This is a genomic window from Methylobacterium sp. CCH5-D2, from assembly GCF_001556475.1.
Taxonomy (GTDB): Bacteria; Pseudomonadota; Alphaproteobacteria; order Rhizobiales; family Beijerinckiaceae; genus Methylobacterium; species Methylobacterium hispanicum.
The window spans coordinates 1-46,854 of sequence record NZ_LSIX01000167.1; the positions used below are offsets into that span (position 1 = coordinate 1).

54 protein-coding genes, 2 pseudogenes and 2 riboswitches are annotated in these 46,854 nt (G+C 67.9%); of the genes and pseudogenes, 28 read left to right on the plus strand and 28 right to left on the minus strand.

Annotated elements, in window-relative coordinates:
- A riboswitch (cobalamin riboswitch) is annotated at positions 1-70 on the plus strand. This riboswitch is flagged as partial in the annotation.
- A 114-nt stretch (positions 71-184) separates the two neighbouring features.
- Positions 185-2,341, plus strand: a complete 2,157-nt coding sequence (locus AX737_RS04030; protein ID WP_082772877.1) for a TonB-dependent receptor — start codon at positions 185-187, stop codon at positions 2,339-2,341.
- A gap of 232 nt (positions 2,342-2,573) precedes the next feature.
- Here the strand turns inward: AX737_RS04030 and AX737_RS04035 are convergent, their stop codons facing one another.
- Positions 2,574-3,224: a response regulator transcription factor gene (locus tag AX737_RS04035; protein WP_066919214.1), complete on the minus strand. Its 651-nt coding sequence runs from the start codon at positions 3,222-3,224 to the stop codon at positions 2,574-2,576.
- Between the two features lie 303 nt (positions 3,225-3,527).
- Here AX737_RS04035 and AX737_RS04040 point away from each other — a divergent pair, with 303 nt between their 5' ends.
- From AX737_RS04040 to AX737_RS04080, 10 genes are all read left to right on the plus strand, one after another.
- On the plus strand, positions 3,528-5,420 hold the full coding sequence (locus tag AX737_RS04040; RefSeq protein WP_066919217.1) for a methanol/ethanol family PQQ-dependent dehydrogenase: 1,893 nt from the start codon (positions 3,528-3,530) through the stop codon (positions 5,418-5,420).
- A 111-nt stretch (positions 5,421-5,531) separates the two neighbouring features.
- Entirely contained in the window at positions 5,532-6,212 is a 681-nt protein-coding gene (locus AX737_RS04045; protein ID WP_066919219.1) for a pentapeptide repeat-containing protein, read from the plus strand.
- Positions 6,209-6,637, plus strand: coding sequence for a hypothetical protein (locus tag AX737_RS04050; RefSeq protein ID WP_066919221.1), 429 nt, complete (start codon positions 6,209-6,211; stop codon positions 6,635-6,637). Before AX737_RS04045 ends, AX737_RS04050 begins: the two co-directional genes overlap by 4 nt.
- 31 nt (positions 6,638-6,668) lie before the next feature.
- Entirely contained in the window at positions 6,669-7,100 is a 432-nt protein-coding gene (pedF, locus tag AX737_RS04055; protein WP_066919223.1) for a cytochrome c-550 PedF, read from the plus strand.
- 9 nt (positions 7,101-7,109) lie between these two features.
- On the plus strand, positions 7,110-7,409 hold the full coding sequence (locus AX737_RS04060) for a hypothetical protein (RefSeq protein ID WP_066919225.1): 300 nt from the start codon (positions 7,110-7,112) through the stop codon (positions 7,407-7,409).
- Complete coding sequence (locus tag AX737_RS04065; RefSeq protein ID WP_156453519.1) at positions 7,406-7,870, plus strand: hypothetical protein; 465 nt, start codon at positions 7,406-7,408, stop codon at positions 7,868-7,870. The genes AX737_RS04060 and AX737_RS04065 overlap by 4 nt, the downstream gene beginning before the upstream one ends.
- 6 nt (positions 7,871-7,876) lie before the next feature.
- A complete protein-coding gene (locus AX737_RS36795) occupies positions 7,877-8,011 on the plus strand; it encodes a hypothetical protein (protein ID WP_280949056.1) in 135 nt (44 codons plus the stop codon).
- A 117-nt stretch (positions 8,012-8,128) separates the two neighbouring features.
- Entirely contained in the window at positions 8,129-8,821 is a 693-nt protein-coding gene (locus tag AX737_RS04070) for a quinoprotein dehydrogenase-associated SoxYZ-like carrier (protein WP_197430453.1), read from the plus strand.
- Complete coding sequence (locus AX737_RS04075; RefSeq protein ID WP_066919229.1) at positions 8,821-9,801, plus strand: quinoprotein relay system zinc metallohydrolase 1; 981 nt, start codon at positions 8,821-8,823, stop codon at positions 9,799-9,801. Before AX737_RS04070 ends, AX737_RS04075 begins: the two co-directional genes overlap by 1 nt.
- 452 nt (positions 9,802-10,253) lie before the next feature.
- The gene (locus AX737_RS04080) at positions 10,254-10,526 is read left to right on the plus strand and encodes a GapR family DNA-binding domain-containing protein (protein ID WP_066919231.1); all 273 of its coding nucleotides are present in this window, start codon (positions 10,254-10,256) and stop codon (positions 10,524-10,526) included.
- A 307-nt stretch (positions 10,527-10,833) separates the two neighbouring features.
- Here the strand turns inward: AX737_RS04080 and AX737_RS04085 are convergent, their stop codons facing one another.
- Together AX737_RS04085 and AX737_RS37770 are read right to left on the minus strand one after the other, a co-directional pair.
- Complete coding sequence (locus tag AX737_RS04085) at positions 10,834-12,039, minus strand: L-dopachrome tautomerase-related protein (RefSeq protein WP_066919233.1); 1,206 nt, start codon at positions 12,037-12,039, stop codon at positions 10,834-10,836.
- Between the two features lie 131 nt (positions 12,040-12,170).
- Positions 12,171-12,359, minus strand: a pseudogene (locus AX737_RS37770) (catalase); the annotation flags it as partial.
- A 254-nt stretch (positions 12,360-12,613) separates the two neighbouring features.
- On the opposite strand from AX737_RS37770, the gene AX737_RS04095 reads away from it, so the two are divergent.
- Positions 12,614-13,678 (plus strand): catalase family protein, encoded by a 1,065-nt coding sequence (locus tag AX737_RS04095; protein WP_082772874.1) that lies wholly within the window; start codon positions 12,614-12,616, stop codon positions 13,676-13,678.
- Positions 13,679-14,215: 537 nt separating this feature from the next.
- Here the strand turns inward: AX737_RS04095 and AX737_RS04100 are convergent.
- Together AX737_RS04100 and AX737_RS04105 are read right to left on the minus strand one after the other, a co-directional pair.
- Complete coding sequence (locus tag AX737_RS04100; protein WP_066919239.1) at positions 14,216-14,425, minus strand: hypothetical protein; 210 nt, start codon at positions 14,423-14,425, stop codon at positions 14,216-14,218.
- A 167-nt stretch (positions 14,426-14,592) separates the two neighbouring features.
- Complete coding sequence (locus tag AX737_RS04105; protein ID WP_066919241.1) at positions 14,593-15,399, minus strand: SDR family oxidoreductase; 807 nt, start codon at positions 15,397-15,399, stop codon at positions 14,593-14,595.
- Between the two features lie 293 nt (positions 15,400-15,692).
- Here AX737_RS04105 and dps (AX737_RS04110) point away from each other — a divergent pair, with 293 nt between their 5' ends.
- Entirely contained in the window at positions 15,693-16,229 is a 537-nt protein-coding gene (gene dps, locus AX737_RS04110; protein WP_066919243.1) for a DNA starvation/stationary phase protection protein Dps, read from the plus strand.
- A gap of 58 nt (positions 16,230-16,287) precedes the next feature.
- Here dps (AX737_RS04110) and AX737_RS04115 read toward each other — a convergent pair whose 3' ends face one another.
- Positions 16,288-17,370 (minus strand): catalase family protein, encoded by a 1,083-nt coding sequence (locus AX737_RS04115; RefSeq protein ID WP_066919245.1) that lies wholly within the window; start codon positions 17,368-17,370, stop codon positions 16,288-16,290.
- Between the two features lie 260 nt (positions 17,371-17,630).
- Here AX737_RS04115 and AX737_RS04120 point away from each other — a divergent pair, with 260 nt between their 5' ends.
- Together AX737_RS04120 and AX737_RS04125 are read left to right on the plus strand one after the other, a co-directional pair.
- Positions 17,631-18,710: a catalase family protein gene (locus AX737_RS04120; protein ID WP_066919246.1), complete on the plus strand. Its 1,080-nt coding sequence runs from the start codon at positions 17,631-17,633 to the stop codon at positions 18,708-18,710.
- Complete coding sequence (locus tag AX737_RS04125; RefSeq protein WP_066919248.1) at positions 18,707-19,120, plus strand: ester cyclase; 414 nt, start codon at positions 18,707-18,709, stop codon at positions 19,118-19,120. Before AX737_RS04120 ends, AX737_RS04125 begins: the two co-directional genes overlap by 4 nt.
- A gap of 80 nt (positions 19,121-19,200) precedes the next feature.
- On the opposite strand, the gene AX737_RS04130 is transcribed toward AX737_RS04125, so the two are convergent.
- Entirely contained in the window at positions 19,201-20,106 is a 906-nt protein-coding gene (locus AX737_RS04130; RefSeq protein ID WP_066919250.1) for an SDR family oxidoreductase, read from the minus strand.
- 223 nt (positions 20,107-20,329) lie between these two features.
- On the opposite strand from AX737_RS04130, the gene AX737_RS04135 reads away from it, so the two are divergent.
- Both AX737_RS04135 and AX737_RS04140 read left to right on the plus strand, forming a co-directional pair.
- A complete protein-coding gene (locus tag AX737_RS04135) occupies positions 20,330-20,581 on the plus strand; it encodes a hypothetical protein (RefSeq protein ID WP_066919252.1) in 252 nt (83 codons plus the stop codon).
- 891 nt (positions 20,582-21,472) lie between these two features.
- Positions 21,473-21,694: a hypothetical protein gene (locus AX737_RS04140; RefSeq protein ID WP_156453520.1), complete on the plus strand. Its 222-nt coding sequence runs from the start codon at positions 21,473-21,475 to the stop codon at positions 21,692-21,694.
- Positions 21,695-21,719: 25 nt separating this feature from the next.
- On the opposite strand, the gene AX737_RS04145 is transcribed toward AX737_RS04140, so the two are convergent.
- Genes AX737_RS04145 through AX737_RS32925 form a run of 4 tightly spaced genes read right to left on the minus strand, consistent with a single transcriptional unit; the run spans position 21,720 to position 23,428 of the window.
- Positions 21,720-22,004: a hypothetical protein gene (locus AX737_RS04145; RefSeq protein ID WP_066919256.1), complete on the minus strand. Its 285-nt coding sequence runs from the start codon at positions 22,002-22,004 to the stop codon at positions 21,720-21,722.
- Positions 22,001-22,720: a hypothetical protein gene (locus AX737_RS04150; RefSeq protein WP_066919258.1), complete on the minus strand. Its 720-nt coding sequence runs from the start codon at positions 22,718-22,720 to the stop codon at positions 22,001-22,003. The genes AX737_RS04145 and AX737_RS04150 overlap by 4 nt, the downstream gene beginning before the upstream one ends.
- Complete coding sequence (locus AX737_RS04155; RefSeq protein WP_066919260.1) at positions 22,717-23,226, minus strand: hypothetical protein; 510 nt, start codon at positions 23,224-23,226, stop codon at positions 22,717-22,719. Before AX737_RS04155 ends, AX737_RS04150 begins: the two co-directional genes overlap by 4 nt.
- Positions 23,216-23,428 (minus strand): hypothetical protein, encoded by a 213-nt coding sequence (locus AX737_RS32925; RefSeq protein WP_066919262.1) that lies wholly within the window; start codon positions 23,426-23,428, stop codon positions 23,216-23,218. Before AX737_RS32925 ends, AX737_RS04155 begins: the two co-directional genes overlap by 11 nt.
- Between AX737_RS32925 and AX737_RS32930 the strand changes: the two genes are divergently transcribed.
- The 4 genes from AX737_RS32930 to AX737_RS04180 are packed head-to-tail and all read left to right on the plus strand — an operon-like array spanning position 23,427 to position 25,135.
- Positions 23,427-23,639, plus strand: a complete 213-nt coding sequence (locus tag AX737_RS32930; RefSeq protein ID WP_066919262.1) for a hypothetical protein — start codon at positions 23,427-23,429, stop codon at positions 23,637-23,639. The genes AX737_RS32925 and AX737_RS32930 overlap by 2 nt on opposite strands.
- A complete protein-coding gene (locus AX737_RS04170) occupies positions 23,629-24,138 on the plus strand; it encodes a hypothetical protein (protein WP_066919260.1) in 510 nt (169 codons plus the stop codon). Before AX737_RS32930 ends, AX737_RS04170 begins: the two co-directional genes overlap by 11 nt.
- Positions 24,135-24,854 (plus strand): hypothetical protein, encoded by a 720-nt coding sequence (locus tag AX737_RS04175; protein ID WP_066919258.1) that lies wholly within the window; start codon positions 24,135-24,137, stop codon positions 24,852-24,854. Before AX737_RS04170 ends, AX737_RS04175 begins: the two co-directional genes overlap by 4 nt.
- Positions 24,851-25,135, plus strand: a complete 285-nt coding sequence (locus AX737_RS04180; protein WP_066919256.1) for a hypothetical protein — start codon at positions 24,851-24,853, stop codon at positions 25,133-25,135. The genes AX737_RS04175 and AX737_RS04180 overlap by 4 nt, the downstream gene beginning before the upstream one ends.
- Before the next feature lie 25 nt (positions 25,136-25,160).
- Here the strand turns inward: AX737_RS04180 and AX737_RS04185 are convergent, their stop codons facing one another.
- The gene (locus AX737_RS04185; RefSeq protein WP_156453520.1) at positions 25,161-25,382 is read right to left on the minus strand and encodes a hypothetical protein; all 222 of its coding nucleotides are present in this window, start codon (positions 25,380-25,382) and stop codon (positions 25,161-25,163) included.
- 891 nt (positions 25,383-26,273) lie between these two features.
- Complete coding sequence (locus AX737_RS04190) at positions 26,274-26,525, minus strand: hypothetical protein (RefSeq protein ID WP_066919252.1); 252 nt, start codon at positions 26,523-26,525, stop codon at positions 26,274-26,276.
- Between the two features lie 223 nt (positions 26,526-26,748).
- Here AX737_RS04190 and AX737_RS04195 point away from each other — a divergent pair, with 223 nt between their 5' ends.
- Entirely contained in the window at positions 26,749-27,654 is a 906-nt protein-coding gene (locus tag AX737_RS04195; protein ID WP_066919250.1) for an SDR family oxidoreductase, read from the plus strand.
- 80 nt (positions 27,655-27,734) lie between these two features.
- Here AX737_RS04195 and AX737_RS04200 read toward each other — a convergent pair whose 3' ends face one another.
- Positions 27,735-28,148 (minus strand): ester cyclase, encoded by a 414-nt coding sequence (locus tag AX737_RS04200; protein ID WP_066919248.1) that lies wholly within the window; start codon positions 28,146-28,148, stop codon positions 27,735-27,737.
- On the minus strand, positions 28,145-29,224 hold the full coding sequence (locus AX737_RS04205; RefSeq protein WP_066919246.1) for a catalase family protein: 1,080 nt from the start codon (positions 29,222-29,224) through the stop codon (positions 28,145-28,147). The genes AX737_RS04200 and AX737_RS04205 overlap by 4 nt, the downstream gene beginning before the upstream one ends.
- Positions 29,225-29,484: 260 nt before the next feature.
- Between AX737_RS04205 and AX737_RS04210 the strand changes: the two genes are divergently transcribed.
- A complete protein-coding gene (locus AX737_RS04210; RefSeq protein WP_066919245.1) occupies positions 29,485-30,567 on the plus strand; it encodes a catalase family protein in 1,083 nt (360 codons plus the stop codon).
- A 58-nt stretch (positions 30,568-30,625) separates the two neighbouring features.
- Here the strand turns inward: AX737_RS04210 and dps (AX737_RS04215) are convergent, their stop codons facing one another.
- A complete protein-coding gene (dps, locus tag AX737_RS04215) occupies positions 30,626-31,162 on the minus strand; it encodes a DNA starvation/stationary phase protection protein Dps (RefSeq protein WP_066919243.1) in 537 nt (178 codons plus the stop codon).
- A gap of 293 nt (positions 31,163-31,455) precedes the next feature.
- Between dps (AX737_RS04215) and AX737_RS04220 the strand changes: the two genes are divergently transcribed.
- Together AX737_RS04220 and AX737_RS04225 are read left to right on the plus strand one after the other, a co-directional pair.
- Positions 31,456-32,262 (plus strand): SDR family oxidoreductase, encoded by an 807-nt coding sequence (locus AX737_RS04220; RefSeq protein ID WP_066919241.1) that lies wholly within the window; start codon positions 31,456-31,458, stop codon positions 32,260-32,262.
- Between the two features lie 167 nt (positions 32,263-32,429).
- The gene (locus AX737_RS04225; RefSeq protein ID WP_066919239.1) at positions 32,430-32,639 is read left to right on the plus strand and encodes a hypothetical protein; all 210 of its coding nucleotides are present in this window, start codon (positions 32,430-32,432) and stop codon (positions 32,637-32,639) included.
- Positions 32,640-33,176: 537 nt separating this feature from the next.
- Here the strand turns inward: AX737_RS04225 and AX737_RS04230 are convergent.
- The gene (locus tag AX737_RS04230) at positions 33,177-34,241 is read right to left on the minus strand and encodes a catalase family protein (protein WP_082772874.1); all 1,065 of its coding nucleotides are present in this window, start codon (positions 34,239-34,241) and stop codon (positions 33,177-33,179) included.
- Between the two features lie 254 nt (positions 34,242-34,495).
- Here AX737_RS04230 and AX737_RS37775 point away from each other — a divergent pair.
- Positions 34,496-34,684, plus strand: a pseudogene (locus tag AX737_RS37775) (catalase); the annotation flags it as partial.
- 131 nt (positions 34,685-34,815) lie between these two features.
- Positions 34,816-36,021 carry an L-dopachrome tautomerase-related protein gene (locus AX737_RS04240; protein ID WP_066919233.1) on the plus strand — a complete coding sequence of 402 codons (1,206 nt, stop codon included), beginning with the start codon at positions 34,816-34,818 and terminating at the stop codon, positions 36,019-36,021.
- Positions 36,022-36,328: 307 nt separating this feature from the next.
- Here the strand turns inward: AX737_RS04240 and AX737_RS04245 are convergent, their stop codons facing one another.
- The 10 genes from AX737_RS04245 to AX737_RS04285 all read right to left on the minus strand — a co-directional run bounded on the left by AX737_RS04245 (position 36,329) and on the right by AX737_RS04285 (position 43,327).
- On the minus strand, positions 36,329-36,601 hold the full coding sequence (locus AX737_RS04245; protein WP_066919231.1) for a GapR family DNA-binding domain-containing protein: 273 nt from the start codon (positions 36,599-36,601) through the stop codon (positions 36,329-36,331).
- Between the two features lie 452 nt (positions 36,602-37,053).
- Complete coding sequence (locus AX737_RS04250; protein ID WP_066919229.1) at positions 37,054-38,034, minus strand: quinoprotein relay system zinc metallohydrolase 1; 981 nt, start codon at positions 38,032-38,034, stop codon at positions 37,054-37,056.
- A complete protein-coding gene (locus tag AX737_RS04255) occupies positions 38,034-38,726 on the minus strand; it encodes a quinoprotein dehydrogenase-associated SoxYZ-like carrier (protein ID WP_197430453.1) in 693 nt (230 codons plus the stop codon). Before AX737_RS04255 ends, AX737_RS04250 begins: the two co-directional genes overlap by 1 nt.
- A gap of 117 nt (positions 38,727-38,843) precedes the next feature.
- Positions 38,844-38,978: a hypothetical protein gene (locus AX737_RS36790; RefSeq protein WP_280949056.1), complete on the minus strand. Its 135-nt coding sequence runs from the start codon at positions 38,976-38,978 to the stop codon at positions 38,844-38,846.
- A 6-nt stretch (positions 38,979-38,984) separates the two neighbouring features.
- Positions 38,985-39,449 carry a hypothetical protein gene (locus AX737_RS04260; protein ID WP_156453519.1) on the minus strand — a complete coding sequence of 155 codons (465 nt, stop codon included), beginning with the start codon at positions 39,447-39,449 and terminating at the stop codon, positions 38,985-38,987.
- Positions 39,446-39,745, minus strand: a complete 300-nt coding sequence (locus tag AX737_RS04265; protein WP_066919225.1) for a hypothetical protein — start codon at positions 39,743-39,745, stop codon at positions 39,446-39,448. The genes AX737_RS04260 and AX737_RS04265 overlap by 4 nt, the downstream gene beginning before the upstream one ends.
- A gap of 9 nt (positions 39,746-39,754) precedes the next feature.
- On the minus strand, positions 39,755-40,186 hold the full coding sequence (gene pedF / locus AX737_RS04270) for a cytochrome c-550 PedF (RefSeq protein WP_066919223.1): 432 nt from the start codon (positions 40,184-40,186) through the stop codon (positions 39,755-39,757).
- A 31-nt stretch (positions 40,187-40,217) separates the two neighbouring features.
- Positions 40,218-40,646, minus strand: coding sequence for a hypothetical protein (locus AX737_RS04275; RefSeq protein WP_066919221.1), 429 nt, complete (start codon positions 40,644-40,646; stop codon positions 40,218-40,220).
- Positions 40,643-41,323 carry a pentapeptide repeat-containing protein gene (locus AX737_RS04280; RefSeq protein ID WP_066919219.1) on the minus strand — a complete coding sequence of 227 codons (681 nt, stop codon included), beginning with the start codon at positions 41,321-41,323 and terminating at the stop codon, positions 40,643-40,645. The genes AX737_RS04275 and AX737_RS04280 overlap by 4 nt, the downstream gene beginning before the upstream one ends.
- A 111-nt stretch (positions 41,324-41,434) precedes the next feature.
- Positions 41,435-43,327, minus strand: coding sequence for a methanol/ethanol family PQQ-dependent dehydrogenase (locus AX737_RS04285; protein WP_066919217.1), 1,893 nt, complete (start codon positions 43,325-43,327; stop codon positions 41,435-41,437).
- Between the two features lie 303 nt (positions 43,328-43,630).
- Here AX737_RS04285 and AX737_RS04290 point away from each other — a divergent pair, with 303 nt between their 5' ends.
- On the plus strand, positions 43,631-44,281 hold the full coding sequence (locus AX737_RS04290; RefSeq protein ID WP_066919214.1) for a response regulator transcription factor: 651 nt from the start codon (positions 43,631-43,633) through the stop codon (positions 44,279-44,281).
- A 232-nt stretch (positions 44,282-44,513) separates the two neighbouring features.
- Here AX737_RS04290 and AX737_RS04295 read toward each other — a convergent pair whose 3' ends face one another.
- Positions 44,514-46,670: a TonB-dependent receptor gene (locus AX737_RS04295; RefSeq protein WP_082772877.1), complete on the minus strand. Its 2,157-nt coding sequence runs from the start codon at positions 46,668-46,670 to the stop codon at positions 44,514-44,516.
- Between the two features lie 114 nt (positions 46,671-46,784).
- Positions 46,785-46,854: riboswitch (cobalamin riboswitch) on the minus strand. This riboswitch is flagged as partial in the annotation.

Here is a 46,854-nt window from a genome sequence, read left to right on the forward strand (position 1 = left end):
TCGCCCGGGAAGACGGTGAGAGGGCAGCGACCCGCGAGCCAGGAGACCTGCCGTCCATCGTGGTCACACGCGGAGCGTGCCGGACGGGGTGTGTCGGCAGGTGTTGGTGATGGCGCGCGGTCTGCGGCGTGCCCTCATCGGCCTCGTTCGCGGTGACGTGCCACTGCCGTTGCCCGAGGCCCCGATGTCCATCCTTCAGCCTCCGCCAGTCCCGCGTTCACTCTCGGTGGGCGCCCTGGCCGCCGCCCTCTGTATCGCCCCGACCTGTGCCGGCGCGCAGGCCGCTCGCGCTGACGAGGTCACCCTGTCGGAGATCTCGGTGAGCGCCGTGGCCGCGCCAACTGCCGCTGCTGCCGGTCCGGCCTCGGCCAGCGCCGGCTACGTCGGTGGGGTGTCGGGTATCGGCGGCGCGCTTCGCCCGGTCGACGCGGCAAGCGGCGGCATCATCTCGGGCGCGCAGATCAACAGCCGGCCCGTCACGCGGCCTGGCGAGGTGCTGGAGGAGGTGCCGGGCCTCATCGTCACGCAGCACTCGGGCGAGGGCAAGGCCAACCAGTTCTTCCTGCGCGGCTTCAACCTCGACCACGGCACCGACATCGCCCTGTTCGTGGACGGCATGCCGGTCAACATGCGCACCCACGCGCACGGCCAGGGCTACGCCGACCTCAACTTCCTGATCCCCGAACTCGTCGGGGCGGTGGAGTTCCACAAGGGGCCGTACTTCGTGCGCGACGGCGACTTCGCCTCCGCCGGCTCGGTGCGGATCGACTACCTCGACACGGTCGCGCAGAACGTCGCGCTGACCTCGCTCGGCTCCTTCGGCTACAGGCGCGCGCTCTCGATCGCCTCCGCGCCGCTCGGCACCGGCAACCTCCTGGTGGCCGGCGAGGCGCAGACCTACGACGGCCCCTGGGAGGTGCCCGACAACTTGCGGAAGCTTAACGGCGTCCTGCGCTACAGCCAGGGCACGGCGCTCGACGGGTTCTCGGTCACCGGCATGGCCTACTGGGCGAGGTGGAACGCCACCAACCAGATCCCCGAGCGCGCGGTCGCCGACGGCATCATCGGCCGCTACGGCACTCTCGACCCGACGGATGGCGGCGATACCGGCCGCTTCTCGCTCTCGGGGCGCTGGAGCCAGACGGACGAGACCGGCATCACGCGCGCGAACGCCTACGTCATCCGCTACCGGATGAACCTCTGGAACGACTTCACCTACTTCCTGAACGACCCCGTCAACGGCGACCAGTTCCGCCAGCTCGACGACCGGGTGCTGGGCGGAGGTGAGGTTGCCCACGTCTTCCAGGGCGATCTCGTCGGGCTGCCGATGGAGAACGAGATCGGCCTCCAGACCCGCACCGATGCCATGCGGGTCGGGCTCTTCAACACGACGAACCGCCTCTTCCGCTCCACGGTGCTCGACGACCGGGTGCTGGAGGCGAGCGCGGCCTTCTACTACGAGAACCGGCTGCGCTGGACCGACTGGCTGCGCACCAGCGTCGGCTTCCGCGCCGACGGCTACTACGCCGACGTCCGCTCCGACACGCCGGCCAATTCGGGGCGCGCCCGCGACGGCATCGTCAACCCGAAGCTCGGGCTCGTGCTCGGGCCCTGGGCCGAGACCGAGCTCTACCTGAACTACGGCGGCGGCTTCCACTCGAACGACGTGCGCGGGGTGACGGCCACGACCGACCCGGCGAGCCCTCTGTTCAACGTCGCCCGCTCGCCCTTCCTGGTGCCCTCGACCGGCTACGAGGTCGGGATCCGCAACCGCTCGATCGCCGGGCTGGAGACCGCGGTCGCGCTGTTCCGGCTCGACTTCGCCTCCGAGAACCTGTTCCAGGGCGATACCGGCACCACCGAGCCCAGCCGGCCGACCCGCCGCCTCGGCATCGAGTGGACGAACCGCTACGCGGTCACCCCCTGGCTGCGGCTCGAGGGCGACCTCACGGTTACCAACGCCCGCTTCGCCGACCGCGACCCGGCCGGCAGCCGCGTGCCGGAGGCGCCCACGACCATCGCGTCGGCCGGCATTACCTTCGGCGAGGGTCTCGGCTGGTTCGGCTCGCTGCGCTTCCGCTACTTCGGGCCGCGCCCGCTGATCGAGGACAACGCGGTGCGCTCGAAGCCCACCGCGTTGCTGAACGGCCGCGTCGGCTACAACTTCGAGAACGGGGTGAGCCTGTCGCTCGACATCCTGAACCTGACGAACGCCCGGGCCGACCAGATCACGTACTTCTACGAGTCGCGCCTGCCCGGCGAGGCCGGGGGCGTGGCCGATCGCCACTTCCACCCGGTCGAGCCCACGGCCGTGCGGTTGACTCTGGCGGGCCGGTTCTGAGAGCTGGGATCGGCTTTCTCAGCCTGCCACGAAGGTCCGCTCAGGGGTAGAAAGCCGACATTGGTTCACAGGCCGGAAGCTGCCATTCTACGTTGCTGAGCCGCAAACTTCGTCCTGTTCCTCCCGCACATCTAACATGGCTGTAGCGGCATCGATAATGCGCGATATGCTGCTTGGTGCCTCAGGCAGTAAAACCGGATGGAACACGCCGAATAATGTGACCAGGTGTCGATCATCCGCCCGTACCGATGCGCTTGAAGTCGAGGGCGGATGCGAAGATGACCGCCTGGGTCCGGCTGCGGACGCCGAGCTTCCTCATAATCTCGGTCGCGTGCGTCTTTACCATCGACATGCCGATGCCGAGGCAGAGCGCGATCTCCTTGTTGCTGAGGCCCTGCTTGATCAGGATCAGCACGTTCATCTGCGCGTGGGACAGGGTAGACATCCGGGCGGAGGCCACAGAGGTCGATCTCGGACCGGCGCTGAGGGCGGCTGCCACGCTGTCCGGGACGAAGATCTCGCCTTCCAGCGCGCGCGCGACCGCTTCGAGATAGGCGGCACGGTTCGACGTCTTCGGTACGAAGCCGGCCGCCCCAAGCGCCAGCGCCTCCCGGATGATAGGGGCCTCCTCCAGCCCGGAGCAGATCAGGACTGGGATCCGCGGGAACCGGGCCCGGATTGCCATGAATCCCTCGAACCCGCGGATTCCATGCATCGATAAGTCGAGGATGACGAGATCCGTACCGGGCGTATGGCCGAGCGCGGCGGTAGCGGCCTCGATCGAGTCCGCATCCTCGATCAGGGCTTCGGGAAAGCCCGCCTGCAGGATCCGTCGGACGGCATCCCGGAACAGGGCGTGGTCGTCGACCAGAAGAAGTTGCACTGCGGGTTCTCAAATGCGCTCGGCTGCGCGGATGAGGTTTCCGGGACTCGCATCAGCCGTCAAGAAAGGCTGGTCAAATATTATTCTTATGGGCTTGATCCGAGATTTTCATTGGCAAATGTCCTAATCGACATAGGAAGTAACCAAAATAATAAGGATTTAATATAAAGGTTGTACCAAGGTCCATGTCGGCGAAAGCGCTATTCGCTCTCATAGTCCTCTGAGAGAGGTCGTACGCAGCTGATTGCCGCCTCTCGGAACAAGCCGATCCACCGCAACAATCGGATCGACAGGGAGAGACGCATGGCCCATTCGAACGCGACGGCATCCCCGCGCCGATACCTCCTGGCAACCGCATCGTCCCTCCTGGCTCTGACGCTGGCCCTCGGGGGCCCGTCCAGCGCCAAGGACGCGAAGGATGCCAAGGAGATGAAGCCGGTCGCCTGGGAGGACATCCTCAACGACCAGCAAACCAACAACGACGTCTTGATGTACGGCATGGGCGTGAAGGCCCAGCGCTTCTCCCCGCTCGACAAGATCAACATCAACAACGTCGGCCTGCTGAAGCCGAAATGGTCGTTCTCGTTCGGCGACGAGAAGCAGCGCGGCCAGGAGGGCCAGGCGCTCGTCCACGACGGCATCATCTACATCACGGCGTCCTACTCACGCATCTTCGCGCTCGATTCCAAGACCGGCAAGAAGATCTGGTCGTACGCCGCCCGTCTGCCCGACGACATCCGCCCCTGCTGCGACGTGGTCAGTCGCGGTGCAGCGATCTACGGCGACAAGATCTTCTTCGGCACCCTCGACGCCTCGATGATCGCGCTGAACGCCAAGACCGGCAAGGTGATCTGGAACAAGAAGTTCGACGATCACACCGCCGGCTACGCCTATACGGGCGCGCCCAACATCGTGAAAGACCAGAAGACCGGCAAGGTCCTGTTGGTCCACGGCAATTCCGGCGACGAGTTCGGCGCGGTGGGCAAGCTCTACGCCCGCGATCCCGAGACCGGCGAGGAGGTCTGGATGCGCCCGATGGTCGAGGGTCATATGGGACGCCTCAACGGCAAGGACTCGACGCCGACGGGCGACGCCAAGGCCCCGTCCTGGCCCGACAAGGACGGCAAGAAGGTCGAGGCCTGGAGCCACGGCGGCGGCGCCCCCTGGCAGACCGGCGTCTTCGACGAGAAGACCAACACCTTCATCATCGGCACCGGCAACCCGGCGCCCTGGAACCACCATTACCGCTCGCCCGGCGACAGCCTCTACACGTCGGGCCAGGTCTATATCGAGCCTTCGACCGGTGAGCCGGTGGGCTTCTTCCAGCACACGCCGAACGACGCCTGGGACTATTCGGGCAACAACGAGATCATCCTGTTCGATTTCGAGAAGGACGGCAAGAAGATCCGCGCCGGGGCGCATGCCGACCGCAACGGCTTCTTCATCCTCACCGATATCGACAAGCTCACCGCCCGCGACGGCAAGATCAACAAGCCGGAAGCGCTGATCGCGGCCTACCCCTTCGTGAAGGACATCACCTGGGCCAAGGGCTACGACCTGAAGACCGGCCGGCCGATCGAGAACGAGGGCCAGCGCCCGCCGGCGCCCGAGGCCGGGCAGAGCAAGGGCAAGTCGATCAAGGTCACGCCGAACTTCCTCGGCGGCAAGAACTGGAACCCGATGTCCTACTCGCAGGAGACGGGGTTGTTCTACATCCCATCGAACGACTGGACCGAGGATTACTGGACCGAGAACGTGACCTACAAGGCGGGCTCCGCCTATCTCGGCCAGGGCTTCCGCATCCAGCGCAAGTTCGACACCCATGTGGGCGCGCTCCGCGCGATCGACCCGAAGACGGGCAAGATCGTCTGGGAGCATCTGGAGAACATGCCGCTCTGGGCCGGCACCATGACGACGAAGGGCGGCCTCGTCTTCACCGGGACCTCGGATGGCTTCGTGAAGGCCTTCGACGCCAAGACCGGCAAGGAGCTCTGGGCCTTCCAGACGGGCTCGGGCGTGGTCTCGGTGCCGATGACCTGGGAGGACGGCGGCAAGCAGTACATCGGCATCGCCTCGGGCTACGGCGGCGCCGTGCCGCTCTGGGGCGGCGACATGGCCGACCAGACCAAGCTCGTCAGCCAGGGCGGCTCGTTCTGGGTCTTCGAGGTGCCGACCGACACCGCCTCGGCGCAGTGACGGGCTGACCGGCCCGAGACGTCCCCTCTCCCCGCACGTCTCGCCGCCCGCGGGGAGACGGGGGAGAGGGGTTGCCGCCTCTCCCGATCCCGACATCCGAGAACCCGTCCGATGCAGGCTTCCCCCGCCCGCGCGCTGGTCCTGTCCGGCCTGATCCTCGCCGGCACGGCCCTATCCGGCGCCGCGGCCCAGACCGTGATCGTCAACCGCGAGGAGCGGCCCGATCCCTGGATCATCAACGGCTGCACCATCGCTCCCAACGCCGCCTGCCCCGGCGCGGACCTGCGCCACGCCGATCTCAGGAACGCCGATCTCGGCGGGGCCGACCTCACCGGTGCCAACCTCGCCCGTGCCGACCTGCGCGGCGCCAACCTGCGCGGCGCCCTGCTCGACCGGGCCAATCTCGGCGGCGCCAAGCTGCAGATCGCCTTCCTGCAGGGCCTGAAGGCCCGGGGTGCCTCCTTCGTGGGCGCCAATCTCGACCATGCCCGCGCCGCGGGTGCCGATTTCAGCGGCGCCGATTTCACGGTCGCTGACCTGGAGATGGTGCAGGCCAAGCGCGCCCAGTTCGTGGGTGCCCGCTTCGTCAACACCGACTTGCAGGAGACCAAGTTCTACGAGGCCAACCTCGCCGACGCGGTGATGGAGGGGGCCAAGATCCGCTTCGCGATCTTCCAGGACGCCTGGATGAAGGGCTGCCGGGGCTGCCCCGAGACCTGGCAGCAGGGCAAGCCGGTCTGGGACGTCTACCCGGAGGCGGGCCCGCCGCCCGCGACCGGGTCGGATCCGTGAGATGGTCGCCGATCCTCGCGACCGGGCTTGCCCTGCCGGTCGGCGCGGCGGCTGCGCCCGCGCCGGAGGCGGCCTTGCGCCCGGCCTTCGCGCAGTGCCGCGCCCTGAGCCAGGAGGGCGAGCGCCTGCGCTGCTACGACCGCCTCGCCGCGATCCTCGCGCCGCCCCGCTTCCAGGGCCGTCTGACGATGCAGACCGAGCCCTTCGCGATCACGGCCCCCACCGTGCTCCGCTACGAGAGCGACGGCCCGATCTTTGTCCTCGCCCTCAAGGATGCGCGGGGCGAAGTCGTCCAGAACCTGCACATCGGCGGCGGCGGCAGCGCGACGCACACCATCGCGGTGCCGGGCACCTACACCCTGCAGGTCAGCGGCTCCGAGTCCTGGCGCATCTGGCTCGACCCCGTCCGCGACCCCACCCCCTGATGCTTACCCAACTCGACCGTTCGAGGTTTCCATGACCAAGGCCCCGACTCAGGCCATGCGCGGGATGGCGCTCGCTCTGGCGCTCGCCCTGTTGCCGGCGCCCGCCGTCGCCCACGGCGACGCCGCGCCCCAACCCATCGACACGAAGGGTCTGCCGGAGCTTGGCGACGACATCCGCACGGCGAATCCCTACGCGGGCAACGCGCTCGCGATCGAGATCGGCGCCAATGGCTACAACCAGAACTGTGCCCGCTGCCACGGGCTCGACGCCAAGTCCGGCGGCATGGCGCCGGACCTGCGCGAGGTCGAGGCGGGCGAGGCCGGCGACGGCTGGTTCATCACCCGCGTCCTGCACGGCGCCAAGAAAGACGACCGTTACCGAATGCCCCCCTTCGAGGGGATCCTGAGCCAGGAGGCGATCTGGGCGATTCGGACTTACGTCGAGAGCCAGCCGAAGAGCTGAGCGGACCCGATGCTGCGGGCAGCGCTCGTCCTACTCACGGTTCTCGCTCCGGCGGGCGCGATCCGCGCGGAGGGGATCAAGGAGTACCAGATCCGGCGTCTCCTCATGCTGAAGACGGAGTGCACCGTCAGCGGTCTGCAGGTCGAGGAGCTGGAGGGTGGTGCGAGCCGCTTTCGCGCCGGCTGCGAGAATGTCAGCCACTATCCGGACGGCGTCGAGATCCAGTGCCCGAACACGGAGGACGACCGCGAGTGCCGCATCCTGACGGCGAGGCGCGAGTTCCCACACCTGCGCGCTCTGCAACGATGATGGCCGCCGCGCTCGTGCTCCTGCTCGCCGCTGCGCAGGTGCCGGCCCGCGCCACGCCGTCCGGTTCGGCGCGGGATGCGCCCGCCATGGCCGCTGCTACGACCGCGGACATCGACCCCGCCACGGGTTTGCGCGTCCGGAACTACCGCGCCCCCGTGACCATGCCCGTGAGGGGGGGCACCCGCATCGACCTCGACGCGGTCGACCGGCTCCGTACGGAGGGCGCTGCGCTGATCGACGTGATGCCCCAGCGCGGCGGCTTCGACCCGGCGGGCGGCGCTTGGCGGATCGTCGACCGGCACGCGACCATCCCGGGGGCGGTCTGGCTGCCCGAGACCGGCCGCGGCACGATCGAGCCGCGGCTCGCCGCCTACCTCGCGGCCTGGCTCGCCAGGCTGAGCGGCGGCGACCGGGGCCACCCGCTGATCTTCTTCTGCATGGCCGATTGCTGGATGTCCTAGAACGCGGTGCGGCGGGCGGCCGATCTCGGCTACCGCCGCGTCTACTGGTTTGCCGAGGGCACGGACGGCTGGAGCGAGGCCGACCGCCCGCTCGTGCCGGCCGAGCCCCCCGCGGTCCCGCCCCTCACCGCCGCGCCCTGAGGCGAACCCATGCCCGCGCCGAATCCCGCCGCATCGCCCGTCCTCCGCTCGGCAGGCCGGCCTATGCCGAACGCCAGCACCACGCGCGATCCCCTCGATTCACCGCTCTGGCCGAGCATGGCAGAGCGCTACCTCGGCGGCCTCCCCGCGATCTTCGACGACCGCGTCGCCGTTGCGCTGCCCCCGGTCACCGAGGACCAGACACAGGTGCCCTTGACGGTCGATGCACGGGCGATCGGGCCGGTCGAGGAACTGCTCGTCATCGCCGACCTCAACCCGTTCCCGCTCACCCTGCGACTCGTTCCCACCGCCGCGCAGGCCTTCGTGGCCTTCCGGATGAAGATCGAGCAGGGCACGCCGATCCGGGCCGCCGCGCGCCGGGACGGGCTCTGGCATGTCGGCGGCCGCTACCTCGACGCGGCCGGAGGCGGCTGCTCCGTCCCGCCCGTGGTCGAGAAGAAGGTCGACTGGAGGAATCTCGGCCGCATGCGCGGCCGGGTCTGGCGCGAGGCGCACGACCTGCGTCTTCGCCTGCGCATGACGCACCCGATGGACAACGGCATGATCGCCAACGTGCCGCTCTTCATCGTGGAGACTCTGACGGTCTCGGACGCGTCGGGCCGTCAGCTCGCCAGCCTCACCCTATCGGAGGCCATCGCCGACGACCCGACTCTGACGCTGCTGGTCGCAGGGCCCGAGACCGAGGCCCTGACCGTCACGGCACGCAACACCGCCGGCAACGACTTCCGCGCCCGGGCCGCGGTTCCACCCGCGGATGCCCAATCGGCCGAGATGCAGGGGAGGCCGTGATGGCGGCAGGAGAGCGATCCCACGGGCTGACCCGCCGACACGGCCTCGCCCTCGGTCTCTCGGCCGCGGCGGCGGTCTGCCGCCCGTTCGCCGCCGCGACCGCCCCGCGCCGCTATGTCCTCGACCCGGTCCGGATCGCGGAGGGCGTCTGGACGGTCTACGGCGCCCAGGAGGCGATCACGGCCGAGAACGGCGGCGCCATCGCCAACGTCACCCTGCTGGACACGCGTGAGGGCTGCGTTCTGATCGATGCGGGCCCGTCGCACCGCTTCGGCACGGCCCTCGACGCCCTGGCCCGGGACCTGACGGGCAAACCGGTTGTCCGGGTCTACCTCACCCATCTCCACGCCGACCATAGCCTTGGCGCCACCGCCTTTCCCGACACGGTGCTCTGGGCCGGCCCCGGCCTGCGGACCGACCTCGCGCGGTTCGGCAACGATCTCGCGAGCGGGATGTACCGCGTTGCCGGGGACTGGATGCGGGGCACGGGCGTGCCCAAGCCCGCCATGGAAGCCCGTGAGGGTGCGGAGGATGTCGGGGGGCGGCGCTTCCGGCTGCTGCGCCTCTCCGGCCATACCCGGGAGGATCTGTGCCTGTTCGAGGAAGCCTCCGGCCTGCTGTTCCCAGGCGACCTCGTCTTCCTCGACCGCGCCGCGACCACGCCCGATGCCGATCTGCCGCGCTGGCGCACCGCCCTGCGGACGATCGCTGACATCCCTTGCGGTCTGCTTGTCCCGGGGCACGGCCCCGCGGAGGCCGGCCGCCGCGGCATCGATCAAACGCTCGCCTGGCTCGATGCTGTCGAGGCCGGAATTGGGGCTGGCTTCGAGCTAGGGCTCGACGTCACCGAGATCATGGCGCGTCCCTTGCCGGACTGGGCAGACGGGATCGCGGTAGCGCGCTACGAGTATGCCCGCTCCGTCATGCACCTCCTGCCGGAAATCGAGGCGGACCGGCTCCCGAACCTCTCGGCCCTGTAGGCGCGCGGGTGAGCGGTCCAATCCTCGCTTAGTGGCGACGCAGGTCAGCGCTTCCAAGCGCGATCAGCGGCAGCATGAAGATGAACGTCTCCGTCAACTCAAGGGCGTCGCCTCCGACATCGGGTTCGTATAGCAGCCGGGTTGCCCTCGCGCCGTAAGCGGACGCTTGATTGATTGGAGATGAATATCGGCTTGTGGCGCACAGCTGAGCAAGCGGCGAGCGAACTCCTAACCCCTTGCGGACATTCAACCCGCTTCCACCGAAGGTCCGGATGGGGTGGGTAGCGGACTCATACCCTTTGCCCTGAAGCGGACGTTCTACTGGCGACCCAACCCAGACGGATGCGCGCCTATCGAAGCTTCTCGAAGGTCGTCATTCTTGGACTGTTGGGCTTGACCGCTCGCTCACTCAACCGGAGCAGATTGCCGCCTCGGCTAAGCATGAGGATCGCATGACCGACACGGTGGCCGTGGCTGGCGACCGCATCCGTTCGATCATCGAGCCCATCGAGCGGATTGAGGAAGAGATCACGGATCCCATGGAGAATAAGAAAGAAGTCTTCGCCAAAGCCGAGGGTGAGGGCCTCGACGTCAAGGTCCTGAAGGAGATGCTCAAGATCCGTAAGCAGGATAAAGACAAGTGCGACGAGTACGCGACCCTACTTTACGTTTACATGCGCGCGATGGATGCCCCATCCGCCCCCGAGATGTCCAAAGCGGCTTAGCGAACCTCGATCAGGACGTATCCGGGGTCGCTGCCCGGGATTGTGAGTGCAAGATGCTGAGGACGCCGCCAATGTAGACGAAGCGGCAGATGGGCCATTTGGCTCCGCCCAGATCCGATCACAAGACGAGGGAGCTTTCGCTCTCACCATCGAGAGCTGAGACGCGCCGCGGCTCGCTAGGGGGTGATGCACCATGAGTGATTGAATGCAAGGACATGCCGAGTGTGTCGGCATGTCCCGAAACGCGAAGTCTCGTCGCGATAGGATCCGGGAAGGCTTCAGTGAGCCGCAGGAAACCGGTTAGTCCTTAGCGAGAGGTGGCTGAACCGGTCGATCCGCTCACCTCCCCCTGAGTGGGCTTGATGGCCCAGAGCTCGGTCGGCAGGCTGATAGGGGCGCCGGGCTTGTAGTCGGCCGAATCCTGAATGTGGGACGTCGTCACATAGATCGTGCCGTCGGGTCCTTCGCTGAACGTGTCTGGCCAGCGGAGCCTGTCGTCCTGCACCAACGTCGTCAGCCCGCTGTTCGCCTTGGATAGATCGCGCACCTTCACTGCGTTGTCCTGCGGAGAGGTCACGTACATTCGCCCGTCCTTGCGCGAGATCAGCAGCCCGTCGGCTGGGCCGTTCTCCCCAACCGTGGCGATCTTTCCGCTTAGGGTCCTGTCGCTCAGCATCTCCGGCACGAAGGACGCTGTTGCCCAACCGGTCAGCGCGTCGGTTGGGAGGCTGTAGAGCGTCTTGCCCTTGATTGCCTGCCAATAGAGCGTCTTGCCATCTGGCGAGAGCGCGATGCCATCAGCCGAGAATTCGACGCCGCGGCCGTCAGGGCGGCGCAAGGGCTTGCCGTCGTACTGCACGGTCACGCTTTTGTCCGGCATGGTAGAGGAGTGGCCGGACAGGACGCGCTTGGCCGAGCCGCTATCGAGATCGACGATGATCAGCGCACCTTCGGCACCTGAATCCGTTAGGTAGGCGGTCTTTCCATCCGGCGAGATCCGCACGTCGTTGATGTAGGAGGCTTGCAGGACGGTGCCGGTGTCGAACGGGATCGTCTTCACGACTTGATTGGTGTTCAGATTGATCCCGACAAGCTTGGCTCCGTCCTTGACCACATGTGCCATGGCCGGCGCGGCGGCATCGACCACCCAGAGGCGATCCTGGGCGTCGGCGACGACGCTCTGGACGCAGACGAAGTGGGTTTTGGGATCGATCTCGTCTTTCCTGGCATTGCGCCAGCTGTTCCAGTCGTCGTTCGGATAGGCGATCGGCTTGCCGCCTTTCAACTCTGCTACCGAGACCGGTGCGTCCTCGCTCCACCGGGGGAAGTTGACGAAGATGCGCCCGTCGCGGCTTACCGTGATGCCCGTGACTTGATGCTCGAAGCTCGCCACCTGGGTGAGGTTGCCCGCACCGGGAGCCATGTTCTGGGCTGCGGCGGGAAGCGCTAGCGTCGCGGCGCTAGCCATTGAGGCTGTGGCCAGCCCGATACGGGCGCTCGCTGGAAACTTCATGGTTGGCACTCTCAGAGGGATATGCCGGCCAACTCCCCAAGGCCTCGGAGGCTCCCGCGTGGACAAATGCTCGGGGCGGGCGAGTCGGACCGGACGAGTAAGATCGACCTTTCGTCGCACGCGACGGCCTCGTTCTCTGGAACGATCAGCTCCCCGACGACGCAGGCCGAGCTCTGGGCGTGGCTCGCGCGTACGGCGTGGTGCTCGCGCTTCTCCACCACCTGCGACTGTTGGGTCATCCCCTGGATGATGCCGTCGATGGACTTCTGCTCGTCCGGAGCGGGCGTCTCGATGTCGGGGGCGTAGCGAAGGAATGTCATCGGCGTATCCTCGACGCGTCGTCCGCCTGCGGGGTGATTCTACGAAGGCTGGGATCAGGACGCGGCGTCCAAAGGCCGCGGATCGCGGCCGCGCCTGGGCAGAGAGAAAGACCGCACCGCCGACAAGCCGCGCCGGCCCCCTACCGTTCCACACCTTGTTCATGGGCGATTGAATGCCGCACAACCGGGAACGTCGCCGGGTAAGCGGGTGTTCTGTCCTGGCCGCCAGCGGGAGACAGACCTTGCGATCACCGGTGCGATACACTCCCGACGTTGAGGCGGTGCTGCCGGACGAAGGGCAGACCATCGAGCAGCTCAACCCAACCTTCGATAAGATCCTGAGCCGGGTCGCGGAGCATTCGGGCCATGCCGTGCGCTCGGTCCACGCAAAGTCGCATGGCATCCTTGAAGGGGCTCTGACGATCGATGCGGGCCTGCCCCCCGAGCTGGCCCAAGGCCTGTTCGCCACTCCTGGCCAGCATAAGATCTACATGCGGTTGTCGACCAACGCCGGCGACATCCTTCCCGATGCGGTCTCCCTGCCCCGTGGCCTCGCACTCAAGGTGCTGGACGTCGAGGGCGAGCGCCTGCCGGATGCGGAGGGGACGACCCAGAACTTCATCATGGTCAACGGCAAAGTGTTCCAGGCACCGAACGCAGAGAAGTTCCTGGGCAGCCTCAAGCTGCTGGCCGGCACCACGGACCGCGCCGAGGGGCTGAAGGTCGCCGCCTCCACGGTCCTGCGCGGCGTCAACAAGGCTCTGCATGCGGTGGGCGTCGACAGCCCCACCATCGGCTCGCTGGGCGGCGCGCCCAACGTCAACCCCCTTGGCGAGACGTATAACAGCCTGACGCCGTTCCGGTACGGTGACTATATCGCCAAGTTCTCGCTGGTCCCGGTCGCCCCCGTCCTGACCGCCCTGTCCGGCGCCGAGATCGAAGCCTCCGGCCGTCCGAACGCGATCCGCGAGACGGTGCGGTCCGAGATGGCTGGCATCGCCGGCGAGTGGGAGTTCCGGGTGCAGCTCTGCCGCGACCTCGAACGCCAGCCGGTCGAGGATCCTACGGTGGAATGGAAGGAGGACGAGGCACCGTTCCGGCGGGTCGGCGTCCTCCGTGTCCAGCCGCAGGACAGTTGGGATCCTGCACGGGTCCAAGCTGTGGATGAGGAGATGCGGTTCAGCGTGTGGACCGGCCTCGCAGCGCACCGACCTCTCGGCAACATCAACCGCGCCCGCAACGCTCCCTACCGGCATTCGGCCGAGTTCCGTGAGCGGTTCAACCGCTGCCCGATCCACGAGCCGGGTACGGTGCGCTGAAGCGACATCCTGAAGTTGCACCTGCTGCAGATCTCAGATCGGGCGCAACGGTGATGTCTGCTTCATCGCTAAACCGCTCGAAAGCGGACAGGCAGAAATCCACCCATCTCGGTCGCCAGTCTCTATTTCGTCGATAGCCTAGAAGCGGACCTCCCGAGGGGCTGCAAAGGGTCGAGAGCGGCGGTTCAGCGCCTGACAGCCCAAGGTCGGCTGTTGGCGCACAGCCGGCAGGGACTGGAGGGCAAATAACGGGACGTTCCAGTCTTGGAGAAGCCCTATCACGCCGAGCCGCTGGAGCATCTGTTGGTCCGCCTGCAGACCGGTGAGATGCACCTTCGCGAAGGTGGCTGGGATCTGCCGCCGCCATGCCGGTGCCCGGATGCACCGGCTGACGGCAGGCGATTTCGCGCCGACCAGGGTCGCTGATCCGCATCGCGAGGCAGCGGCCGCCGGATCGACGCTTTCGGCCCCTACACACCGAAGAACGACCGAGGCGGGGCCGGTCGGACCCGTCCAGGAGGATGTCCGCGCCCCGGACTACCGGAGCGTCGGGGACTCGCCCGGCTGCAAGTGGCGGTCGCTTCCGTCGGGACCGCTCGGCGAAACGTGGTCGTTCAATCGGCCGAGATGTTCGAAGACGTGCTCGAAGGCGGCGGTGACGGCCTTCTCGAAGCTACCGTCGCCCTTGCCCTGGGCATCCTTCAACGCGCCGAGCAACTGGCGGTGCTTTTCAGTATCTCTGGACATGGCCTACCCTTTCGCCCGGGCATCCCCCGGGGTCGGTGAAAAGCCCCCGCTACCGACGGCGGTTCCCGGGACCGTGGCCGCGGAGTCGGCGCGCTTACGACGTGGACCTTCGATAGCAACCTCTCGAAGTTCGCACGGCGAAGCGATACCGCCGGCTATCAGGAAGGCTAAGCTCCCATGGTCATGACCGAGCCGCCGTCGACCCTGAGGAACTCGCCCGTGATAAAGCTGGCATGTTCGGAGCAGAGGAACGTGACCGCGGCGGCGACTTCCTCCGCGCGGCCGCGCCGCTTGGCGACGATGCCGGGGCGCTCCTCGTCCAGAGTGACCTGGACCGCTTCGTCGAACGAGATGCCTTTCTCCTTGGCCTTCTTCTCCATCTGCGCGTCGGTCATCGGCGTTGCGATGAAGGCTGGCCCGACCGCGTTCACAAGCACGCCGTCCGGCCCGTAGGCCTTGGACAATCCTTTCGCGAGGTTCAGGACGCCCGCCTTGGCCGCCGCGTAGGGCAGTTCCTCGACGTAGGGCTGCACGGCGTCCTCGGACGAGAACAGCACGACGCGGCCCCAGCCAGCCTTGCGCATGTGCGGAATGAAGGCCCTGGTCGCGCGCACCCCGGCCATGAGATCAGTCTGCAATGCCTCAAGCCAGTCGTCGTCGGTGAGGTCCAGGAAGTCCCCCGACGCCCCGGTGATCCCGGCGGCGCAGACGAGGATGGTCGGCTTGTCGTCGAAGGCCATGTTGGCGAAGGCGGCGAGCACCTCGATCCCCTTGGCCGTGCTCAGGTCCGCTTCGATGGCACGGACCGGGCCCAGCGCCGCCAGTTCCTTGGCGGTGGCCTGCAACTCAGGGCCTTCCTTGTCGGTCAGGACGACGTGCACGCCCTCGCGTAAGAGATGTTCGGCGGTCGAGCGGCCCATGCCAGACTTGGCTCCCGTCACGACCGCGACCCGTCCGCTGATGCCAAGATCCATCTGTCTCGTTCCGTCACCGTTCGAGAGGGCCGCTCCGTGTCACACCATGAGCGGTAAACGGGAAGTCCGCCTTGCGGGAGAGGTTCCGTGGGAGTTCCGTGCTCCGGCCTTCTTGCCGAGTGATGCAGGCTCGAAGTTCCCGTTCCACCTGCTCAAGACCGATACCTGAACTCGTCGCGACGAGCCGGTGCGACCCTAGGCGGCCGGGGGCTGGGGTGCCCAAAGGTCGGACCCAACCAAGGGAACCACCTCCGCTCTACACAATTGCCGCCTCGGCATCACGGAGCAGAAGCATGGCGACGAGCAGCACCCCGCGTACTCATCGGACCCGCAACAACACCGATTCCAACGCCAAGAAGGTGTCCATCGAGGCCTTGAACGCCCGGCTGGCGGACGGCATCGACCTCGCGCTGGCGATCAAGCAGGCGCACTGGAATCTCAAAGGGCCGCAGTTCATCGGGATCCACCTGATGCTGGACGGCTTCCGCGCCGAGATCAGCGGCTTCAACGACAAGGTGGCCGAGCGGGCGGTGCAGCTCGGTGGCACGGCCCTGGGAACGGCGCAGGTCGTGGCCGACAAGACCAAGTTGCCCGCCTACCCGACCGGCATCTACGCCATCGCCGACCACGTCGCCGCGCTGATCGACAGCTACGCCGCCTACGCCAACGCCGTGCGCGAGAACATCGACGAGACGGACGAGGCGGGTGACGCCGACACGGCGGACCTGTTCACGGAGGTGTCCCGCGCCGTCGACAAGCACCTCTGGTTCCTCGAAGCCCACGTGCAAGAGCCGACGGGTCAGATGCGCGACGGCGACGCTCGCAATTGAGCCGTGGCCGCCCCTTCGTACCTGACCGTACTGAGGGGCGGTCGTCAGAAACGTGGTGTCAGGCCGGGATGCTTTCGGGCGAGGCTGTGTTCTCTGCGGTCACGCCATTCTCGCGATGCCGGAAATCGCTCAGCGCCCGATAGACCTGCAGCCGTGCGCGCATCACCGAGCCGAGCGGCCGGTGCTCCGCGAGGCTGTGCGCCGGCCGGAAGGTCATCACCTCGTCGAAGTAGTGCACCCGCTCGGGTGAGTAGGCATCTTGGCGCGGCAGCCGAAGCGTCGCCACCGTCCGGTACGGGCTGACCGCGACCGGCCAGTCGACCGAGGCGTCCTCGATGGGCTGGCGCTCAGCATCCGCCCAGAGCTGCGCCTTAAGCTCGTACACCACCTCGTTGTCGCGGAAGAACGCCGCGGCCGCGTGGCGGAAACCGTCCTCGTCATCGTGTGGGTCGAGCCGCCATTCGGCCAGGTCCAGCTGCGCCTGCGAAGCCGGGACCGCGCCGAGCTTGGCGACGTAGTCCCCGAACCGCATCGGGGCTTGGCTGAAGTAGCTGTCGGCGAGCGGATGGCTGTAGGGGTGGCCCAGGAAGTCGGCCATGGCGCTCTCCGTGCCGAAGGCATGCAACACCCGGTTGAGGTTGCGTGCGGTTGCGGCGGCCGCACTTTTCACGCCCTCGGGCAGGCCGGTCGCCTTGCCGATCACGGTTCCGTCGCGCAGGAACCCGGCCGCCGTCCCGGACGGGAAGGTCGTGCCGGTGGCGAGCACGAAGTCCTGGGTCTCGACGTCGTGGCCGGGCAGCTTCTCGCCGGGCACCCCGAAGACCTTGATCGACATGCCGCGGTGGGTCGACACGCGGTCGCCCAGGGTTTCGCCCGGCCCCTGGGCGAAGCGCACGGCCACCTTGTGCATCCCGGGCTTGGCGAACAGACCCTGTGCGAGTTCGGGCGGCAGGCCTTCGGGAACGACCAACTCCCCGGTGACGCAGGCAGAGCTTTTCGCGTGGCTCGCGCGCACCGCGTGACGCTCGCGCTTCTCCACGACCTGCGACTGCTGGGTCATCCCCTGGATGATGCCGTCGATGGACTTCTGCTCGTCCGGGGCAGGCGTCTCGATGTCGGGCGCGTAACGGAGGTAGGTCATGGGCGTCTCCTGATCGTGTCGTGCGCCAACGGGATTGCTTGACGTTGGCCGGGGTCAGGGCGCGGGATCGACCTGCTGCTTTGGAGCAGAGGGCGGGCGCAAGACGACGAACCCGTGGCGGTTGGGCGGGCCGTACCGCCGACAAATCGTCCGCCGGGGCGTACGTTCCCGGGTTCGTTCATGGGCGATTGAATGTCCCGCAATCCGGAACGTCACCCACCCGCTGTCGTTCTGTCTCGGCCGCTGCCAGGAGACGGACCGTGCAACCTCCCGTTCGATACAGTCCCGATGTCGAGGTGGTGAGGCCCGACGAAGGGCAGACCATCGAACAACTGAACGAGGCCTTCGACACGATCCTAACCAGGGTCGCGGAGCATTCGGGCCATGCCGTGCGCTCGGTCCACGCGAAGTCGCACGGTATCCTCGAAGGGACGCTGACGGTCGATGCGGGGCTGCCCCCCGAACTGGCCCAGGGCCTGTTCGCGAAGGCGGGCGAGCATAAGGTGTACATGCGGATGTCGACCAACGCGGGCGACATCCTACCCGACTCCGTCTCCCTGCCCCGGGGCATCGCCTTGAAGGTCCTGGACGTCGAGGGCGAGCGTCTCCCGGATGCGGAAGGGACGACGCAGAACTTCATCATGGTCAACGGCAAGGTGTTCCAGGCGCCGAACGCCGAGAAGTTCCTCGGCAGCCTCAAGCTGCTCGCCGGCACGACCGACCGGGTGGAGGGGCTGAAGGTCGCCGCCTCGACCGTGTTGCGCGGGGTGAACAAGGCGCTGCACGCATTTGGCGTCGACAGCCCCACCATCGGCTCGCTGGGCGGCGCGCCCAACGTCGACCCCCTCGGCGAGACGTATAATAGCCTGACGCCGTTTCGGTACGGTGACTACATCGCCAAGTTCTCGCTGGTACCGGTCGCCCCCGCCCTGACCGCCCTGACCGGCACCGAGATCGACGCCTCCGGTCGGCCGAACGCGATCCGCGAGACGGTGCGGTCCGAGATGGCTGGCATCGCCGGCGAATGGGAGTTCCGCGTGCAGCTCTGCCGCGATCTCGAACGCCAGCCCATTGAGGACCCGACGGTGGAATGGAAGGAGGACGAGGCACCGTTCCAGCGGGTCGGCGTCCTCCGTGTCCAGCCGCAGGACAGTTGGGATCCGGCCCGGGTCCAGGTGGTGGATGAGGAGATGCGCTTCAGCGTCTGGACCGGGCTCGCCGCGCATCGGCCGCTCGGCAACATCAACCGGGCCCGCAACGCCCCCTACCGGCATTCGGCCGAGTTCCGCGAGCGCTTCAACCGCTGCCCGATCCACGAGCCGGGCGCGCTGCGCCGATGACAGAGGACAACAGGCGGCTCGTCCGCGCCTACTTCGATGCGTTCCGCGACTGCGACGATGCTTGGTGGGACGCCAACATCGCGCCGGACTTCGTCAGGCACGACCCGGGCCTCGACTTCGAGGTGCGCGGACCGGCGGGCGTGCGCAAGCTCGCCGCGGTCCTGCATGGCGGCCTGTCGGACATTGCCATGCCGGTCGACGAACTCATCGCCGAGGGCGACCGCATACTCGCACGGCTACGTTTCCAGGGGCGGCATACCGGGGAGTTCCAGGGACTGCCGGCCACCGGGCAACACGTCGACATCGTGGTCATGGACCTCTTCCAAGTCGCGGACGGTCGCCTCGTCGAACACTGGGCGTTGATGGACAACCTGACGATGCTCAAGCAACTCGGCGCCGTTGACACGTGACGGCCGGCGACGACGCCGTGACGTGATAACCCGCGTCCCGGCGGCCACTCCACGGAGGCTGCGTCCGCCGGGATGAGCGATCAGGCGGTGCCGTTGCCGCCGGTGGCGCCGTAGACCTCGCCGGTGACGTAGCTCGCCTCCTGGCTCGCGAGGAACACGTAAACCGGAGCGAGTTCAACCGGCTGGCCGGGACGGCCCAGCGGCACCTCGGAACCGAACTTCTCGACATTCTCCTGCGGCTGGCCGCCCGAGGGCTGCAGCGCCGTCCAGAACGGACCGGGCGCCACCGCGTTCACCCGGATGCCCTTCGCGATCTGCTGCTTGGCCAGCGCCTTCGAGAAGGCGACGATGCCGGCCTTCGTGGTCGCGTAGTCGACCAGGATCTGCGGCGGGTTGTAGGCCACGACCGAGGCGGTGTTGATCACCGAGGCGCCGGCCGGCATGTGCGGTAGGGCGGCCTTGGTGATCCAGAACATGGCGTAGAGGTTGGTCTTCAGCGTCCGATCGAACTGCTCGTCCGTGATATCGGCGATGTCTTTCTGGTTCGTCTGCTTGCCAGCGTTATTGACGAGAATGTCGAGGCCGCCGAGGTCGGTGACCGCCTTCTTCACGAGTGCCTCGCAGAACCCCTTGTCGGTGATGTCGCCCGGCAGCAGCACCGCCTTGCGGCCCTCCGCCTCGATCAGCTTGGCGACCTCCTGCGCGTCGGGCATCTCGTCCGCGACGAAGCTGAGCGCCACGTCGGCGCCCTCGCGGGCGAACGCGATGGCGGCTGCCCGACCGATACCGGAATCGGCACCGGTGACGAGGGCCTTGCGTCCCTCTAGGCGACCGTGGCCGCGATAGCTGGTTTCGCCATGGTCGGGCTTGGGCTTCATCGCCTGCGCCAGCCCCGGGGCTTCCTGCGGCTGCTTCTCGAAGGGCGGTTGCGGGTATTGTGTGCGGGGGTCCTGCATCTTCAGGCGCAGGTCCGGGGCATCCGTCATCTGGTGTTCCATGGCGCCGGCTTGGCCAGAGCAGCACACGCGGCGCGGTTCAGGGAAGGCGCTGCCCGGATAGCGGGCCAATCACCGACTCGCGCGTCTGTTCCAGTGGCCGTTGGGGGTGTCATCGCCACACCCGACCCTGGGGTCTTACCTGCGTCATCGTCCGCAGGGACCGGGCCTCCGCTTAGGCGTTGTGAGATGGGACCGACCCACCGGAGACGTCATGCTGAACCCGTTCTATGCCACGTTCCTGCTCGCCGTGGAGGCGCAGAAGGTCGTCGAGTTGCGGCTGGTGCGGATCGCCTGGGGCGGAGCCGAGGCTCAGGCCGAGATGGTGTCGATGGTCGGCGAGAAGGTCGTGGCCGCGATGGAAGCTGCCAACACCCTGATGGCGGGCGGAAGCCCCGGCGAGGTCGTCGCACGCTACCGGGAACTGGTCGCAGACAATACGCGGCGCCTCTCAGGAATGGTCTGAGCGCCGGCGCCTGCAGCCAAGTTCCTGGCATTCCGGGGTAAACGGAGCCGACATGGGTGATCTACCCACGTAGCACGATTTGGTCGTGGGGGTCTGCTAATGCTTGATGACCGGACTTTCGGACGGTTGGCGGCAAGGGTCAGCTGATGGCGCATCGCCGTCTTCATCAGTGGAGCCTCGCCACTGCAGGCCTGCTGATAAGCTTCGACAGATCCCTGCCATTCAGCGTGGTACGGCCACCGCGGTTGGCGACGCTTCCATCGTCCACAGCGGCATTTTGGTTGACACTGTGTACCACCAGGGTGCTACACAGAGGGACAGCGGCATCGACCTAAAGCTTTGAGATAGCTAGGGATATTCGGTCGGCAGGCGTCGGGTTCGAATCCAGGTCCCCCAGCCATCTAATTCAGCCCGCTAAGTCAACGACTTGGCGGGTTTTTGAATGCTCGAACGTCGTCTCGAACGGATTGCAACACGCCGCAATACGACCCATGCTTCTACAATGGGCCACGCTGCGCGGTCGGCGGCTCCGTGCAACACGAACGGAACACCCTCACGCCTGTCTGAGAGCGGCCATCCTCCCGAGCGGCCAGTTCCTCCATCGCCTCATCGAGCCGCGCTTCGTCGGTCGATAGATATCCTGCGCAGCCGTAGGGTGAGGATAGCAGCAGGCGACACCTCCGGGATCGCGCGGTCGCGAGCACCCGGCCAGCCCATGCTCCCCGCTCGGCCCGATGTCGGGTGTCGACGCGTCGCGGGACGGGCGATGGCCGGCCCCGATCCGGGGTCGCGTCCTCGACCGGCATGGCGTGTCAGGTCACACGATCCCGGATTGGCAGACGGCGGCCCCTCGACTAGACTTCCCGCATTCCGGCCATCGACGGTTCCGCCATGATCAATCCCGTTCGGAGTTCCTCCAACGACCAGATGCGGGCCGAGCCAGCCGGCGATCGCGGCCGGGCCGACAAGTTCTCGAGCACGCTCGCGGCTTGGATGTCGCGGGGTTCCGCGATCCGCGCGAACTACGCCGTGAGCGAGGAGCACGAGGATCCGGAGCCCGAGCCGATCAAGGCGAGCGCACCGATCATCGCGCCGGACGTCGCGAAGGCCTGACGGAGCGCGCCCACCTCCGCCGGCCTCAGGGAACGAGGGGCGCGCCCGGCTGCCGGTAGACGCTCTGCTCGCCGATCAGGTCGGCGGCGTCGCGCCGGCGGGTCTGGTCGCTCTCGATCAGGGTGATGCTCGTCTGGTCGAGATAGGCCTTGAAGGCGTCGTCCGCCTCGTTCGCGCGCGCGGACGCGGTGGCGTCGGCTTGCCGCGCGATCGCGCGGGGTGAGCTGACGGGCAAGGGGTCACGGGTGCCCTGAAGGGTCTGGTAGGCCGGCAGCGGGATCGAACTCGTCGCCTGGATGGGATCGCTCACGGTCCGTCTCCCCGGTTCGTCTCGGCGCCGGAACGCTCAGCGTAGCGGGCGCGCGGGCGCGGCACAATCCACTCGATCGCCACGACGGCGGCGAAGGCCCCGAGGAGCATCGCGACCGTCACGGCCGCGCCGAGCCAGCCGCGCAGGCGCTCGCCCATCGCGCCGGCCGGCCGCGGATCGGGCGCACCGCCCGCGCCCGGAGCGGGCGGACCGGCGGCGCCTCCCAGAAGGCGGGCGAGCTCCGCGCGGAACCGGGGCAGGTCGGAGCGGCGCGCGAGGAGGGCCCGGAACGCGGGCGTCCAACCCGCCTCCGCGTCCCCGAGCGCCGGTGGCACCGAGATCTCGTCCCAGGGCCGGCCCGCGCCGGCGAGGCGGGCGGCGACCGCCGGGTAGTGCCGGTGCGAGAACACGTAGAGCCGCACCGGCAAGGCCGGATCGAGCCCGCGCAGGGCCGCGTCGAGCGAGGGGGGCTCGACCTCGGTGAGGTCGATGGAGAGCCCCTCCGCGTCCGGCCGCCGCGCGTGCAGGATCGCGACGAGGGCGTCGGCGCGCAGGGGTGCGCGCCCGACCGCACCGAGCTCGGCCGCCTCGGTCGGCGGACCGGGTGCCCCGTCCGGGGCGACGGCGCCCGCCTGCAGCAGGATCAGGAGGATCAGCAGCAGCGCCGCGAAGACGTTGGCCGAGAGATCGGTGAGGACGGTGCCGGCCGCATTCATCGGGCGCCCGTTCCCGGCGGCAGGGCGCAGGCGCGGGCGAGCGCCGGGTCCCGGGCCTCGGCACAGGGCGTCGCGGTGCGCAGCTGCGCGATCCGCACCGGCCCGTGGGCCGCCGCCACCGGCTCCAGCAGGAACGCCGCCTCCAGGCCCGCCGGCTCGATCAGGACCAGCAGCGGCGTCTCCGCCGCGCGCAAGGCGGCGAGCGCGTCGCGCAGGGCGCGGTCGTCCGGCACCGCGTCGAGGGGGATCCGCCGGTTGCCCGCGGAGGCGAGCCGCAGGCCTCCCGCCTCGGCGACGATCGTCGCGGCCGGATGCCCGCCGACCGTCACGGCCGGGGATGGAGGCGTGGTGGGCGCCGCCTCCGCCGCGGGCCGGCGGACCGCACCGAGGTGGAGGGCCGGCAGCAGGACGAGGATCGCCGGCAGCACCATCGCGATCAGGGCGAAGAGCAGGTCGGCGAAGGGATCGATCCCGGGCTCCTCCTCCGCGGCGGCCTCAGGGGGCATCGGCGGGCTCCGCGACCGCGGCGAGCAGGGCGCACTCGGCCGCCAGTTCCTGCTCGCCCTTCTCCACCAGCGCGAGCAGCAGCCCGGCGACCATGCTGGCCAGGATCCCGAGCAGCGTGGTCTCGAACTTCAGGGCGAGGCCCGCGAGGCTGCCCGAGAGGTCGATCCGCCCCGCGCCGCCCTCCCCCGGCAGCGCCGCCATGGCGGCGCTGCCGGGGGAGGGCGGCGCGGGGCGGATCGACCTCTCGGGCAGCCTCGCGGGCCTCGCCCTGAAGTTCGAGACCACGCTGCTCGGGATCCTGGCCAGCATGGTCGCCGGGCTGCTGCTCGCGCTGGTGGAGAAGGGCGAGCAGGAACTGGCGGCCGAGTGCGCCCTGCTCGCCGCGGTCGCGGAGCCCGCCGATGCCCCCTGAGGCCGCCGCGGAGGAGGAGCCCGGGATCGATCCCTTCGCCGACCTGCTCTTCGCCCTGATCGCGATGGTGCTGCCGGCGATCCTCGTCCTGCTGCCGGCCCTCCACCTCGGTGCGGTCCGCCGGCCCGCGGCGGAGGCGGCGCCCACCACGCCTCCATCCCCGGCCGTGACGGTCGGCGGGCATCCGGCCGCGACGATCGTCGCCGAGGCGGGAGGCCTGCGGCTCGCCTCCGCGGGCAACCGGCGGATCCCCCTCGACGCGGTGCCGGACGACCGCGCCCTGCGCGACGCGCTCGCCGCCTTGCGCGCGGCGGAGACGCCGCTGCTGGTCCTGATCGAGCCGGCGGGCCTGGAGGCGGCGTTCCTGCTGGAGCCGGTGGCGGCGGCCCACGGGCCGGTGCGGATCGCGCAGCTGCGCACCGCGACGCCCTGTGCCGAGGCCCGGGACCCGGCGCTCGCCCGCGCCTGCGCCCTGCCGCCGGGAACGGGCGCCCGATGAATGCGGCCGGCACCGTCCTCACCGATCTCTCGGCCAACGTCTTCGCGGCGCTGCTGCTGATCCTCCTGATCCTGCTGCAGGCGGGCGCCGTCGCCCCGGACGGGGCACCCGGTCCGCCGACCGAGGCGGCCGAGCTCGGTGCGGTCGGGCGCGCACCCCTGCGCGCCGACGCCCTCGTCGCGATCCTGCACGCGCGGCGGCCGGACGCGGAGGGGCTCTCCATCGACCTCACCGAGGTCGAGCCCCCCTCGCTCGACGCGGCCCTGCGCGGGCTCGATCCGGCCTTGCCGGTGCGGCTCTACGTGTTCTCGCACCGGCACTACCCGGCGGTCGCCGCCCGCCTCGCCGGCGCGGGCCGGCCCTGGGACGAGATCTCGGTGCCACCGGCGCTCGGGGACGCGGAGGCGGGTTGGACGCCCGCGTTCCGGGCCCTCCTCGCGCGCCGCTCCGACCTGCCCCGGTTCCGCGCGGAGCTCGCCCGCCTTCTGGGAGGCGCCGCCGGTCCGCCCGCTCCGGGCGCGGGCGGTGCGCCCGATCCGCGGCCGGCCGGCGCGATGGGCGAGCGCCTGCGCGGCTGGCTCGGCGCGGCCGTGACGGTCGCGATGCTCCTCGGGGCCTTCGCCGCCGTCGTGGCGATCGAGTGGATTGTGCCGCGCCCGCGCGCCCGCTACGCTGAGCGTTCCGGCGCCGAGACGAACCGGGGAGACGGACCGTGAGCGATCCCATCCAGGCGACGAGTTCGATCCCGCTGCCGGCCTACCAGACCCTTCAGGGCACCCGTGACCCCTTGCCCGTCAGCTCACCCCGCGCGATCGCGCGGCAAGCCGACGCCACCGCGTCCGCGCGCGCGAACGAGGCGGACGACGCCTTCAAGGCCTATCTCGACCAGACGAGCATCACCCTGATCGAGAGCGACCAGACCCGCCGGCGCGACGCCGCCGACCTGATCGGCGAGCAGAGCGTCTACCGGCAGCCGGGCGCGCCCCTCGTTCCCTGAGGCCGGCGGAGGTGGGCGCGCTCCGTCAGGCCTTCGCGACGTCCGGCGCGATGATCGGTGCGCTCGCCTTGATCGGCTCGGGCTCCGGATCCTCGTGCTCCTCGCTCACGGCGTAGTTCGCGCGGATCGCGGAACCCCGCGACATCCAAGCCGCGAGCGTGCTCGAGAACTTGTCGGCCCGGCCGCGATCGCCGGCTGGCTCGGCCCGCATCTGGTCGTTGGAGGAACTCCGAACGGGATTGATCATGGCGGAACCGTCGATGGCCGGAATGCGGGAAGTCTAGTCGAGGGGCCGCCGTCTGCCAATCCGGGATCGTGTGACCTGACACGCCATGCCGGTCGAGGACGCGACCCCGGATCGGGGCCGGCCATCGCCCGTCCCGCGACGCGTCGACACCCGACATCGGGCCGAGCGGGGAGCATGGGCTGGCCGGGTGCTCGCGACCGCGCGATCCCGGAGGTGTCGCCTGCTGCTATCCTCACCCTACGGCTGCGCAGGATATCTATCGACCGACGAAGCGCGGCTCGATGAGGCGATGGAGGAACTGGCCGCTCGGGAGGATGGCCGCTCTCAGACAGGCGTGAGGGTGTTCCGTTCGTGTTGCACGGAGCCGCCGACCGCGCAGCGTGGCCCATTGTAGAAGCATGGGTCGTATTGCGGCGTGTTGCAATCCGTTCGAGACGACGTTCGAGCATTCAAAAACCCGCCAAGTCGTTGACTTAGCGGGCTGAATTAGATGGCTGGGGGACCTGGATTCGAACCCGACGCCTGCCGACCGAATATCCCTAGCTATCTCAAAGCTTTAGGTCGATGCCGCTGTCCCTCTGTGTAGCACCCTGGTGGTACACAGTGTCAACCAAAATGCCGCTGTGGACGATGGAAGCGTCGCCAACCGCGGTGGCCGTACCACGCTGAATGGCAGGGATCTGTCGAAGCTTATCAGCAGGCCTGCAGTGGCGAGGCTCCACTGATGAAGACGGCGATGCGCCATCAGCTGACCCTTGCCGCCAACCGTCCGAAAGTCCGGTCATCAAGCATTAGCAGACCCCCACGACCAAATCGTGCTACGTGGGTAGATCACCCATGTCGGCTCCGTTTACCCCGGAATGCCAGGAACTTGGCTGCAGGCGCCGGCGCTCAGACCATTCCTGAGAGGCGCCGCGTATTGTCTGCGACCAGTTCCCGGTAGCGTGCGACGACCTCGCCGGGGCTTCCGCCCGCCATCAGGGTGTTGGCAGCTTCCATCGCGGCCACGACCTTCTCGCCGACCATCGACACCATCTCGGCCTGAGCCTCGGCTCCGCCCCAGGCGATCCGCACCAGCCGCAACTCGACGACCTTCTGCGCCTCCACGGCGAGCAGGAACGTGGCATAGAACGGGTTCAGCATGACGTCTCCGGTGGGTCGGTCCCATCTCACAACGCCTAAGCGGAGGCCCGGTCCCTGCGGACGATGACGCAGGTAAGACCCCAGGGTCGGGTGTGGCGATGACACCCCCAACGGCCACTGGAACAGACGCGCGAGTCGGTGATTGGCCCGCTATCCGGGCAGCGCCTTCCCTGAACCGCGCCGCGTGTGCTGCTCTGGCCAAGCCGGCGCCATGGAACACCAGATGACGGATGCCCCGGACCTGCGCCTGAAGATGCAGGACCCCCGCACACAATACCCGCAACCGCCCTTCGAGAAGCAGCCGCAGGAAGCCCCGGGGCTGGCGCAGGCGATGAAGCCCAAGCCCGACCATGGCGAAACCAGCTATCGCGGCCACGGTCGCCTAGAGGGACGCAAGGCCCTCGTCACCGGTGCCGATTCCGGTATCGGTCGGGCAGCCGCCATCGCGTTCGCCCGCGAGGGCGCCGACGTGGCGCTCAGCTTCGTCGCGGACGAGATGCCCGACGCGCAGGAGGTCGCCAAGCTGATCGAGGCGGAGGGCCGCAAGGCGGTGCTGCTGCCGGGCGACATCACCGACAAGGGGTTCTGCGAGGCACTCGTGAAGAAGGCGGTCACCGACCTCGGCGGCCTCGACATTCTCGTCAATAACGCTGGCAAGCAGACGAACCAGAAAGACATCGCCGATATCACGGACGAGCAGTTCGATCGGACGCTGAAGACCAACCTCTACGCCATGTTCTGGATCACCAAGGCCGCCCTACCGCACATGCCGGCCGGCGCCTCGGTGATCAACACCGCCTCGGTCGTGGCCTACAACCCGCCGCAGATCCTGGTCGACTACGCGACCACGAAGGCCGGCATCGTCGCCTTCTCGAAGGCGCTGGCCAAGCAGCAGATCGCGAAGGGCATCCGGGTGAACGCGGTGGCGCCCGGTCCGTTCTGGACGGCGCTGCAGCCCTCGGGCGGCCAGCCGCAGGAGAATGTCGAGAAGTTCGGTTCCGAGGTGCCGCTGGGCCGTCCCGGCCAGCCGGTTGAACTCGCTCCGGTTTACGTGTTCCTCGCGAGCCAGGAGGCGAGCTACGTCACCGGCGAGGTCTACGGCGCCACCGGCGGCAACGGCACCGCCTGATCGCTCATCCCGGCGGACGCAGCCTCCGTGGAGTGGCCGCCGGGACGCGGGTTATCACGTCACGGCGTCGTCGCCGGCCGTCACGTGTCAACGGCGCCGAGTTGCTTGAGCATCGTCAGGTTGTCCATCAACGCCCAGTGTTCGACGAGGCGACCGTCCGCGACTTGGAAGAGGTCCATGACCACGATGTCGACGTGTTGCCCGGTGGCCGGCAGTCCCTGGAACTCCCCGGTATGCCGCCCCTGGAAACGTAGCCGTGCGAGTATGCGGTCGCCCTCGGCGATGAGTTCGTCGACCGGCATGGCAATGTCCGACAGGCCGCCATGCAGGACCGCGGCGAGCTTGCGCACGCCCGCCGGTCCGCGCACCTCGAAGTCGAGGCCCGGGTCGTGCCTGACGAAGTCCGGCGCGATGTTGGCGTCCCACCAAGCATCGTCGCAGTCGCGGAACGCATCGAAGTAGGCGCGGACGAGCCGCCTGTTGTCCTCTGTCATCGGCGCAGCGCGCCCGGCTCGTGGATCGGGCAGCGGTTGAAGCGCTCGCGGAACTCGGCCGAATGCCGGTAGGGGGCGTTGCGGGCCCGGTTGATGTTGCCGAGCGGCCGATGCGCGGCGAGCCCGGTCCAGACGCTGAAGCGCATCTCCTCATCCACCACCTGGACCCGGGCCGGATCCCAACTGTCCTGCGGCTGGACACGGAGGACGCCGACCCGCTGGAACGGTGCCTCGTCCTCCTTCCATTCCACCGTCGGGTCCTCAATGGGCTGGCGTTCGAGATCGCGGCAGAGCTGCACGCGGAACTCCCATTCGCCGGCGATGCCAGCCATCTCGGACCGCACCGTCTCGCGGATCGCGTTCGGCCGACCGGAGGCGTCGATCTCGGTGCCGGTCAGGGCGGTCAGGGCGGGGGCGACCGGTACCAGCGAGAACTTGGCGATGTAGTCACCGTACCGAAACGGCGTCAGGCTATTATACGTCTCGCCGAGGGGGTCGACGTTGGGCGCGCCGCCCAGCGAGCCGATGGTGGGGCTGTCGACGCCAAATGCGTGCAGCGCCTTGTTCACCCCGCGCAACACGGTCGAGGCGGCGACCTTCAGCCCCTCCACCCGGTCGGTCGTGCCGGCGAGCAGCTTGAGGCTGCCGAGGAACTTCTCGGCGTTCGGCGCCTGGAACACCTTGCCGTTGACCATGATGAAGTTCTGCGTCGTCCCTTCCGCATCCGGGAGACGCTCGCCCTCGACGTCCAGGACCTTCAAGGCGATGCCCCGGGGCAGGGAGACGGAGTCGGGTAGGATGTCGCCCGCGTTGGTCGACATCCGCATGTACACCTTATGCTCGCCCGCCTTCGCGAACAGGCCCTGGGCCAGTTCGGGGGGCAGCCCCGCATCGACCGTCAGCGTCCCTTCGAGGATACCGTGCGACTTCGCGTGGACCGAGCGCACGGCATGGCCCGAATGCTCCGCGACCCTGGTTAGGATCGTGTCGAAGGCCTCGTTCAGTTGTTCGATGGTCTGCCCTTCGTCGGGCCTCACCACCTCGACATCGGGACTGTATCGAACGGGAGGTTGCACGGTCCGTCTCCTGGCAGCGGCCGAGACAGAACGACAGCGGGTGGGTGACGTTCCGGATTGCGGGACATTCAATCGCCCATGAACGAACCCGGGAACGTACGCCCCGGCGGACGATTTGTCGGCGGTACGGCCCGCCCAACCGCCACGGGTTCGTCGTCTTGCGCCCGCCCTCTGCTCCAAAGCAGCAGGTCGATCCCGCGCCCTGACCCCGGCCAACGTCAAGCAATCCCGTTGGCGCACGACACGATCAGGAGACGCCCATGACCTACCTCCGTTACGCGCCCGACATCGAGACGCCTGCCCCGGACGAGCAGAAGTCCATCGACGGCATCATCCAGGGGATGACCCAGCAGTCGCAGGTCGTGGAGAAGCGCGAGCGTCACGCGGTGCGCGCGAGCCACGCGAAAAGCTCTGCCTGCGTCACCGGGGAGTTGGTCGTTCCCGAAGGCCTGCCGCCCGAACTCGCACAGGGTCTGTTCGCCAAGCCCGGGATGCACAAGGTGGCCGTGCGCTTCGCCCAGGGGCCGGGCGAAACCCTGGGCGACCGCGTGTCGACCCACCGCGGCATGTCGATCAAGGTCTTCGGGGTGCCCGGCGAGAAGCTGCCCGGCCACGACGTCGAGACCCAGGACTTCGTGCTCGCCACCGGCACGACCTTCCCGTCCGGGACGGCGGCCGGGTTCCTGCGCGACGGAACCGTGATCGGCAAGGCGACCGGCCTGCCCGAGGGCGTGAAAAGTGCGGCCGCCGCAACCGCACGCAACCTCAACCGGGTGTTGCATGCCTTCGGCACGGAGAGCGCCATGGCCGACTTCCTGGGCCACCCCTACAGCCATCCGCTCGCCGACAGCTACTTCAGCCAAGCCCCGATGCGGTTCGGGGACTACGTCGCCAAGCTCGGCGCGGTCCCGGCTTCGCAGGCGCAGCTGGACCTGGCCGAATGGCGGCTCGACCCACACGATGACGAGGACGGTTTCCGCCACGCGGCCGCGGCGTTCTTCCGCGACAACGAGGTGGTGTACGAGCTTAAGGCGCAGCTCTGGGCGGATGCTGAGCGCCAGCCCATCGAGGACGCCTCGGTCGACTGGCCGGTCGCGGTCAGCCCGTACCGGACGGTGGCGACGCTTCGGCTGCCGCGCCAAGATGCCTACTCACCCGAGCGGGTGCACTACTTCGACGAGGTGATGACCTTCCGGCCGGCGCACAGCCTCGCGGAGCACCGGCCGCTCGGCTCGGTGATGCGCGCACGGCTGCAGGTCTATCGGGCGCTGAGCGATTTCCGGCATCGCGAGAATGGCGTGACCGCAGAGAACACAGCCTCGCCCGAAAGCATCCCGGCCTGACACCACGTTTCTGACGACCGCCCCTCAGTACGGTCAGGTACGAAGGGGCGGCCACGGCTCAATTGCGAGCGTCGCCGTCGCGCATCTGACCCGTCGGCTCTTGCACGTGGGCTTCGAGGAACCAGAGGTGCTTGTCGACGGCGCGGGACACCTCCGTGAACAGGTCCGCCGTGTCGGCGTCACCCGCCTCGTCCGTCTCGTCGATGTTCTCGCGCACGGCGTTGGCGTAGGCGGCGTAGCTGTCGATCAGCGCGGCGACGTGGTCGGCGATGGCGTAGATGCCGGTCGGGTAGGCGGGCAACTTGGTCTTGTCGGCCACGACCTGCGCCGTTCCCAGGGCCGTGCCACCGAGCTGCACCGCCCGCTCGGCCACCTTGTCGTTGAAGCCGCTGATCTCGGCGCGGAAGCCGTCCAGCATCAGGTGGATCCCGATGAACTGCGGCCCTTTGAGATTCCAGTGCGCCTGCTTGATCGCCAGCGCGAGGTCGATGCCGTCCGCCAGCCGGGCGTTCAAGGCCTCGATGGACACCTTCTTGGCGTTGGAATCGGTGTTGTTGCGGGTCCGATGAGTACGCGGGGTGCTGCTCGTCGCCATGCTTCTGCTCCGTGATGCCGAGGCGGCAATTGTGTAGAGCGGAGGTGGTTCCCTTGGTTGGGTCCGACCTTTGGGCACCCCAGCCCCCGGCCGCCTAGGGTCGCACCGGCTCGTCGCGACGAGTTCAGGTATCGGTCTTGAGCAGGTGGAACGGGAACTTCGAGCCTGCATCACTCGGCAAGAAGGCCGGAGCACGGAACTCCCACGGAACCTCTCCCGCAAGGCGGACTTCCCGTTTACCGCTCATGGTGTGACACGGAGCGGCCCTCTCGAACGGTGACGGAACGAGACAGATGGATCTTGGCATCAGCGGACGGGTCGCGGTCGTGACGGGAGCCAAGTCTGGCATGGGCCGCTCGACCGCCGAACATCTCTTACGCGAGGGCGTGCACGTCGTCCTGACCGACAAGGAAGGCCCTGAGTTGCAGGCCACCGCCAAGGAACTGGCGGCGCTGGGCCCGGTCCGTGCCATCGAAGCGGACCTGAGCACGGCCAAGGGGATCGAGGTGCTCGCCGCCTTCGCCAACATGGCCTTCGACGACAAGCCGACCATCCTCGTCTGCGCCGCCGGGATCACCGGGGCGTCGGGGGACTTCCTGGACCTCACCGACGACGACTGGCTTGAGGCATTGCAGACTGATCTCATGGCCGGGGTGCGCGCGACCAGGGCCTTCATTCCGCACATGCGCAAGGCTGGCTGGGGCCGCGTCGTGCTGTTCTCGTCCGAGGACGCCGTGCAGCCCTACGTCGAGGAACTGCCCTACGCGGCGGCCAAGGCGGGCGTCCTGAACCTCGCGAAAGGATTGTCCAAGGCCTACGGGCCGGACGGCGTGCTTGTGAACGCGGTCGGGCCAGCCTTCATCGCAACGCCGATGACCGACGCGCAGATGGAGAAGAAGGCCAAGGAGAAAGGCATCTCGTTCGACGAAGCGGTCCAGGTCACTCTGGACGAGGAGCGCCCCGGCATCGTCGCCAAGCGGCGCGGCCGCGCGGAGGAAGTCGCCGCCGCGGTCACGTTCCTCTGCTCCGAACATGCCAGCTTTATCACGGGCGAGTTCCTCAGGGTCGACGGCGGCTCGGTCATGACCATGGGAGCTTAGCCTTCCTGATAGCCGGCGGTATCGCTTCGCCGTGCGAACTTCGAGAGGTTGCTATCGAAGGTCCACGTCGTAAGCGCGCCGACTCCGCGGCCACGGTCCCGGGAACCGCCGTCGGTAGCGGGGGCTTTTCACCGACCCCGGGGGATGCCCGGGCGAAAGGGTAGGCCATGTCCAGAGATACTGAAAAGCACCGCCAGTTGCTCGGCGCGTTGAAGGATGCCCAGGGCAAGGGCGACGGTAGCTTCGAGAAGGCCGTCACCGCCGCCTTCGAGCACGTCTTCGAACATCTCGGCCGATTGAACGACCACGTTTCGCCGAGCGGTCCCGACGGAAGCGACCGCCACTTGCAGCCGGGCGAGTCCCCGACGCTCCGGTAGTCCGGGGCGCGGACATCCTCCTGGACGGGTCCGACCGGCCCCGCCTCGGTCGTTCTTCGGTGTGTAGGGGCCGAAAGCGTCGATCCGGCGGCCGCTGCCTCGCGATGCGGATCAGCGACCCTGGTCGGCGCGAAATCGCCTGCCGTCAGCCGGTGCATCCGGGCACCGGCATGGCGGCGGCAGATCCCAGCCACCTTCGCGAAGGTGCATCTCACCGGTCTGCAGGCGGACCAACAGATGCTCCAGCGGCTCGGCGTGATAGGGCTTCTCCAAGACTGGAACGTCCCGTTATTTGCCCTCCAGTCCCTGCCGGCTGTGCGCCAACAGCCGACCTTGGGCTGTCAGGCGCTGAACCGCCGCTCTCGACCCTTTGCAGCCCCTCGGGAGGTCCGCTTCTAGGCTATCGACGAAATAGAGACTGGCGACCGAGATGGGTGGATTTCTGCCTGTCCGCTTTCGAGCGGTTTAGCGATGAAGCAGACATCACCGTTGCGCCCGATCTGAGATCTGCAGCAGGTGCAACTTCAGGATGTCGCTTCAGCGCACCGTACCCGGCTCGTGGATCGGGCAGCGGTTGAACCGCTCACGGAACTCGGCCGAATGCCGGTAGGGAGCGTTGCGGGCGCGGTTGATGTTGCCGAGAGGTCGGTGCGCTGCGAGGCCGGTCCACACGCTGAACCGCATCTCCTCATCCACAGCTTGGACCCGTGCAGGATCCCAACTGTCCTGCGGCTGGACACGGAGGACGCCGACCCGCCGGAACGGTGCCTCGTCCTCCTTCCATTCCACCGTAGGATCCTCGACCGGCTGGCGTTCGAGGTCGCGGCAGAGCTGCACCCGGAACTCCCACTCGCCGGCGATGCCAGCCATCTCGGACCGCACCGTCTCGCGGATCGCGTTCGGACGGCCGGAGGCTTCGATCTCGGCGCCGGACAGGGCGGTCAGGACGGGGGCGACCGGGACCAGCGAGAACTTGGCGATATAGTCACCGTACCGGAACGGCGTCAGGCTGTTATACGTCTCGCCAAGGGGGTTGACGTTGGGCGCGCCGCCCAGCGAGCCGATGGTGGGGCTGTCGACGCCCACCGCATGCAGAGCCTTGTTGACGCCGCGCAGGACCGTGGAGGCGGCGACCTTCAGCCCCTCGGCGCGGTCCGTGGTGCCGGCCAGCAGCTTGAGGCTGCCCAGGAACTTCTCTGCGTTCGGTGCCTGGAACACTTTGCCGTTGACCATGATGAAGTTCTGGGTCGTCCCCTCCGCATCCGGCAGGCGCTCGCCCTCGACGTCCAGCACCTTGAGTGCGAGGCCACGGGGCAGGGAGACCGCATCGGGAAGGATGTCGCCGGCGTTGGTCGACAACCGCATGTAGATCTTATGCTGGCCAGGAGTGGCGAACAGGCCTTGGGCCAGCTCGGGGGGCAGGCCCGCATCGATCGTCAGAGCCCCTTCAAGGATGCCATGCGACTTTGCGTGGACCGAGCGCACGGCATGGCCCGAATGCTCCGCGACCCGGCTCAGGATCTTATCGAAGGTTGGGTTGAGCTGCTCGATGGTCTGCCCTTCGTCCGGCAGCACCGCCTCAACGTCGGGAGTGTATCGCACCGGTGATCGCAAGGTCTGTCTCCCGCTGGCGGCCAGGACAGAACACCCGCTTACCCGGCGACGTTCCCGGTTGTGCGGCATTCAATCGCCCATGAACAAGGTGTGGAACGGTAGGGGGCCGGCGCGGCTTGTCGGCGGTGCGGTCTTTCTCTCTGCCCAGGCGCGGCCGCGATCCGCGGCCTTTGGACGCCGCGTCCTGATCCCAGCCTTCGTAGAATCACCCCGCAGGCGGACGACGCGTCGAGGATACGCCGATGACATTCCTTCGCTACGCCCCCGACATCGAGACGCCCGCTCCGGACGAGCAGAAGTCCATCGACGGCATCATCCAGGGGATGACCCAACAGTCGCAGGTGGTGGAGAAGCGCGAGCACCACGCCGTACGCGCGAGCCACGCCCAGAGCTCGGCCTGCGTCGTCGGGGAGCTGATCGTTCCAGAGAACGAGGCCGTCGCGTGCGACGAAAGGTCGATCTTACTCGTCCGGTCCGACTCGCCCGCCCCGAGCATTTGTCCACGCGGGAGCCTCCGAGGCCTTGGGGAGTTGGCCGGCATATCCCTCTGAGAGTGCCAACCATGAAGTTTCCAGCGAGCGCCCGTATCGGGCTGGCCACAGCCTCAATGGCTAGCGCCGCGACGCTAGCGCTTCCCGCCGCAGCCCAGAACATGGCTCCCGGTGCGGGCAACCTCACCCAGGTGGCGAGCTTCGAGCATCAAGTCACGGGCATCACGGTAAGCCGCGACGGGCGCATCTTCGTCAACTTCCCCCGGTGGAGCGAGGACGCACCGGTCTCGGTAGCAGAGTTGAAAGGCGGCAAGCCGATCGCCTATCCGAACGACGACTGGAACAGCTGGCGCAATGCCAGGAAAGACGAGATCGATCCCAAAACCCACTTCGTCTGCGTCCAGAGCGTCGTCGCCGACGCCCAGGATCGCCTCTGGGTGGTCGATGCCGCCGCGCCGGCCATGGCACATGTGGTCAAGGACGGAGCCAAGCTTGTCGGGATCAATCTGAACACCAATCAAGTCGTGAAGACGATCCCGTTCGACACCGGCACCGTCCTGCAAGCCTCCTACATCAACGACGTGCGGATCTCGCCGGATGGAAAGACCGCCTACCTAACGGATTCAGGTGCCGAAGGTGCGCTGATCATCGTCGATCTCGATAGCGGCTCGGCCAAGCGCGTCCTGTCCGGCCACTCCTCTACCATGCCGGACAAAAGCGTGACCGTGCAGTACGACGGCAAGCCCTTGCGCCGCCCTGACGGCCGCGGCGTCGAATTCTCGGCTGATGGCATCGCGCTCTCGCCAGATGGCAAGACGCTCTATTGGCAGGCAATCAAGGGCAAGACGCTCTACAGCCTCCCAACCGACGCGCTGACCGGTTGGGCAACAGCGTCCTTCGTGCCGGAGATGCTGAGCGACAGGACCCTAAGCGGAAAGATCGCCACGGTTGGGGAGAACGGCCCAGCCGACGGGCTGCTGATCTCGCGCAAGGACGGGCGAATGTACGTGACCTCTCCGCAGGACAACGCAGTGAAGGTGCGCGATCTATCCAAGGCGAACAGCGGGCTGACGACGTTGGTGCAGGACGACAGGCTCCGCTGGCCAGACACGTTCAGCGAAGGACCCGACGGCACGATCTATGTGACGACGTCCCACATTCAGGATTCGGCCGACTACAAGCCCGGCGCCCCTATCAGCCTGCCGACCGAGCTCTGGGCCATCAAGCCCACTCAGGGGGAGGTGAGCGGATCGACCGGTTCAGCCACCTCTCGCTAAGGACTAACCGGTTTCCTGCGGCTCACTGAAGCCTTCCCGGATCCTATCGCGACGAGACTTCGCGTTTCGGGACATGCCGACACACTCGGCATGTCCTTGCATTCAATCACTCATGGTGCATCACCCCCTAGCGAGCCGCGGCGCGTCTCAGCTCTCGATGGTGAGAGCGAAAGCTCCCTCGTCTTGTGATCGGATCTGGGCGGAGCCAAATGGCCCATCTGCCGCTTCGTCTACATTGGCGGCGTCCTCAGCATCTTGCACTCACAATCCCGGGCAGCGACCCCGGATACGTCCTGATCGAGGTTCGCTAAGCCGCTTTGGACATCTCGGGGGCGGATGGGGCATCCATCGCGCGCATGTAAACGTAAAGTAGGGTCGCGTACTCGTCGCACTTGTCTTTATCCTGCTTACGGATCTTGAGCATCTCCTTCAGGACCTTGACGTCGAGGCCCTCACCCTCGGCTTTGGCGAAGACTTCTTTCTTATTCTCCATGGGATCCGTGATCTCTTCCTCAATCCGCTCGATGGGCTCGATGATCGAACGGATGCGGTCGCCAGCCACGGCCACCGTGTCGGTCATGCGATCCTCATGCTTAGCCGAGGCGGCAATCTGCTCCGGTTGAGTGAGCGAGCGGTCAAGCCCAACAGTCCAAGAATGACGACCTTCGAGAAGCTTCGATAGGCGCGCATCCGTCTGGGTTGGGTCGCCAGTAGAACGTCCGCTTCAGGGCAAAGGGTATGAGTCCGCTACCCACCCCATCCGGACCTTCGGTGGAAGCGGGTTGAATGTCCGCAAGGGGTTAGGAGTTCGCTCGCCGCTTGCTCAGCTGTGCGCCACAAGCCGATATTCATCTCCAATCAATCAAGCGTCCGCTTACGGCGCGAGGGCAACCCGGCTGCTATACGAACCCGATGTCGGAGGCGACGCCCTTGAGTTGACGGAGACGTTCATCTTCATGCTGCCGCTGATCGCGCTTGGAAGCGCTGACCTGCGTCGCCACTAAGCGAGGATTGGACCGCTCACCCGCGCGCCTACAGGGCCGAGAGGTTCGGGAGCCGGTCCGCCTCGATTTCCGGCAGGAGGTGCATGACGGAGCGGGCATACTCGTAGCGCGCTACCGCGATCCCGTCTGCCCAGTCCGGCAAGGGACGCGCCATGATCTCGGTGACGTCGAGCCCTAGCTCGAAGCCAGCCCCAATTCCGGCCTCGACAGCATCGAGCCAGGCGAGCGTTTGATCGATGCCGCGGCGGCCGGCCTCCGCGGGGCCGTGCCCCGGGACAAGCAGACCGCAAGGGATGTCAGCGATCGTCCGCAGGGCGGTGCGCCAGCGCGGCAGATCGGCATCGGGCGTGGTCGCGGCGCGGTCGAGGAAGACGAGGTCGCCTGGGAACAGCAGGCCGGAGGCTTCCTCGAACAGGCACAGATCCTCCCGGGTATGGCCGGAGAGGCGCAGCAGCCGGAAGCGCCGCCCCCCGACATCCTCCGCACCCTCACGGGCTTCCATGGCGGGCTTGGGCACGCCCGTGCCCCGCATCCAGTCCCCGGCAACGCGGTACATCCCGCTCGCGAGATCGTTGCCGAACCGCGCGAGGTCGGTCCGCAGGCCGGGGCCGGCCCAGAGCACCGTGTCGGGAAAGGCGGTGGCGCCAAGGCTATGGTCGGCGTGGAGATGGGTGAGGTAGACCCGGACAACCGGTTTGCCCGTCAGGTCCCGGGCCAGGGCGTCGAGGGCCGTGCCGAAGCGGTGCGACGGGCCCGCATCGATCAGAACGCAGCCCTCACGCGTGTCCAGCAGGGTGACGTTGGCGATGGCGCCGCCGTTCTCGGCCGTGATCGCCTCCTGGGCGCCGTAGACCGTCCAGACGCCCTCCGCGATCCGGACCGGGTCGAGGACATAGCGGCGCGGGGCGGTCGCGGCGGCGAACGGGCGGCAGACCGCCGCCGCGGCCGAGAGACCGAGGGCGAGGCCGTGTCGGCGGGTCAGCCCGTGGGATCGCTCTCCTGCCGCCATCACGGCCTCCCCTGCATCTCGGCCGATTGGGCATCCGCGGGTGGAACCGCGGCCCGGGCGCGGAAGTCGTTGCCGGCGGTGTTGCGTGCCGTGACGGTCAGGGCCTCGGTCTCGGGCCCTGCGACCAGCAGCGTCAGAGTCGGGTCGTCGGCGATGGCCTCCGATAGGGTGAGGCTGGCGAGCTGACGGCCCGACGCGTCCGAGACCGTCAGAGTCTCCACGATGAAGAGCGGCACGTTGGCGATCATGCCGTTGTCCATCGGGTGCGTCATGCGCAGGCGAAGACGCAGGTCGTGCGCCTCGCGCCAGACCCGGCCGCGCATGCGGCCGAGATTCCTCCAGTCGACCTTCTTCTCGACCACGGGCGGGACGGAGCAGCCGCCTCCGGCCGCGTCGAGGTAGCGGCCGCCGACATGCCAGAGCCCGTCCCGGCGCGCGGCGGCCCGGATCGGCGTGCCCTGCTCGATCTTCATCCGGAAGGCCACGAAGGCCTGCGCGGCGGTGGGAACGAGTCGCAGGGTGAGCGGGAACGGGTTGAGGTCGGCGATGACGAGCAGTTCCTCGACCGGCCCGATCGCCCGTGCATCGACCGTCAAGGGCACCTGTGTCTGGTCCTCGGTGACCGGGGGCAGCGCAACGGCGACGCGGTCGTCGAAGATCGCGGGGAGGCCGCCGAGGTAGCGCTCTGCCATGCTCGGCCAGAGCGGTGAATCGAGGGGATCGCGCGTGGTGCTGGCGTTCGGCATAGGCCGGCCTGCCGAGCGGAGGACGGGCGATGCGGCGGGATTCGGCGCGGGCATGGGTTCGCCTCAGGGCGCGGCGGTGAGGGGCGGGACCGCGGGGGGCTCGGCCGGCACGAGCGGGCGGTCGGCCTCGCTCCAGCCGTCCGTGCCCTCGGCAAACCAGTAGACGCGGCGGTAGCCGAGATCGGCCGCCCGCCGCACCGCGTTCTAGGACATCCAGCAATCGGCCATGCAGAAGAAGATCAGCGGGTGGCCCCGGTCGCCGCCGCTCAGCCTGGCGAGCCAGGCCGCGAGGTAGGCGGCGAGCCGCGGCTCGATCGTGCCGCGGCCGGTCTCGGGCAGCCAGACCGCCCCCGGGATGGTCGCGTGCCGGTCGACGATCCGCCAAGCGCCGCCCGCCGGGTCGAAGCCGCCGCGCTGGGGCATCACGTCGATCAGCGCAGCGCCCTCCGTACGGAGCCGGTCGACCGCGTCGAGGTCGATGCGGGTGCCCCCCCTCACGGGCATGGTCACGGGGGCGCGGTAGTTCCGGACGCGCAAACCCGTGGCGGGGTCGATGTCCGCGGTCGTAGCAGCGGCCATGGCGGGCGCATCCCGCGCCGAACCGGACGGCGTGGCGCGGGCCGGCACCTGCGCAGCGGCGAGCAGGAGCACGAGCGCGGCGGCCATCATCGTTGCAGAGCGCGCAGGTGTGGGAACTCGCGCCTCGCCGTCAGGATGCGGCACTCGCGGTCGTCCTCCGTGTTCGGGCACTGGATCTCGACGCCGTCCGGATAGTGGCTGACATTCTCGCAGCCGGCGCGAAAGCGGCTCGCACCACCCTCCAGCTCCTCGACCTGCAGACCGCTGACGGTGCACTCCGTCTTCAGCATGAGGAGACGCCGGATCTGGTACTCCTTGATCCCCTCCGCGCGGATCGCGCCCGCCGGAGCGAGAACCGTGAGTAGGACGAGCGCTGCCCGCAGCATCGGGTCCGCTCAGCTCTTCGGCTGGCTCTCGACGTAAGTCCGAATCGCCCAGATCGCCTCCTGGCTCAGGATCCCCTCGAAGGGGGGCATTCGGTAACGGTCGTCTTTCTTGGCGCCGTGCAGGACGCGGGTGATGAACCAGCCGTCGCCGGCCTCGCCCGCCTCGACCTCGCGCAGGTCCGGCGCCATGCCGCCGGACTTGGCGTCGAGCCCGTGGCAGCGGGCACAGTTCTGGTTGTAGCCATTGGCGCCGATCTCGATCGCGAGCGCGTTGCCCGCGTAGGGATTCGCCGTGCGGATGTCGTCGCCAAGCTCCGGCAGACCCTTCGTGTCGATGGGTTGGGGCGCGGCGTCGCCGTGGGCGACGGCGGGCGCCGGCAACAGGGCGAGCGCCAGAGCGAGCGCCATCCCGCGCATGGCCTGAGTCGGGGCCTTGGTCATGGAAACCTCGAACGGTCGAGTTGGGTAAGCATCAGGGGGTGGGGTCGCGGACGGGGTCGAGCCAGATGCGCCAGGACTCGGAGCCGCTGACCTGCAGGGTGTAGGTGCCCGGCACCGCGATGGTGTGCGTCGCGCTGCCGCCGCCGCCGATGTGCAGGTTCTGGACGACTTCGCCCCGCGCATCCTTGAGGGCGAGGACAAAGATCGGGCCGTCGCTCTCGTAGCGGAGCACGGTGGGGGCCGTGATCGCGAAGGGCTCGGTCTGCATCGTCAGACGGCCCTGGAAGCGGGGCGGCGCGAGGATCGCGGCGAGGCGGTCGTAGCAGCGCAGGCGCTCGCCCTCCTGGCTCAGGGCGCGGCACTGCGCGAAGGCCGGGCGCAAGGCCGCCTCCGGCGCGGGCGCAGCCGCCGCGCCGACCGGCAGGGCAAGCCCGGTCGCGAGGATCGGCGACCATCTCACGGATCCGACCCGGTCGCGGGCGGCGGGCCCGCCTCCGGGTAGACGTCCCAGACCGGCTTGCCCTGCTGCCAGGTCTCGGGGCAGCCCCGGCAGCCCTTCATCCAGGCGTCCTGGAAGATCGCGAAGCGGATCTTGGCCCCCTCCATCACCGCGTCGGCGAGGTTGGCCTCGTAGAACTTGGTCTCCTGCAAGTCGGTGTTGACGAAGCGGGCACCCACGAACTGGGCGCGCTTGGCCTGCACCATCTCCAGGTCAGCGACCGTGAAATCGGCGCCGCTGAAATCGGCACCCGCGGCGCGGGCATGGTCGAGATTGGCGCCCACGAAGGAGGCACCCCGGGCCTTCAGGCCCTGCAGGAAGGCGATCTGCAGCTTGGCGCCGCCGAGATTGGCCCGGTCGAGCAGGGCGCCGCGCAGGTTGGCGCCGCGCAGGTCGGCACGGGCGAGGTTGGCACCGGTGAGGTCGGCCCCGCCGAGATCGGCGTTCCTGAGATCGGCGTGGCGCAGGTCCGCGCCGGGGCAGGCGGCGTTGGGAGCGATGGTGCAGCCGTTGATGATCCAGGGATCGGGCCGCTCCTCGCGGTTGACGATCACGGTCTGGGCCGCGGCGCCGGATAGGGCCGTGCCGGCGAGGATCAGGCCGGACAGGACCAGCGCGCGGGCGGGGGAAGCCTGCATCGGACGGGTTCTCGGATGTCGGGATCGGGAGAGGCGGCAACCCCTCTCCCCCGTCTCCCCGCGGGCGGCGAGACGTGCGGGGAGAGGGGACGTCTCGGGCCGGTCAGCCCGTCACTGCGCCGAGGCGGTGTCGGTCGGCACCTCGAAGACCCAGAACGAGCCGCCCTGGCTGACGAGCTTGGTCTGGTCGGCCATGTCGCCGCCCCAGAGCGGCACGGCGCCGCCGTAGCCCGAGGCGATGCCGATGTACTGCTTGCCGCCGTCCTCCCAGGTCATCGGCACCGAGACCACGCCCGAGCCCGTCTGGAAGGCCCAGAGCTCCTTGCCGGTCTTGGCGTCGAAGGCCTTCACGAAGCCATCCGAGGTCCCGGTGAAGACGAGGCCGCCCTTCGTCGTCATGGTGCCGGCCCAGAGCGGCATGTTCTCCAGATGCTCCCAGACGATCTTGCCCGTCTTCGGGTCGATCGCGCGGAGCGCGCCCACATGGGTGTCGAACTTGCGCTGGATGCGGAAGCCCTGGCCGAGATAGGCGGAGCCCGCCTTGTAGGTCACGTTCTCGGTCCAGTAATCCTCGGTCCAGTCGTTCGATGGGATGTAGAACAACCCCGTCTCCTGCGAGTAGGACATCGGGTTCCAGTTCTTGCCGCCGAGGAAGTTCGGCGTGACCTTGATCGACTTGCCCTTGCTCTGCCCGGCCTCGGGCGCCGGCGGGCGCTGGCCCTCGTTCTCGATCGGCCGGCCGGTCTTCAGGTCGTAGCCCTTGGCCCAGGTGATGTCCTTCACGAAGGGGTAGGCCGCGATCAGCGCTTCCGGCTTGTTGATCTTGCCGTCGCGGGCGGTGAGCTTGTCGATATCGGTGAGGATGAAGAAGCCGTTGCGGTCGGCATGCGCCCCGGCGCGGATCTTCTTGCCGTCCTTCTCGAAATCGAACAGGATGATCTCGTTGTTGCCCGAATAGTCCCAGGCGTCGTTCGGCGTGTGCTGGAAGAAGCCCACCGGCTCACCGGTCGAAGGCTCGATATAGACCTGGCCCGACGTGTAGAGGCTGTCGCCGGGCGAGCGGTAATGGTGGTTCCAGGGCGCCGGGTTGCCGGTGCCGATGATGAAGGTGTTGGTCTTCTCGTCGAAGACGCCGGTCTGCCAGGGGGCGCCGCCGCCGTGGCTCCAGGCCTCGACCTTCTTGCCGTCCTTGTCGGGCCAGGACGGGGCCTTGGCGTCGCCCGTCGGCGTCGAGTCCTTGCCGTTGAGGCGTCCCATATGACCCTCGACCATCGGGCGCATCCAGACCTCCTCGCCGGTCTCGGGATCGCGGGCGTAGAGCTTGCCCACCGCGCCGAACTCGTCGCCGGAATTGCCGTGGACCAACAGGACCTTGCCGGTCTTCTGGTCTTTCACGATGTTGGGCGCGCCCGTATAGGCGTAGCCGGCGGTGTGATCGTCGAACTTCTTGTTCCAGATCACCTTGCCGGTCTTGGCGTTCAGCGCGATCATCGAGGCGTCGAGGGTGCCGAAGAAGATCTTGTCGCCGTAGATCGCTGCACCGCGACTGACCACGTCGCAGCAGGGGCGGATGTCGTCGGGCAGACGGGCGGCGTACGACCAGATCTTCTTGCCGGTCTTGGAATCGAGCGCGAAGATGCGTGAGTAGGACGCCGTGATGTAGATGATGCCGTCGTGGACGAGCGCCTGGCCCTCCTGGCCGCGCTGCTTCTCGTCGCCGAACGAGAACGACCATTTCGGCTTCAGCAGGCCGACGTTGTTGATGTTGATCTTGTCGAGCGGGGAGAAGCGCTGGGCCTTCACGCCCATGCCGTACATCAAGACGTCGTTGTTGGTTTGCTGGTCGTTGAGGATGTCCTCCCAGGCGACCGGCTTCATCTCCTTGGCATCCTTCGCGTCCTTGGCGCTGGACGGGCCCCCGAGGGCCAGCGTCAGAGCCAGGAGGGACGATGCGGTTGCCAGGAGGTATCGGCGCGGGGATGCCGTCGCGTTCGAATGGGCCATGCGTCTCTCCCTGTCGATCCGATTGTTGCGGTGGATCGGCTTGTTCCGAGAGGCGGCAATCAGCTGCGTACGACCTCTCTCAGAGGACTATGAGAGCGAATAGCGCTTTCGCCGACATGGACCTTGGTACAACCTTTATATTAAATCCTTATTATTTTGGTTACTTCCTATGTCGATTAGGACATTTGCCAATGAAAATCTCGGATCAAGCCCATAAGAATAATATTTGACCAGCCTTTCTTGACGGCTGATGCGAGTCCCGGAAACCTCATCCGCGCAGCCGAGCGCATTTGAGAACCCGCAGTGCAACTTCTTCTGGTCGACGACCACGCCCTGTTCCGGGATGCCGTCCGACGGATCCTGCAGGCGGGCTTTCCCGAAGCCCTGATCGAGGATGCGGACTCGATCGAGGCCGCTACCGCCGCGCTCGGCCATACGCCCGGTACGGATCTCGTCATCCTCGACTTATCGATGCATGGAATCCGCGGGTTCGAGGGATTCATGGCAATCCGGGCCCGGTTCCCGCGGATCCCAGTCCTGATCTGCTCCGGGCTGGAGGAGGCCCCTATCATCCGGGAGGCGCTGGCGCTTGGGGCGGCCGGCTTCGTACCGAAGACGTCGAACCGTGCCGCCTATCTCGAAGCGGTCGCGCGCGCGCTGGAAGGCGAGATCTTCGTCCCGGACAGCGTGGCAGCCGCCCTCAGCGCCGGTCCGAGATCGACCTCTGTGGCCTCCGCCCGGATGTCTACCCTGTCCCACGCGCAGATGAACGTGCTGATCCTGATCAAGCAGGGCCTCAGCAACAAGGAGATCGCGCTCTGCCTCGGCATCGGCATGTCGATGGTAAAGACGCACGCGACCGAGATTATGAGGAAGCTCGGCGTCCGCAGCCGGACCCAGGCGGTCATCTTCGCATCCGCCCTCGACTTCAAGCGCATCGGTACGGGCGGATGATCGACACCTGGTCACATTATTCGGCGTGTTCCATCCGGTTTTACTGCCTGAGGCACCAAGCAGCATATCGCGCATTATCGATGCCGCTACAGCCATGTTAGATGTGCGGGAGGAACAGGACGAAGTTTGCGGCTCAGCAACGTAGAATGGCAGCTTCCGGCCTGTGAACCAATGTCGGCTTTCTACCCCTGAGCGGACCTTCGTGGCAGGCTGAGAAAGCCGATCCCAGCTCTCAGAACCGGCCCGCCAGAGTCAACCGCACGGCCGTGGGCTCGACCGGGTGGAAGTGGCGATCGGCCACGCCCCCGGCCTCGCCGGGCAGGCGCGACTCGTAGAAGTACGTGATCTGGTCGGCCCGGGCGTTCGTCAGGTTCAGGATGTCGAGCGACAGGCTCACCCCGTTCTCGAAGTTGTAGCCGACGCGGCCGTTCAGCAACGCGGTGGGCTTCGAGCGCACCGCGTTGTCCTCGATCAGCGGGCGCGGCCCGAAGTAGCGGAAGCGCAGCGAGCCGAACCAGCCGAGACCCTCGCCGAAGGTAATGCCGGCCGACGCGATGGTCGTGGGCGCCTCCGGCACGCGGCTGCCGGCCGGGTCGCGGTCGGCGAAGCGGGCGTTGGTAACCGTGAGGTCGCCCTCGAGCCGCAGCCAGGGGGTGACCGCGTAGCGGTTCGTCCACTCGATGCCGAGGCGGCGGGTCGGCCGGCTGGGCTCGGTGGTGCCGGTATCGCCCTGGAACAGGTTCTCGGAGGCGAAGTCGAGCCGGAACAGCGCGACCGCGGTCTCCAGCCCGGCGATCGAGCGGTTGCGGATCCCGACCTCGTAGCCGGTCGAGGGCACCAGGAAGGGCGAGCGGGCGACGTTGAACAGAGGGCTCGCCGGGTCGGTCGTGGCCGTCACCCCGCGCACGTCGTTCGAGTGGAAGCCGCCGCCGTAGTTCAGGTAGAGCTCGGTCTCGGCCCAGGGCCCGAGCACGAGCCCGAGCTTCGGGTTGACGATGCCGTCGCGGGCGCGCCCCGAATTGGCCGGCGTGTCGGAGCGGACGTCGGCGTAGTAGCCGTCGGCGCGGAAGCCGACGCTGGTGCGCAGCCAGTCGGTCCAGCGCAGCCGGTTCTCGTAGTAGAAGGCCGCGCTCGCCTCCAGCACCCGGTCGTCGAGCACCGTGGAGCGGAAGAGGCGGTTCGTCGTGTTGAAGAGCCCGACCCGCATGGCATCGGTGCGGGTCTGGAGGCCGATCTCGTTCTCCATCGGCAGCCCGACGAGATCGCCCTGGAAGACGTGGGCAACCTCACCTCCGCCCAGCACCCGGTCGTCGAGCTGGCGGAACTGGTCGCCGTTGACGGGGTCGTTCAGGAAGTAGGTGAAGTCGTTCCAGAGGTTCATCCGGTAGCGGATGACGTAGGCGTTCGCGCGCGTGATGCCGGTCTCGTCCGTCTGGCTCCAGCGCCCCGAGAGCGAGAAGCGGCCGGTATCGCCGCCATCCGTCGGGTCGAGAGTGCCGTAGCGGCCGATGATGCCGTCGGCGACCGCGCGCTCGGGGATCTGGTTGGTGGCGTTCCACCTCGCCCAGTAGGCCATGCCGGTGACCGAGAACCCGTCGAGCGCCGTGCCCTGGCTGTAGCGCAGGACGCCGTTAAGCTTCCGCAAGTTGTCGGGCACCTCCCAGGGGCCGTCGTAGGTCTGCGCCTCGCCGGCCACCAGGAGGTTGCCGGTGCCGAGCGGCGCGGAGGCGATCGAGAGCGCGCGCCTGTAGCCGAAGGAGCCGAGCGAGGTCAGCGCGACGTTCTGCGCGACCGTGTCGAGGTAGTCGATCCGCACCGAGCCGGCGGAGGCGAAGTCGCCGTCGCGCACGAAGTACGGCCCCTTGTGGAACTCCACCGCCCCGACGAGTTCGGGGATCAGGAAGTTGAGGTCGGCGTAGCCCTGGCCGTGCGCGTGGGTGCGCATGTTGACCGGCATGCCGTCCACGAACAGGGCGATGTCGGTGCCGTGGTCGAGGTTGAAGCCGCGCAGGAAGAACTGGTTGGCCTTGCCCTCGCCCGAGTGCTGCGTGACGATGAGGCCCGGCACCTCCTCCAGCACCTCGCCAGGCCGCGTGACGGGCCGGCTGTTGATCTGCGCGCCCGAGATGATGCCGCCGCTTGCCGCGTCGACCGGGCGAAGCGCGCCGCCGATACCCGACACCCCACCGACGTAGCCGGCGCTGGCCGAGGCCGGACCGGCAGCAGCGGCAGTTGGCGCGGCCACGGCGCTCACCGAGATCTCCGACAGGGTGACCTCGTCAGCGCGAGCGGCCTGCGCGCCGGCACAGGTCGGGGCGATACAGAGGGCGGCGGCCAGGGCGCCCACCGAGAGTGAACGCGGGACTGGCGGAGGCTGAAGGATGGACATCGGGGCCTCGGGCAACGGCAGTGGCACGTCACCGCGAACGAGGCCGATGAGGGCACGCCGCAGACCGCGCGCCATCACCAACACCTGCCGACACACCCCGTCCGGCACGCTCCGCGTGTGACCACGATGGACGGCAGGTCTCCTGGCTCGCGGGTCGCTGCCCTCTCACCGTCTTCCCGGGCGA

Coding starts and splice junctions, on each gene's coding strand:
- AX737_RS04030 (WP_082772877.1), top strand. CDS start 185: ATGTCCATCCTTCAGCCTCCGCCAGTCCCGCGTTCACTCTCGGTGGGC.
- AX737_RS04040 (WP_066919217.1), top strand. CDS start 3,528: ATGGCCCATTCGAACGCGACGGCATCCCCGCGCCGATACCTCCTGGCA.
- AX737_RS04045 (WP_066919219.1), top strand. CDS start 5,532: ATGCAGGCTTCCCCCGCCCGCGCGCTGGTCCTGTCCGGCCTGATCCTC.
- pedF (WP_066919223.1), top strand. CDS start 6,669: ATGACCAAGGCCCCGACTCAGGCCATGCGCGGGATGGCGCTCGCTCTG.
- AX737_RS04060 (WP_066919225.1), top strand. CDS start 7,110: ATGCTGCGGGCAGCGCTCGTCCTACTCACGGTTCTCGCTCCGGCGGGC.
- AX737_RS04065 (WP_156453519.1), top strand. CDS start 7,406: ATGATGGCCGCCGCGCTCGTGCTCCTGCTCGCCGCTGCGCAGGTGCCG.
- AX737_RS04070 (WP_197430453.1), top strand. CDS start 8,129: ATGGCAGAGCGCTACCTCGGCGGCCTCCCCGCGATCTTCGACGACCGC.
- AX737_RS04075 (WP_066919229.1), top strand. CDS start 8,821: ATGGCGGCAGGAGAGCGATCCCACGGGCTGACCCGCCGACACGGCCTC.
- AX737_RS04080 (WP_066919231.1), top strand. CDS start 10,254: ATGACCGACACGGTGGCCGTGGCTGGCGACCGCATCCGTTCGATCATC.
- AX737_RS04085 (WP_066919233.1), bottom strand. CDS start 12,039: ATGAAGTTTCCAGCGAGCGCCCGTATCGGGCTGGCCACAGCCTCAATG.
- AX737_RS04100 (WP_066919239.1), bottom strand. CDS start 14,425: ATGTCCAGAGATACTGAAAAGCACCGCCAGTTGCTCGGCGCGTTGAAG.
- AX737_RS04105 (WP_066919241.1), bottom strand. CDS start 15,399: ATGGATCTTGGCATCAGCGGACGGGTCGCGGTCGTGACGGGAGCCAAG.
- dps (WP_066919243.1), top strand. CDS start 15,693: ATGGCGACGAGCAGCACCCCGCGTACTCATCGGACCCGCAACAACACC.
- AX737_RS04115 (WP_066919245.1), bottom strand. CDS start 17,370: ATGACCTACCTCCGTTACGCGCCCGACATCGAGACGCCTGCCCCGGAC.
- AX737_RS04125 (WP_066919248.1), top strand. CDS start 18,707: ATGACAGAGGACAACAGGCGGCTCGTCCGCGCCTACTTCGATGCGTTC.
- AX737_RS04130 (WP_066919250.1), bottom strand. CDS start 20,106: ATGACGGATGCCCCGGACCTGCGCCTGAAGATGCAGGACCCCCGCACA.
- AX737_RS04135 (WP_066919252.1), top strand. CDS start 20,330: ATGCTGAACCCGTTCTATGCCACGTTCCTGCTCGCCGTGGAGGCGCAG.
- AX737_RS04140 (WP_156453520.1), top strand. CDS start 21,473: ATGATCAATCCCGTTCGGAGTTCCTCCAACGACCAGATGCGGGCCGAG.
- AX737_RS04150 (WP_066919258.1), bottom strand. CDS start 22,720: ATGAATGCGGCCGGCACCGTCCTCACCGATCTCTCGGCCAACGTCTTC.
- AX737_RS04155 (WP_066919260.1), bottom strand. CDS start 23,226: ATGCCCCCTGAGGCCGCCGCGGAGGAGGAGCCCGGGATCGATCCCTTC.
- AX737_RS32930 (WP_066919262.1), top strand. CDS start 23,427: ATGGCGGCGCTGCCGGGGGAGGGCGGCGCGGGGCGGATCGACCTCTCG.
- AX737_RS32925 (WP_066919262.1), bottom strand. CDS start 23,428: ATGGCGGCGCTGCCGGGGGAGGGCGGCGCGGGGCGGATCGACCTCTCG.
- AX737_RS04170 (WP_066919260.1), top strand. CDS start 23,629: ATGCCCCCTGAGGCCGCCGCGGAGGAGGAGCCCGGGATCGATCCCTTC.
- AX737_RS04175 (WP_066919258.1), top strand. CDS start 24,135: ATGAATGCGGCCGGCACCGTCCTCACCGATCTCTCGGCCAACGTCTTC.
- AX737_RS04185 (WP_156453520.1), bottom strand. CDS start 25,382: ATGATCAATCCCGTTCGGAGTTCCTCCAACGACCAGATGCGGGCCGAG.
- AX737_RS04190 (WP_066919252.1), bottom strand. CDS start 26,525: ATGCTGAACCCGTTCTATGCCACGTTCCTGCTCGCCGTGGAGGCGCAG.
- AX737_RS04195 (WP_066919250.1), top strand. CDS start 26,749: ATGACGGATGCCCCGGACCTGCGCCTGAAGATGCAGGACCCCCGCACA.
- AX737_RS04200 (WP_066919248.1), bottom strand. CDS start 28,148: ATGACAGAGGACAACAGGCGGCTCGTCCGCGCCTACTTCGATGCGTTC.
- AX737_RS04210 (WP_066919245.1), top strand. CDS start 29,485: ATGACCTACCTCCGTTACGCGCCCGACATCGAGACGCCTGCCCCGGAC.
- dps (WP_066919243.1), bottom strand. CDS start 31,162: ATGGCGACGAGCAGCACCCCGCGTACTCATCGGACCCGCAACAACACC.
- AX737_RS04220 (WP_066919241.1), top strand. CDS start 31,456: ATGGATCTTGGCATCAGCGGACGGGTCGCGGTCGTGACGGGAGCCAAG.
- AX737_RS04225 (WP_066919239.1), top strand. CDS start 32,430: ATGTCCAGAGATACTGAAAAGCACCGCCAGTTGCTCGGCGCGTTGAAG.
- AX737_RS04240 (WP_066919233.1), top strand. CDS start 34,816: ATGAAGTTTCCAGCGAGCGCCCGTATCGGGCTGGCCACAGCCTCAATG.
- AX737_RS04245 (WP_066919231.1), bottom strand. CDS start 36,601: ATGACCGACACGGTGGCCGTGGCTGGCGACCGCATCCGTTCGATCATC.
- AX737_RS04250 (WP_066919229.1), bottom strand. CDS start 38,034: ATGGCGGCAGGAGAGCGATCCCACGGGCTGACCCGCCGACACGGCCTC.
- AX737_RS04255 (WP_197430453.1), bottom strand. CDS start 38,726: ATGGCAGAGCGCTACCTCGGCGGCCTCCCCGCGATCTTCGACGACCGC.
- AX737_RS04260 (WP_156453519.1), bottom strand. CDS start 39,449: ATGATGGCCGCCGCGCTCGTGCTCCTGCTCGCCGCTGCGCAGGTGCCG.
- AX737_RS04265 (WP_066919225.1), bottom strand. CDS start 39,745: ATGCTGCGGGCAGCGCTCGTCCTACTCACGGTTCTCGCTCCGGCGGGC.
- pedF (WP_066919223.1), bottom strand. CDS start 40,186: ATGACCAAGGCCCCGACTCAGGCCATGCGCGGGATGGCGCTCGCTCTG.
- AX737_RS04280 (WP_066919219.1), bottom strand. CDS start 41,323: ATGCAGGCTTCCCCCGCCCGCGCGCTGGTCCTGTCCGGCCTGATCCTC.
- AX737_RS04285 (WP_066919217.1), bottom strand. CDS start 43,327: ATGGCCCATTCGAACGCGACGGCATCCCCGCGCCGATACCTCCTGGCA.
- AX737_RS04295 (WP_082772877.1), bottom strand. CDS start 46,670: ATGTCCATCCTTCAGCCTCCGCCAGTCCCGCGTTCACTCTCGGTGGGC.